Source organism: Vibrio sp. V31_P5A7T61, from assembly GCF_009904895.1.
In the GTDB taxonomy this organism is placed as follows: Bacteria; Pseudomonadota; Gammaproteobacteria; order Enterobacterales; family Vibrionaceae; genus Vibrio; species Vibrio metschnikovii.
The window spans coordinates 1-57,671 of the sequence record NZ_WXWI01000059.1 but is presented as its reverse complement, the minus strand read 5'-3'; the positions used below and the strand labels follow the sequence as shown (position 1 = coordinate 57,671).

The 57,671-nt window shown below is 44.9% G+C and carries 54 protein-coding genes and 1 riboswitch (1 of these 55 running past the window's edge); of the genes, 33 read left to right on the top strand and 21 right to left on the bottom strand.

Annotated features, from left to right (window positions below; genetic code table 11):
• The 6 genes from CAG58_RS13500 to gap form a co-directional block, all read right to left on the bottom strand.
• A protein-coding gene (locus CAG58_RS13500) for a DUF2058 domain-containing protein (RefSeq protein WP_158138733.1) crosses the window boundary here: on the bottom strand, window positions 1-477 show its 5' portion. The gene continues 45 nt to the left of window position 1, outside the view; the window shows 477 of its 522 coding nt (coding positions 1-477); the start codon lies at window positions 475-477; the stop codon falls past the left edge of the window.
• 201 nt (window positions 478-678) lie between these two features.
• Window positions 679-1,041 (bottom strand): hypothetical protein, encoded by a 363-nt coding sequence (locus tag CAG58_RS13495; RefSeq protein ID WP_154170550.1) that lies wholly within the window; start codon window positions 1,039-1,041, stop codon window positions 679-681.
• A gap of 263 nt (window positions 1,042-1,304) precedes the next feature.
• A complete protein-coding gene (locus CAG58_RS13490; RefSeq protein ID WP_161426088.1) occupies window positions 1,305-2,228 on the bottom strand; it encodes a ChaN family lipoprotein in 924 nt (307 codons plus the stop codon).
• A gap of 73 nt (window positions 2,229-2,301) precedes the next feature.
• The gene (gene rlmA / locus CAG58_RS13485) at window positions 2,302-3,120 is read right to left on the bottom strand and encodes a 23S rRNA (guanine(745)-N(1))-methyltransferase (protein WP_161426087.1); all 819 of its coding nucleotides are present in this window, start codon (window positions 3,118-3,120) and stop codon (window positions 2,302-2,304) included.
• Between the two features lie 85 nt (window positions 3,121-3,205).
• Window positions 3,206-4,087: a D-hexose-6-phosphate mutarotase gene (locus CAG58_RS13480; RefSeq protein WP_161426085.1), complete on the bottom strand. Its 882-nt coding sequence runs from the start codon at window positions 4,085-4,087 to the stop codon at window positions 3,206-3,208.
• A gap of 161 nt (window positions 4,088-4,248) precedes the next feature.
• The gene (gene gap / locus CAG58_RS13475; RefSeq protein WP_161426091.1) at window positions 4,249-5,244 is read right to left on the bottom strand and encodes a type I glyceraldehyde-3-phosphate dehydrogenase; all 996 of its coding nucleotides are present in this window, start codon (window positions 5,242-5,244) and stop codon (window positions 4,249-4,251) included.
• Window positions 5,245-5,577: 333 nt separating this feature from the next.
• On the opposite strand from gap, the gene msrB reads away from it, so the two are divergent.
• On the top strand, window positions 5,578-5,994 hold the full coding sequence (gene msrB, locus CAG58_RS13470; protein ID WP_154170560.1) for a peptide-methionine (R)-S-oxide reductase MsrB: 417 nt from the start codon (window positions 5,578-5,580) through the stop codon (window positions 5,992-5,994).
• A 40-nt stretch (window positions 5,995-6,034) separates the two neighbouring features.
• Here the strand turns inward: msrB and CAG58_RS13465 are convergent, their stop codons facing one another.
• Window positions 6,035-6,859 (bottom strand): DUF2989 domain-containing protein, encoded by an 825-nt coding sequence (locus CAG58_RS13465; RefSeq protein WP_161425270.1) that lies wholly within the window; start codon window positions 6,857-6,859, stop codon window positions 6,035-6,037.
• Between the two features lie 117 nt (window positions 6,860-6,976).
• Between CAG58_RS13465 and CAG58_RS13460 the strand changes: the two genes are divergently transcribed.
• Entirely contained in the window at window positions 6,977-7,261 is a 285-nt protein-coding gene (locus CAG58_RS13460; RefSeq protein ID WP_161425271.1) for a YeaC family protein, read from the top strand.
• 101 nt (window positions 7,262-7,362) lie between these two features.
• Here the strand turns inward: CAG58_RS13460 and ansA are convergent, their stop codons facing one another.
• Together ansA and sppA are read right to left on the bottom strand one after the other, a co-directional pair.
• On the bottom strand, window positions 7,363-8,376 hold the full coding sequence (ansA, locus tag CAG58_RS13455; protein WP_154170562.1) for an asparaginase: 1,014 nt from the start codon (window positions 8,374-8,376) through the stop codon (window positions 7,363-7,365).
• A 162-nt stretch (window positions 8,377-8,538) separates the two neighbouring features.
• Complete coding sequence (gene sppA, locus CAG58_RS13450; RefSeq protein ID WP_161425272.1) at window positions 8,539-10,389, bottom strand: signal peptide peptidase SppA; 1,851 nt, start codon at window positions 10,387-10,389, stop codon at window positions 8,539-8,541.
• Window positions 10,390-10,571: 182 nt separating this feature from the next.
• On the opposite strand from sppA, the gene CAG58_RS13445 reads away from it, so the two are divergent.
• Window positions 10,572-12,575, top strand: coding sequence for an NADPH-dependent 2,4-dienoyl-CoA reductase (locus tag CAG58_RS13445; RefSeq protein ID WP_161425273.1), 2,004 nt, complete (start codon window positions 10,572-10,574; stop codon window positions 12,573-12,575).
• Between the two features lie 94 nt (window positions 12,576-12,669).
• On the opposite strand, the gene purU is transcribed toward CAG58_RS13445, so the two are convergent.
• The gene (gene purU / locus CAG58_RS13440; RefSeq protein ID WP_161429739.1) at window positions 12,670-13,503 is read right to left on the bottom strand and encodes a formyltetrahydrofolate deformylase; all 834 of its coding nucleotides are present in this window, start codon (window positions 13,501-13,503) and stop codon (window positions 12,670-12,672) included.
• Window positions 13,504-13,688: 185 nt separating this feature from the next.
• Here purU and CAG58_RS13435 point away from each other — a divergent pair, with 185 nt between their 5' ends.
• From CAG58_RS13435 to rnd, 8 genes are all read left to right on the top strand, one after another.
• On the top strand, window positions 13,689-13,892 hold the full coding sequence (locus CAG58_RS13435) for a hypothetical protein (RefSeq protein WP_154170568.1): 204 nt from the start codon (window positions 13,689-13,691) through the stop codon (window positions 13,890-13,892).
• Window positions 13,893-13,995: 103 nt separating this feature from the next.
• Complete coding sequence (locus CAG58_RS13430; protein ID WP_154170570.1) at window positions 13,996-15,924, top strand: ATP-dependent DNA helicase; 1,929 nt, start codon at window positions 13,996-13,998, stop codon at window positions 15,922-15,924.
• 8 nt (window positions 15,925-15,932) lie between these two features.
• Complete coding sequence (tsaB, locus tag CAG58_RS13425; protein WP_161425043.1) at window positions 15,933-16,643, top strand: tRNA (adenosine(37)-N6)-threonylcarbamoyltransferase complex dimerization subunit type 1 TsaB; 711 nt, start codon at window positions 15,933-15,935, stop codon at window positions 16,641-16,643.
• A gap of 90 nt (window positions 16,644-16,733) precedes the next feature.
• Window positions 16,734-17,042: a chromosome partitioning protein ParA gene (locus CAG58_RS13420; RefSeq protein ID WP_154170574.1), complete on the top strand. Its 309-nt coding sequence runs from the start codon at window positions 16,734-16,736 to the stop codon at window positions 17,040-17,042.
• Between the two features lie 14 nt (window positions 17,043-17,056).
• Complete coding sequence (locus CAG58_RS13415; protein ID WP_161425042.1) at window positions 17,057-17,614, top strand: Slp family lipoprotein; 558 nt, start codon at window positions 17,057-17,059, stop codon at window positions 17,612-17,614.
• Window positions 17,614-18,471, top strand: a complete 858-nt coding sequence (locus CAG58_RS13410) for an alpha/beta hydrolase (protein ID WP_161425041.1) — start codon at window positions 17,614-17,616, stop codon at window positions 18,469-18,471. The genes CAG58_RS13415 and CAG58_RS13410 overlap by 1 nt, the downstream gene beginning before the upstream one ends.
• A gap of 110 nt (window positions 18,472-18,581) precedes the next feature.
• Window positions 18,582-20,279, top strand: a complete 1,698-nt coding sequence (fadD, locus tag CAG58_RS13405; protein WP_161425040.1) for a long-chain-fatty-acid--CoA ligase FadD — start codon at window positions 18,582-18,584, stop codon at window positions 20,277-20,279.
• A gap of 97 nt (window positions 20,280-20,376) precedes the next feature.
• Window positions 20,377-21,495, top strand: a complete 1,119-nt coding sequence (rnd, locus tag CAG58_RS13400; protein ID WP_154170580.1) for a ribonuclease D — start codon at window positions 20,377-20,379, stop codon at window positions 21,493-21,495.
• Between the two features lie 100 nt (window positions 21,496-21,595).
• Here the strand turns inward: rnd and minE are convergent, their stop codons facing one another.
• From minE to minC, 3 genes are read right to left on the bottom strand one after another with little or no spacing between them, the layout of a single operon-like run.
• Window positions 21,596-21,859 (bottom strand): cell division topological specificity factor MinE, encoded by a 264-nt coding sequence (minE, locus tag CAG58_RS13395; protein WP_004394871.1) that lies wholly within the window; start codon window positions 21,857-21,859, stop codon window positions 21,596-21,598.
• Between the two features lie 6 nt (window positions 21,860-21,865).
• The gene (gene minD, locus CAG58_RS13390; protein ID WP_004394872.1) at window positions 21,866-22,678 is read right to left on the bottom strand and encodes a septum site-determining protein MinD; all 813 of its coding nucleotides are present in this window, start codon (window positions 22,676-22,678) and stop codon (window positions 21,866-21,868) included.
• A 21-nt stretch (window positions 22,679-22,699) separates the two neighbouring features.
• Window positions 22,700-23,362 (bottom strand): septum site-determining protein MinC, encoded by a 663-nt coding sequence (gene minC, locus CAG58_RS13385; protein ID WP_161429738.1) that lies wholly within the window; start codon window positions 23,360-23,362, stop codon window positions 22,700-22,702.
• Between the two features lie 299 nt (window positions 23,363-23,661).
• Here minC and CAG58_RS13380 point away from each other — a divergent pair, with 299 nt between their 5' ends.
• Window positions 23,662-23,952, top strand: coding sequence for a YcgL domain-containing protein (locus tag CAG58_RS13380; protein WP_040904181.1), 291 nt, complete (start codon window positions 23,662-23,664; stop codon window positions 23,950-23,952).
• Between the two features lie 20 nt (window positions 23,953-23,972).
• On the top strand, window positions 23,973-24,944 hold the full coding sequence (locus CAG58_RS13375) for a lytic murein transglycosylase (protein ID WP_040904182.1): 972 nt from the start codon (window positions 23,973-23,975) through the stop codon (window positions 24,942-24,944).
• Between the two features lie 112 nt (window positions 24,945-25,056).
• Here the strand turns inward: CAG58_RS13375 and CAG58_RS13370 are convergent, their stop codons facing one another.
• Window positions 25,057-25,947 (bottom strand): YvcK family protein, encoded by an 891-nt coding sequence (locus CAG58_RS13370; protein ID WP_161425038.1) that lies wholly within the window; start codon window positions 25,945-25,947, stop codon window positions 25,057-25,059.
• 180 nt (window positions 25,948-26,127) lie between these two features.
• A riboswitch (molybdenum cofactor riboswitch) is annotated at window positions 26,128-26,281 on the top strand.
• On the opposite strand from CAG58_RS13370, the gene moaA reads away from it, so the two are divergent.
• The 8 genes from moaA (at window position 26,270) to udp (ending at window position 33,274) form a co-directional block, all read left to right on the top strand.
• Window positions 26,270-27,259: a GTP 3',8-cyclase MoaA gene (gene moaA / locus CAG58_RS13365; protein ID WP_161425037.1), complete on the top strand. Its 990-nt coding sequence runs from the start codon at window positions 26,270-26,272 to the stop codon at window positions 27,257-27,259. Its footprint overlaps the riboswitch before it by 12 nt.
• 39 nt (window positions 27,260-27,298) lie before the next feature.
• Window positions 27,299-27,811, top strand: coding sequence for a molybdenum cofactor biosynthesis protein B (gene moaB / locus CAG58_RS13360; protein ID WP_154170588.1), 513 nt, complete (start codon window positions 27,299-27,301; stop codon window positions 27,809-27,811).
• 9 nt (window positions 27,812-27,820) lie between these two features.
• Window positions 27,821-28,300: a cyclic pyranopterin monophosphate synthase MoaC gene (gene moaC, locus CAG58_RS13355; RefSeq protein WP_072669801.1), complete on the top strand. Its 480-nt coding sequence runs from the start codon at window positions 27,821-27,823 to the stop codon at window positions 28,298-28,300.
• A complete protein-coding gene (moaD, locus tag CAG58_RS13350) occupies window positions 28,297-28,542 on the top strand; it encodes a molybdopterin synthase sulfur carrier subunit (protein WP_154170590.1) in 246 nt (81 codons plus the stop codon). Before moaC ends, moaD begins: the two co-directional genes overlap by 4 nt.
• Window positions 28,543-28,547: 5 nt before the next feature.
• Window positions 28,548-28,997 (top strand): molybdopterin synthase catalytic subunit MoaE, encoded by a 450-nt coding sequence (gene moaE, locus CAG58_RS13345; RefSeq protein WP_154170592.1) that lies wholly within the window; start codon window positions 28,548-28,550, stop codon window positions 28,995-28,997.
• 280 nt (window positions 28,998-29,277) lie between these two features.
• Window positions 29,278-29,694, top strand: a complete 417-nt coding sequence (locus CAG58_RS13340) for a CBS domain-containing protein (RefSeq protein ID WP_154170594.1) — start codon at window positions 29,278-29,280, stop codon at window positions 29,692-29,694.
• Window positions 29,695-30,000: 306 nt separating this feature from the next.
• On the top strand, window positions 30,001-32,292 hold the full coding sequence (locus CAG58_RS13335) for a zinc/cadmium/mercury/lead-transporting ATPase (protein WP_161425036.1): 2,292 nt from the start codon (window positions 30,001-30,003) through the stop codon (window positions 32,290-32,292).
• A gap of 220 nt (window positions 32,293-32,512) precedes the next feature.
• On the top strand, window positions 32,513-33,274 hold the full coding sequence (udp, locus tag CAG58_RS13330) for a uridine phosphorylase (RefSeq protein ID WP_154170596.1): 762 nt from the start codon (window positions 32,513-32,515) through the stop codon (window positions 33,272-33,274).
• An 84-nt stretch (window positions 33,275-33,358) separates the two neighbouring features.
• On the opposite strand, the gene CAG58_RS13325 is transcribed toward udp, so the two are convergent.
• Both CAG58_RS13325 and metG read right to left on the bottom strand, forming a co-directional pair.
• Entirely contained in the window at window positions 33,359-34,165 is an 807-nt protein-coding gene (locus CAG58_RS13325; RefSeq protein WP_161425035.1) for a hypothetical protein, read from the bottom strand.
• 317 nt (window positions 34,166-34,482) lie between these two features.
• Window positions 34,483-36,549, bottom strand: coding sequence for a methionine--tRNA ligase (gene metG / locus CAG58_RS13320; protein WP_161425034.1), 2,067 nt, complete (start codon window positions 36,547-36,549; stop codon window positions 34,483-34,485).
• Between the two features lie 158 nt (window positions 36,550-36,707).
• Here metG and apbC point away from each other — a divergent pair, with 158 nt between their 5' ends.
• From apbC to CAG58_RS13305, 3 genes are all read left to right on the top strand, one after another.
• A complete protein-coding gene (apbC, locus tag CAG58_RS13315) occupies window positions 36,708-37,787 on the top strand; it encodes an iron-sulfur cluster carrier protein ApbC (protein ID WP_158144853.1) in 1,080 nt (359 codons plus the stop codon).
• Window positions 37,788-38,042: 255 nt separating this feature from the next.
• The gene (gene udk, locus CAG58_RS13310; RefSeq protein WP_072669795.1) at window positions 38,043-38,684 is read left to right on the top strand and encodes a uridine kinase; all 642 of its coding nucleotides are present in this window, start codon (window positions 38,043-38,045) and stop codon (window positions 38,682-38,684) included.
• 88 nt (window positions 38,685-38,772) lie between these two features.
• Window positions 38,773-40,869 carry an AsmA family protein gene (locus CAG58_RS13305; protein ID WP_161425033.1) on the top strand — a complete coding sequence of 699 codons (2,097 nt, stop codon included), beginning with the start codon at window positions 38,773-38,775 and terminating at the stop codon, window positions 40,867-40,869.
• A gap of 80 nt (window positions 40,870-40,949) precedes the next feature.
• On the opposite strand, the gene cobO is transcribed toward CAG58_RS13305, so the two are convergent.
• The 3 genes from cobO to CAG58_RS13290 form a co-directional block, all read right to left on the bottom strand.
• A complete protein-coding gene (cobO, locus tag CAG58_RS13300; protein ID WP_158138717.1) occupies window positions 40,950-41,555 on the bottom strand; it encodes a cob(I)yrinic acid a,c-diamide adenosyltransferase in 606 nt (201 codons plus the stop codon).
• A gap of 369 nt (window positions 41,556-41,924) precedes the next feature.
• On the bottom strand, window positions 41,925-43,199 hold the full coding sequence (locus tag CAG58_RS13295) for an outer membrane protein transport protein (RefSeq protein WP_161429737.1): 1,275 nt from the start codon (window positions 43,197-43,199) through the stop codon (window positions 41,925-41,927).
• Between the two features lie 299 nt (window positions 43,200-43,498).
• The gene (locus tag CAG58_RS13290; protein ID WP_161426564.1) at window positions 43,499-44,731 is read right to left on the bottom strand and encodes an outer membrane protein transport protein; all 1,233 of its coding nucleotides are present in this window, start codon (window positions 44,729-44,731) and stop codon (window positions 43,499-43,501) included.
• A 622-nt stretch (window positions 44,732-45,353) separates the two neighbouring features.
• Here CAG58_RS13290 and fadI point away from each other — a divergent pair.
• Complete coding sequence (gene fadI, locus CAG58_RS13285; RefSeq protein ID WP_161426565.1) at window positions 45,354-46,661, top strand: acetyl-CoA C-acyltransferase FadI; 1,308 nt, start codon at window positions 45,354-45,356, stop codon at window positions 46,659-46,661.
• Window positions 46,661-48,787 carry a fatty acid oxidation complex subunit alpha FadJ gene (gene fadJ / locus CAG58_RS13280; protein ID WP_161426566.1) on the top strand — a complete coding sequence of 709 codons (2,127 nt, stop codon included), beginning with the start codon at window positions 46,661-46,663 and terminating at the stop codon, window positions 48,785-48,787. Before fadI ends, fadJ begins: the two co-directional genes overlap by 1 nt.
• 74 nt (window positions 48,788-48,861) lie before the next feature.
• Here fadJ and CAG58_RS13275 read toward each other — a convergent pair whose 3' ends face one another.
• The gene (locus CAG58_RS13275; protein ID WP_004394894.1) at window positions 48,862-49,737 is read right to left on the bottom strand and encodes a LysR family transcriptional regulator; all 876 of its coding nucleotides are present in this window, start codon (window positions 49,735-49,737) and stop codon (window positions 48,862-48,864) included.
• Between the two features lie 463 nt (window positions 49,738-50,200).
• Between CAG58_RS13275 and CAG58_RS13270 the strand changes: the two genes are divergently transcribed.
• The 6 genes from CAG58_RS13270 to recR all read left to right on the top strand — a co-directional run bounded on the left by CAG58_RS13270 (window position 50,201) and on the right by recR (window position 55,501).
• Window positions 50,201-51,304 carry a response regulator gene (locus CAG58_RS13270; protein WP_161426567.1) on the top strand — a complete coding sequence of 368 codons (1,104 nt, stop codon included), beginning with the start codon at window positions 50,201-50,203 and terminating at the stop codon, window positions 51,302-51,304.
• Window positions 51,305-51,339: 35 nt separating this feature from the next.
• Complete coding sequence (locus CAG58_RS13265; RefSeq protein ID WP_161426568.1) at window positions 51,340-51,744, top strand: DUF454 family protein; 405 nt, start codon at window positions 51,340-51,342, stop codon at window positions 51,742-51,744.
• Window positions 51,745-51,881: 137 nt separating this feature from the next.
• Window positions 51,882-52,427: an adenine phosphoribosyltransferase gene (apt, locus tag CAG58_RS13260; protein WP_004394897.1), complete on the top strand. Its 546-nt coding sequence runs from the start codon at window positions 51,882-51,884 to the stop codon at window positions 52,425-52,427.
• A gap of 21 nt (window positions 52,428-52,448) precedes the next feature.
• Window positions 52,449-54,467 carry a DNA polymerase III subunit gamma/tau gene (dnaX, locus tag CAG58_RS13255; RefSeq protein WP_161426569.1) on the top strand — a complete coding sequence of 673 codons (2,019 nt, stop codon included), beginning with the start codon at window positions 52,449-52,451 and terminating at the stop codon, window positions 54,465-54,467.
• 74 nt (window positions 54,468-54,541) lie between these two features.
• Window positions 54,542-54,871 (top strand): YbaB/EbfC family nucleoid-associated protein, encoded by a 330-nt coding sequence (locus CAG58_RS13250; protein WP_004394899.1) that lies wholly within the window; start codon window positions 54,542-54,544, stop codon window positions 54,869-54,871.
• A gap of 18 nt (window positions 54,872-54,889) precedes the next feature.
• A complete protein-coding gene (gene recR / locus CAG58_RS13245; RefSeq protein ID WP_004394900.1) occupies window positions 54,890-55,501 on the top strand; it encodes a recombination mediator RecR in 612 nt (203 codons plus the stop codon).
• Window positions 55,502-55,590: 89 nt separating this feature from the next.
• Here the strand turns inward: recR and CAG58_RS13240 are convergent, their stop codons facing one another.
• Entirely contained in the window at window positions 55,591-55,806 is a 216-nt protein-coding gene (locus CAG58_RS13240) for a YkgJ family cysteine cluster protein (RefSeq protein ID WP_161426570.1), read from the bottom strand.
• Between the two features lie 210 nt (window positions 55,807-56,016).
• Here CAG58_RS13240 and CAG58_RS13235 point away from each other — a divergent pair, with 210 nt between their 5' ends.
• Window positions 56,017-56,634: a hypothetical protein gene (locus tag CAG58_RS13235; protein ID WP_202598299.1), complete on the top strand. Its 618-nt coding sequence runs from the start codon at window positions 56,017-56,019 to the stop codon at window positions 56,632-56,634.
• The last annotated feature ends 1,037 nt before the right edge of the window (window positions 56,635-57,671 follow it).

Here is a 57,671-nt window from a genome sequence, read left to right as displayed (position 1 = left end):
TTCTTCATCATGGGCTTGTTTATCTTCTTCTGGTAGAGGAATAATACTGTTCTCATCACGTTGCCAAATTTTCTCAGCGACGATATTAGGAATGATGGCGTAGCTCTCTTCATAACGAGCAATCGCGAGATGACCTTTACTGAGTTGATCGCGAGTCTGGTTATCAACGTAGAGTTTTTTGACTAAGGTTCCATCGGTAAAGTGATATTGAATATCGCCGTTATTGTGCGGCAATTTATTCATTTCAATTAACTGTTTCACTTGAGCGCGAATTTCCTTGGTCAGCAATTGTTCTTTTTGCTGTTTATTTAACGCCTTATCACGTTCTATTTGCTCTTGTTTATTTGCCTCAACGGCGGCTTTTACTTCTCGCGCTTGTACGCGTGATTTCTTCGAACTTTTTTGGGCTTTTTTAAGTTTTTTTTCATTCACAAGGCCCGCTTTGAGCATTTGCTCTTGTAGAGATAGTCGTGTCATGGTTAGTCCAATACAATCAGGTAGTGTTTCGATACGAATTGAAGGCGGCAGTTCAGTACTACATTATGCACTTTAAGCCGATGAGGCTTTTCTTAACGAGCGCTGGTTATTTGCGATAGCTGAGGCGTTCAATTCGTTACTATTAATCAATAACGGCTAAGTGTACCGACTCGTGTTGAGCAAATAAAGCCACAAATCTATTCAAGCGAGTAGAAGTACAAGGCCACCAATTTTTGCTGCTGCAGAAAGGTATTTTCCCGCTGTATAGGCTTTATTCGTTGGTTCTGTGGTTTGATCAGGATGTCCCATTCCTAGCGCACCATAAGTAAAGGCTTTTGCTGTACCCGATTTGGGTTGTGTCTCAGGTTGTTGCTCTTGATGCTCCGAGTCATTGAACTGTTGCAAAGCCGCAAGCAGCGCTTTGCCTTCTTCGGATAGGGTGACTTTATTCGGTTCTGCTTTGGCTGGAAGATCATGAGCATTATCGGTAGTGATTGGCATGACAGAGGAAGCCGTCCCGTTGGCGGAATAGGTCTGTGGAGCACCAGAGGTAACAGGATTCATTCTATTCTCCTTAATCAACAGCAACGCAGTTTGTCGATCTCCGATTTTATATCGGTTAACTTGTGTCCTTACGACGTTAACCTTTAGTTTATGGTACATAAGCAAGTGCTACTTATGTACCATGGCACGCTGTCGATAGCGTGAAATCGTGTCGATAATATCCATATCGGCCAAGCGCAAAAAAACTTGTGCGTTTTTTGCACATTTGGCGAATGTTGATTAATAAGCAAACAGTATGCCTGTTAAATTAATTGGTCGATATTTTAATCACAACTGAGATCTGTGTTGCGATTTTTGAGTCTTTCAATCGCTTGCCATTGGTGAGCCGGTTGTAGATAACGAATCGGCATGGGTAGGACGAGTAACTGAAAATCGCTTGATTGTTCAGTAAGTTGACTGGTTGGGGTGATGATCGCGATGCTTAAATTAGGGTTACGTTGATGAATCGCCGCCGCAGTACCTAATCCTTGCTGAATATGGAAAGCGCCGGCAATGTGTAGCACTTGTTGTTGTGGGTGAGCGGCAAGATAATCGACAATACTTTCCGCCATGGTCTCATCCCAAGTCATTTGGGCGGCAAATTGTTGTTCATGTTGGGTCGGTTTACCATGATGCATTGAGGCCATAAAATGAGCTTTGTAAGGGGAGTCACGGAGGTTAATCTCTTTTGCGACCCAATGACGTTGTTCTTTAGGTAGCTTATCTAAATATTCAATGCCTTGTTGACCAATACAACGAACCATATTTTTTGGCGCATTGGCGGCAATAATGGGTCTTTGATGATGTTTCGCTAATTCAACAAGTGGACGATAATCACTGGCATAGTTTGGCCAAGCGTTACTTTGCTCGATAAGGTATTGTTCACCAATCTCGCCTTGTAAATATTGATCCAGATAAGGTTGGCTATCTCGAGAAAATTGCTCCATAGAAAGGACGATGGGGTGGTGGTGCTCAATCAAAGTCCGTAGTAAATCGGCTTGAAACTTATGGATAGCACTGTGGGTATGCCATTCTCCGACTAAGATCACGTCTGCTTGTTTCACCGCATCGGGAAGATTGGACAATGCTAGCCACTCCCCTTGAGGCGAAGCCAGTTGATAGTCGTAAAAGTCACTGATTTGACGAGAGTTCGAAGCGCTACAGCCGATGAGCCATATCGATAGTGCAAGGGTGATAAAAATACGCATAAAGCCTCCAATAATGAGTCAGCAGTCTACTGGAGGCTAAGTTAATTATCAATGTAGTGATAATTATTATCAATTAAACCTTTTGATAAACTCGAATCATAAAATCAGCCTCACATTCAAACTGGGGCGTTAATGGCAGATCGTGGCGTAGTTGGTCACTCGCACGCCAAGCAAAAGGCGTCATTTGTAGCAGATCAAACGCCTCTGGCCCAGAAAGGGGCATAGTATAGTGCAATTGCTGTTGATGTTTTAACTCAAAACCATCGATGATTTCTGCTGTTTCATCATGCAGTTGCACTTGCGGATAGATCAACGCTTTGAGCTGATAAAGGTGGCGAGCAGCAGGGGTGACGGTTATGACTACGCCATTATCGTCAAGAACGCGCTGCAGCTCTTGTGTTTTACAAGGCGCGTAGATACGCACGATAGCATTTAAGGATTGATCGGCAAACGGTAAGCGATGGCTGGAGGCGACAACAAAGTCCACTTGTGGATAACGTTTAGCAGCAAAACGAATCGCTGTTTTTGAGATATCTAGGCCATAGGTATTGGCTTGTGGATGTTGTTCAAGTAACGCACTAGCAATATATTGGGTGTAATAACCTTCACCGCAGCCAATATCGAGTAATTGGTGGTTGGTATTGACTAAGTAACGAGTGCACAGAGTGCTCACTGCGCTGCGCATTGGGTGATAATGCGCTCCATCGAGAAAGCGTCGTCTTGCCTGCATCATTGCTTTGTTGTCACCAGGATCTTTGGAGCGTTTATGCTGCACTGGCATCAAATTGACATAGCCTTCTTTAGCTTGATCAAACTGATGATGATTCGCACAGTGATAGCTGCGTTGATGAAGAGTTAGCGAGTGGTGGCACAAGGGGCATTGATAAGTCATAACGCTCTCGAAGAGAAAATCAAGTCGGCAAGTTTAGCGATATTTATTCGAAATAAAAAGGGCGTTACTATCGCCCTAATCAAGATTAAGCGGTAATCCGTGTACTTAGACAGTGAGTTTCACCCGGTTGTAAGACCTTACCTGCAGTAAGACTCGGTGCATGCCAAGTTGATTCGATACAAAGCATGGTCAGATAACCATCGTCTTGCATATCTCCCATCGATTGAGCACCTTGTGCCCACGGATTCCAAAGCACAGCAGAGTTATGCCCTTGATTGTCTACCACTAGAGTACGCTGACGTTGATGATCCTGCACTTGAATGTGAGATTGTGGCTTCGTATAAACCCGGTCAATGCTATCGCGCAGGGTTAGCGTTTCCTCTCCTTGGCACCACTGATCGTTTTGCAGACTATCAATATAATCACTGCCCATTCCGGTAATGGTTGTCTCCCGTACATCAGCCACATTTAAGTAACTGTGCAGAGCCCCTGAAAAGGCCCATGCCTTTTGGTCGGTATTCGTAATGGTTAAACGCACGGTTAAGCTATCAGAGATTTCGATAGACAGACGAAGTTGGAATTCATGCGGCCATACTGAGCGAGTTTGCTGGTTACTGTCGAGACCAAGGACGACGATCACCCCTTGCTCGTTTTCCCGATGTTCGATGAGTTGCCATTGACTTGAGCGAGCAAAACCATGAGCTGGAGTCGCTAAGCGGCCAAACCACGGCCAGCAAATGGGTATTCCGCCACGTAGTGCCGTTTTGCTATCAAAAATTGCTGTTTTGCTCATCCAGAGTAGGTCATCTTGACCGGTAGGTCGAAAAGACACGACATGACCACCGTGCAGCGCAATACCGGCTACCGCTTTATCATGAATAACGCGGACGATTTTTACATTATCCTGTTCAACAATCGTGACGCAGTCAGAAAGTACCGTTAGGCTAGGAAGTCGTAGTAAATCCATAAAGATAAGCTCCTGATGTTTGGATATTAAGACATTCAGCACTTAATATCGATGGTAAAGGGCGAACAAGATCTCGTGAATAGAAAAGACGAAAAAGGCGACACTGTGGCCGCCTTTTAGCTAATTTTGTTGCTCAACGAATGACTTCGCTAATCACGACATTACTTAGAAATGTGAGCGATTAGGTCTAGAACTTTGTTTGAGTAACCGATTTCGTTGTCGTACCAAGATACAACTTTAACGAAGTTATCAGTAAGAGCGATACCAGCTTTAGCATCGAATACAGACGTTTGTACTTCACCGATGAAGTCTTGAGATACAACAGCATCTTCAGTGTAGCCTAGTACGCCTTTTAGTTCGCCTTCAGAAGCTTCTTTCATTGCTGAACAGATTTCAGCGTAAGAAGCGCCTTTCTCTAGGTTAACGGTTAGGTCAACAACAGAAACGTTAGCGGTTGGTACGCGGAAAGCCATACCAGTTAGTTTGCCGTTTAGTTCTGGAAGAACAACGCCTACTGCTTTAGCGGCACCAGTTGAAGATGGGATGATGTTTTGAGAAGCACCACGGCCACCGCGCCAGTCTTTTGCAGAAGGACCATCAACGGTTTTTTGAGTCGCTGTAGTCGCGTGAACAGTTGTCATTAGACCAGACACGATACCAAACTTGTCGTTCAGTACTTTAGCGATAGGCGCTAGACAGTTAGTCGTACAAGAAGCGTTAGAAACGATCTCTTGACCAGCGTAGCTGCTATGGTTAACGCCCATTACAAACATTGGGGTTTTGTCTTTTGAAGGACCAGTTAGAACTACTTTCTTCGCACCAGCAGTGATGTGCTTACGTGCAGTCGCGTCGTCTAGGAATAGACCTGTTGCTTCTGCAACAACGTCAACACCGATTGCGTCCCATTTTAGATCTTCTGGGTTGCGTTCAGCAGTAACGCGAACGGTTTTACCGTTAACGATTAGGTTGCCATCTTTTACTTCAACTGTACCGTTGAAACGGCCATGAGTTGAGTCATATTTCAACATGTAAGCCATGTATTCAACGTCGATAAGATCGTTGATACCTACAACTTCGATGTCGTTGCGTTCTTGTGCTGCACGGAATACAAAACGGCCGATACGGCCAAAACCGTTAATACCTACTTTGATAGTCATTATAGTTGCTCCACAACTTAATTTCTGATTAAAGATAACTGGTAGTAAAATTACAGAATCCAGTAAATGTCTGCAACAGATAATCGGACTTAACTTGTTTAAAGTCAAAAAAAAGCATCGTTTTTTTTAACAATCAGTTGCAAGTGGTTAATATTTAGACTTGATGCTGCTTTTTATCCCTACCAATTGACGTAGAATAGTCAGTCTAGCTTCGGGTGTTATAGGTGAAATACCACTCGAATTTCGGAAAGAAAGTATGTGCTACAAAGCGTAAAATAGGCAAGTTTTTCAGATAAAAAAGCACAGCGTTGAGTGAAACCAAGAGGAATAAGAATGGCGATCAATGATTCCAGCAAAAAAAACATCAAGCCTGATGATTACTGGCGTGAAACCCTAAGTGAAGAGGCCTATTATGTCTGTCGTCAGCAGGGAACCGAGGCGCCTTTCAGTGGTCAGTTACTGCATAACAAACAAACGGGAATTTATCACTGTACGTGCTGTGAAGCAGCACTATTTAGTTCTCAGAATAAGTATGATTCAGGTTGCGGCTGGCCTAGCTTTGATGCGCCTTTAACCACAGAATCAATTCGCTATTTAGAGGATCGCAGTCACGGAATGACGCGTACTGAAATTCGTTGTGCGCAATGTGATAGTCATTTAGGGCATGTTTTCCCCGATGGTCCACCGACGACGGGGGAGCGCTTCTGCGTTAATTCTGTGTCGTTAAATTTCACCAAAAAGCCGCAATAATGGGTGAAAATTCGTCATTGATGGTTGAAATATTACAATGCTAGCGTTCATTAAAAACCGGGACGTTATGACGAGAGAACTCACCCCGGCGAATCGTCCGTGCCAACTGATTGGCTTGATTATCTAATTGTCGAAATTGTTCTGCATTAAAAGGATAAAGCAGCGCCATTTCGGCAGGAGAGGCGACGGGGACAGCAAATTGCTTACCTACCATTGCCCATAAGTAGGCCAGTTCTTGATGGCCAAGCGCCTGATGAGTACTAGCCAGTGACTGAAAAATCTCAGTGTTGATCGCTCTTGGTGAACTGAGCTCTAAAGCTCGAGTCAGCAGTTGAATGGTTTTTTCTCGATCGCGCGAAATATAGAAGGTTGCAAGCGCGTATTGCATCTCGGCCGTGTCTAATTCTGGTGAGCCTTCCATACGAAGAAATTCTCTGCGAGCAATATTATCACCCGTTTGACTCCATAAAAAATACAATGCATGGGGAGTGCGCATCTGTCGAAGATCTTTGGTTAATCTATCGAGTTCTTCCCCTGAATGTACCAAAGCATTGAAGCGATTTTGTGTCAGTAGTGGGTCATTAAGGACTTGAATTTGTGAGGCGAGTTCTAAACATTGGCGATAGAGCCGAACGAGTCGATACTCTTCTAACTTATTATCGACGGTCGGGTTCTTGAGTACCTCAAAACGGTGCCAGATTAAATCAGTCCGCGGTAAGCGACATTGACCATCGTTTAAATTGAGTTTTTCACACTGTAGGCCTGGGTTATCGTTACACAGTTTATCGGTATTATTGCGATTCTCTAGGCAACCGCTCAATAACACGGTCATCAAAAGCAGTATGCTAATTTTTATCCCATTCATTATCATCACTTGTGATCCAATACGCTTATTTATTTGGCTGGTGTTGACTCGCTACGCTAGGTCGCTATTGTTGTGGTGCTAGTTATGCTCAGTCATTTCGTCATCAAGGATAAAATAATGGATACCCATCAGTTAGTTGATGCTATCACCCCGGAAGCCTACCAGCGTCTGCTGTTTGCCGTTGAAACCGGTAAGTGGCCAGAAGGTACACCACTTTCTCAATCGCAGCGAGATTCTTGTATGCAAGCTGTGATGTTGTATCAATCTCGGCATAATGTAGAAGCTGACCATATGAGTATAGGCGTTGGTGGTGAAATGGTCTTAAAATCGAAACGAGAATTGAAAAAATGTTTCCAAGATGGGCAAGAAGATATTGTTCGCGTCAATCCGAACCAAGAATAAAAACGGTCTTTATTGTTTGTTCCCTTGCTCGTTGCGGACATAGCATTGACCTCCTGTTCGGAGGCCAATGCCTGCTCATAATGATGGAGTATAAAATCAGTTTATAAACTCATCTCTCCACGGAGCACCTGTTGCATTTTGTGCTTAATTTCTTGATAAGATAAATTTTGACTGAGTAGATAATGCAGTTTGGCTAGAGCGGCCTCTGGGGTCATATCATAACCGCTGATCACTCCTGCCTCGGCGAGCGCACAGCCTGTCGCATATCCTCCCATGTTCACCTTTCCGGCCAAACACTGGGTTAAGTTGACAACAATCACGCCGCGTTCAGAGGCCTCTTTTAAGTGCGCCAACAACTGTGGATTCTGTGGTGCATTACCGACGCCAAAGGTCAAAAGAATCATTGCATTGACAGGTTGCAGTAACGTATTACGGATCACTTCGTGTGAAATGCCCGGATACATAGTGATCACACCGATTGGTTGCGGTGTAATGTTATGTACACGAAATGCGCCTTCCGGTTTTGCCCCCACCGTCACTTCTTTACTAATTTGAATATTGATTCCAGCTTCCAGTAGGGGAGGTAAATTGGGGGACGTAAAGGCGCTAAAACCATCGGCATGCGATTTGGTACTTCGGTTGCCCCGCATCAACTGATTGTTGAAAAATAGGGTTACTTCATTAATCGGATAATTCGCCGCAAGATGCAGCGAATTGAGTAAGTTGGCTTGCCCATCAGAGCGCAGTTCGGCAAGAGGGATTTGTGAACCAGTAACGATCACTGGTTTGCCTAAGTTCTCTAACATAAATGACAGTGCTGATGCGGTATAAGCCATGGTATCCGTACCATGCAAAATCACAAAGCCATCATAGTTGTCATAATTATCACGAATATCATCGGCAATAAATTGCCAATCTTCAGGGGTCATATCGGAAGAATCAATCAGAGGGTCATATTCATGAATGGTGAACTTTGGCATCTCATCACGATGGAACTCTGGCATGGCAGCCAGCTGTTTTTCCATAAATCCAGCCACGGGAACATAGCCGTGATCCGACTTTTTCATACCAATGGTACCGCCTGTGTAGGCAATATAAATATGCTTTCTAGTCATAGAGGCAACGCTTATTGTAGGGAACAGAGCCAAAATTATAGCGAAAACCACTACAATAAAAAGGGGCGCTTGTTGCAAAGCGCCCCTTATTTTATGGTTTGATGTTTTTGCGCAAGAAAGAGGCGGTTAACTCCTGTTCTCTTTCGCGTTTACAGGTACTAGTTATTCTATTTGGCAAGGCAAACAAAATGCATAATATCCTTTAGGATCATTAAATTGATTTAATAAATTAGCATCTTGCAATAGTTGCTGAGTGGTTGGTTGTAACGCATTTGGAATGAGACCAGAAAGATTAACCCCTAGCTGAGCATGCGCTTCGCTAAACAGACCTTTGATAAAACGTTGTGCTGGTGTGAGTGGCTCTTGTATCCAATATAAGTTGTAGTGTTCTAATTGGGCGAGATTCGCCGCAATTTGCACCGCATCATCAAAGTCACCCAAGGTATCGACTAAACCTGCTTGTTGAGCGTCTTTTGCCGTCCAGACGTGGCCTTGAGCTATCTTATCGACCTCTTCTAGTGATAAGCCACGTTGTTCACTGACTAAGGAGATAAACCGTTGATAGCCGTTTTCGATGCCCATTTGAATAGCGTCTTTGACTTTTTCATTCAATCCAGTCGTTACCCCTACACCAGAGAATGGTGATGTACCAACACCATCAGTATAAATACCAAGATGGTTAAGCCCTTTTTCAAAGGTGGTAATGACACTAAAAATGCCGATTGAGCCGGTTAAGGTGGTTGGCTGAGCAACAATATGGTCAGCGCTCATCGAAATCCAATAACCACCAGAAGCCGCCAGACTGGACATTGATGCCACGACGGGTTTACCTGCGGCTTTAAGCGCTTCAATTTCGTTACGGATTACTTCTGAGGCAAACGCGCTGCCTCCAGGGCTATCAACACGTAATATCACCGCTTTGACTTGATCATTATTGCGCGCTTGGCGCAGTAAGCTGGCCACGGTATCCCCACCAACATTACCGCGTGATTGTTTACCATCCATGATCGCGCCACTGGCGACGACAACGGCGATCTCTTTTGCTTGAGGTCGAGTCCGTGGTTTCACTGTTGGACGATATTGATCGTAACTGATCGCGTTATAGCTGTCTTCGCCATGACGACCAAAGACTTCGGCCAATTGCGCGCGAACTTGTTGACGGGTTGCTAATTCATCCACTAAACCAATATTGAGCGATAGTTCGGCAAGATTTCCTGACGCCTGTTTCATGAGCACTAAAAACTCGTCCATCGTCGGATTTAGGGTTTGAGCGTCAATATGGCGATTGGTCGCAACATCATCGATATAAGCGCCCCACAATTGACTCAACCATTGAGAGGCAGATTCACGAGCTTGTTCTGACATATCATCACGAATGAAAGGCTCAACGGCCGATTTGTAAGTACCGACTCGAAATACGTGCGTATTAACATTTAATTTGTCTAACAAACTTTTGTAGTAGAGGTTATAGCTACTGTAACCGCGAAGCAGCACAGCGCCATCGGGAGCAAGATAAATTTTGTCGGCGTAGCTGGCTAAATAGTATTGGCTTTGATTATAAAAATCACCTACGGCATAAACCGGTTTACCAGAAGCTTTAAATTCATTAATGGCTTTCGCAATATAACGCAGCTTAGTGAGATTGGTCTCTGGCATGTCACGTAACGCTAAGACTAAGCCGGTGATGTTGTCGTCGTTTTTAGCATGACGCAGTGTTTCAACAATCTCAAATAGGACATTTTCTCGAGGTATTTCTCGTCCCAAAAGCGAGTCTGTTAAAGAGTCCATTGGATTCAGGGAGGTACTTTGCTCGACAATCGGGCCTGAAAAATTGACGACTAAGGCAGACGGTTTTTTGACTACTGGAGCGGATGAATCAGCACTTAGATAGAGAAAATAGATAACGGCAATACTGAGTAGAAAGAAAAGGTTGGTTATGGCGAGACGAATAAACGTAATAACTTTCCAAATCCCTTTAAAAATCAGCCCAATAAATCGAAATAGTGGTTTCATTGTATCTCCGATGCAATGCAGGACGGCGTGTCGATAATTATTCCTATCATCCTACGTGATCTCAGAAAGGCAAACAACTGCAAGATTGATCGGTGTTACAAACTTGTAAACACTTGTTTGATTTTTATTATTGGCAGGATTATTCTGGTCGGACCATAAAGATAACAAAAAGTGATGTCACCATGTACCCACACCTATTACAGCCTTTAGATTTAGGATTTACTCAACTGCGTAATCGCGTATTAATGGGATCAATGCATACTGGACTTGAAGAACATAAAGAAGGGCTAAGTAAGTTGGCTGCTTTTTATGAAGAGCGAGCGAAAGGTGGCGTTGGCTTAATCGTCACCGGCGGTTTTTCGCCAAACTTACGTGGTCGACTGCATCCATTTAGTGCTGAGTTTAGCAAGACTAAGCATGCCAAAGCGCACCAAGTGGTGACTGAAGCGGTGCATCGCCATGGTGGCAAGATTGCGCTGCAGCTACTGCATGCTGGACGCTATGCGATGCATCCGTTCGCACAGAGTGCCTCGGCGATTAAAGCGCCGATTGCTAAATTCACCCCAAGTGAAATGAGTGTTCGACAGATACGTAATACTATTCAAGCCTTTGCTCATAGCGCTGAGTTAGCTCAGTTAGCGGGTTACGATGGGGTTGAAATCATGGGATCTGAAGGCTACCTCATTAACCAGTTTATTTGTAAACGAACGAACGTTCGTTACGATGATTGGGGCGGTAGCTATGAAAATCGCATGCGTTTTCCTCTTGAAGTCGTACGTGCGATACGCGAAGCGGTCGGTAAAGAATTCATCATTATTTTCCGTCTATCGATGCTCGATTTGGTTGAAGAAGGCAGTACCTTTGAAGAGGTCTTACAGCTCGCTAAGGGATTAGAAAAAGCGGGAGTGACCATCATTAATACCGGAATTGGTTGGCATGAAGCGCGGATCCCGACTATTGCTACGCAAGTACCCCGTGCGGCGTTCAGTTGGGTGACGGAAAAAATCAAATCGCATCTTACGGTGCCTGTGGTGACATGTAACCGGATCAATACGCCCGAACAAGCCGAAAAAATTCTGGCTAGTGGCCAAGCCGATATGGTGTCAATGGCGCGTCCTTTCTTGGCTGACCCTGATTTTGTGCGTAAAGCTGAGCAAAATAAAGCGGCACTGATCAATACCTGTATTGGTTGTAACCAAGCCTGTTTAGATAATATTTTTCAGGCCAAGCGAGCCACTTGTATGGTAAACCCTCGCGCTTGTTATGAAACCGAAATTCGTATCCAACCGGCAACTCATAAGAAAAAAGTCGCAGTAGTTGGTGCAGGCCCCGCGGGCCTTGCTTGTGCAACGACATTGGCCGAGCGGGGACATGAGGTCGATCTCTTTGAGCGTAACGATAGGATTGGTGGGCAATTTAGGCTCGCGATGCAAATTCCAGGCAAAGAGGAGTTTCGCGAGACGATTCGTTATTTTGCCAATCGCATTGATGAAACTGGGGTGAAATTGCATTTAGATCGCAATGTAACCTTTGATATGCTCGCTGATTACGATGATATCGTGATGGCTTCGGGCGTTGAGCCTAGAAGCATTCAATTAGAGGGCATTGATCATCCTGAAAAAGTTATTGATTACCAAACTTTGATTCGCGAAAAGACCCCAGTCGGAGAAAAAGTGGCGATTATTGGTGCTGGTGGTATTGGTATTGATGTAGCGACAATGATAACCGAGCCTACGGATCACGATTTAGATGACTGGTTACATGAGTGGGGAATTGATAAAGAGATTGCCCACCCAGGCGGGTTATACCCATACCCAGATGCGGTTAGTGATAAGCAAGTTTGGCTGTTGCAGCGCCGTAAAGGACGAGTGGGTAAAGGCCCTGGTAAAACAACAGGTTGGATTCACAAACGTACGCTAGAGAAACGTGGTGTCAATATGTTAGGTGGTATTGGCTACGAGAAAATAGACGCACAGGGGCTACATATCACGCTGGATGGGCAACAAAAACTGTTAGACGCGGACACCGTTATTGTGTGCGCTGGGCAAGAGTCGGTTCGGCCTTTTGCCGAACAGTGGGCAAGCTTGGGTGAGAAACTGCATGTGATTGGCGGAGCCGATGTCGCTGGAGAGCTTGACGCGGTACGTGCGATTCGTCAAGGCGTTGAATTGGCAGTGAAATTGTAAGCGAACTGTCAATAACTTAAATATGAAAACATAAGGGGCTGATAAGGCCCCTTACTGTATCGATTGAAATCCAGCAGTGACTTAGGCTGGTGGATTATAAAATGACGGTTTTATTGCCATAAACAAACACGTGATCATTAATCACTTTGTTGATGGCTTTGCTGAGCACATTTTTCTCCACATCACGTCCCGCTTGGGCCATGTCTTGCGCACTGAAGGTATGATCAACCGGAATCACATCTTGTTTAATGATGGGTCCTTCATCAAGATCGTTGGTGACAAAGTGCGCGGTTGCACCAATGATTTTAACCCCACGCTCGTAAGCTTGTTGATAAGGTTTTGCGCCGATGAAAGCCGGTAAAAAACTATGGTGGATATTGATGATTTTATGATGAAATTTTTCGACAAAACCGGGCGTGAGTACCCGCATATATTTAGCTAACACAACAAAATCGACGTGATAAGGTTCAATCACTTCGAGAATTTTCTGTTCATGCTCTTGACGATTAAGTCCTTCATGAGAGACATAATGATAAGGAATATCAAATTTTTCAGTTAGGCCTTGTAGAGTATCGTAATTGCCGACCACGGCAGCGATGTCTACTTCTAAGCTACCATCGTAAGTCTTCATTAAAATATCGCCAAGACAATGTGCCTCTTTGGTCACCATAATAATGATTCGTTTACGAGCAGAATCCATCAGTTTGCGTTTGGTACCAGACGGTAGAGCTTGATCAAGATCAGCGAGAAATGTGGTGTCATTAAAATACCCTTCTAACTCGGTACGCATAAAAAAATGACCGCTGGTATTATCGACAAATTCATTGTTATGAATGATGTTAAGTTGATGTTTATAACAAATATTAGTGATTTTTGAGATCAATCCTGGGGCATCACTGCAATGCGTCAGGAGGGTTTTTTTTTCCATTGATAACTTCCGTGAGTATTTTTCTCGGTCTGTAAAATAAATCAAGGCTGCAAGAACGGTGATGCAGACCACACTGTAGCGACTATAATTAATCTATTATCAATAAGGATTCAACAACTATCACGGCTAGACACTAACGGCTTCCTCTTTCAGTCTTTTGCTGAGTACCATTTAAGGTGGTGTGTATGGACAAAGAACTACTTGCACGTAAATTATACGTAGAGCGTGTGCATGCTCTGATGGGAGACAATCCAGTTGATGAAGCGTTATTGGACGCGATGTGGGAAAGTAAAGCTTCCCCTGTGGATGCCGCAAAAGCCATGATGCCGACAGCCAGTAATGGTTACGACGCACCCCCTTGGTTAGCCCGTTATCTCAATCGCAAATAAAACGTTTTTCTAGTGACACGATCAGCGCGAAGCGGATTTCGATTCGCGCTGTCGCAACAAACCTGCCATAATCGCTGCATTCCTCATCGTCATTATTGCTGTCATGATCGCTAAAACCTTTTCTCAACATGGGGCTTTGGGCAAAGCCATTCCTGGTTTTCAAGGGCGTCAAGCTCAAGTTGATATGGCGTTAGCTGTTGCTAAAGCGATCGAGAATCAATCACAATTAGTAGTTGAAGCGGGCACGGGAACCGGTAAAACCTTTGCGTATTTAGTTCCTGCGTTATTGAGTGGCAAAAAGGTCATCATCAGTACGGGCTCGAAAAACTTACAAGAGCAACTATTTCATCGAGATTTACCTTTAATGGTCGAGGCTTTGGGCTTTTTTGGCCAAGTGGCGCTTCTGAAAGGGCGCGCTAACTACCTTTGCTTGGATAGGTTGAGCCGACAAATGGTTGAAAGCCATCACGCGCAAAGCGATCCAACGTTATTAACCCAATTAGTTAAAGTACGCAGTTGGTCATCATCGACCAAAAGCGGCGATCTCGGTGAATGTGATGAGTTGGCGGAAGATAGCATGATCATCCCGACCATTACTTCGACCAACGATAACTGTTTAGGCAAAGAGTGCTTAAGTTATCAAGATTGCTTTGTCTCAAAAGCGCGACGTAAGGCTATGGAAGCGGATATCGTGGTCGTTAACCATCATCTTTTCCTAGCGGATCTTGCCATCAAAGAGACCGGATTTGGTGAGCTTATCCCTGACGCCGAGGTGTTTATTTTTGACGAGGCACACCAGTTACCTGATATTGCAAGCCAATATTTTGGTCAATCGGTTTCAAGCCGACAGATTCAAGATTTAGCCAAAGATATTGAAATTGGTTATCGCACCGAAGCGAAGGATATGCGCCAATTGCAAAAAGTTGGCGATAAACTCCAGCAAACGGCGATGGATTTGCGCGTATTATTAGGGGACTCTGGTTTTCGTGGCAACTGGCGAGAGGCGCTGTCGGTGGCTAGCATTGCTCAGCAAGTGGAGCGATTGCAAGAGAGTTTAACTTTTGCTATCGACGTGTTAAAGCTTGCCCTTGGTCGAAGTCAGTTGCTTGATACCGCTTTTGAGCGCGCGAATACCTTAAAAGCACGTATTGTTCGGGTCTGTGATGTTTCTATTACTGGATACTCCTATTGGTTTGATACCACGCCGCGGCATTTTAGTTTACACATTACGCCATTATCGATCGCTGATAAGTTTCAAGAGCAAATTAATCTTAAATCCGGTGCGTGGATTTTTACTTCGGCAACGTTAGCCGTAAATGAAGATTTTGCACACTTCACCCATCGTTTAGGGCTAAAACCCAGTGAGCAATTTTCTTTACCCAGTCCTTTTGATTATCAGCAGCAAGCGAAACTGTGCGTCCCCCGTTACTTGCCAGAACCCAATAGCGCAGGGTTAGCGGATAAGTTGGTTGAAATGCTTGCCCCGGTGATTGAACAAAACCAAGGACGCTGCTTTTTTTTGTGTACCTCTCATACTATGATGCGCGAGTTGGGTGAGCGATTTCGTGAGCATTTGAGCCTTCCGGTACTGTTACAAGGGGAAACCAGTAAACAGAAAACCCTCGCACAATTTATGGAGCTTGGTAATGCGCTTTTAGTTGCCACAGGAGCTTTTTGGGAGGGGATTGATGTTAGAGGCGATACCCTAAGCTGTGTTATTATTGATAAACTACCGTTTACTTCCCCGGATGACCCGCTGTTAAAAGCGCGTATCGAGGATTGTCGTTTGCGCGGTGGCGATCCTTTTGCTCAGGTCCAATTACCTGATGCTGTCATTACTCTTAAACAGGGAGTAGGACGACTCATTCGAGATCAGAAAGACAAAGGCGTATTGATTATCTGTGATAATCGTTTAGTTACCCGTGATTATGGCGGCGTATTTTTAGCCAGTTTGCCTCCGATACCACGAACACGTGATTTGGCGGTGGTAAAAGACTTTCTGCTATCTCTTTCTGTAACAGACACTAATTAGAGACATTCATGAGTGCAACCATTCTTGCTTTAGATACCGCAACCGAGGCGTGCTCGGTTGCTTTGATGGTCGGAGGTAAACTTTACTCACGCAGTGAAGTGGCACCTCGAGATCACACAAAAAAAATTCTGCCGATGGTCGATGAAGTACTTAAAGAAGCGGGCATCACATTGCACGAGTTAGATGCACTGGCGTTTGGTCGTGGCCCAGGGAGTTTCACCGGAGTACGGATTGGCATCGGAATTGCACAAGGCTTAGCTTTTGGTGCTGATTTGCCGATGATTGGTATTTCGACCTTAGCTGCGATGGCTCAGGCTGCGTATCGAGAGCAGGGAGCCACTCACGTTGCTTGTGCGATTGATGCGCGAATGAGTGAAGTCTATTGGGGGCGTTTTGTCCGCCAAGCTGACGGCAGTTGGTCTGAGCTTGACGCTGAGTGTGTCATTGCTCCGTCCCTATTATTAGAACACATGGCTGCTCGATCTGAGGATGAACATTGCTGGACGATGGCAGGAACCGGTTGGCAAGCCTATACAGAGACACTCACTGCTTTGCCGCTGCGTACGGAACAAAGTGCGGTGTTGTATCCTCAAGCGCAAGATATGGTGGTGTTGGCACAGCAGGCATGGAAAAAAGGTCAGCATGTGCCTGTAGAGCAAGCCACACCGTGTTATTTAAGGGATACGGTGGCATGGAAAAAGCTACCAGGAAGAGAATAATCACTATTCTTTATTAGAATAACGTCAATTCGATGACTCAAGGAGAAGACGCGTTGCTTCTCCTGCCCGTGAAGGTAGATAAGGAGCATTATGGTCGCAATTAATGGTTCACTCAATGGTTTGCCGCCAGGACGCATTACCAATACTCAACGGGCGTCAAAAGCGAAGAAAAATCAAGTCTCTCAGTCTTCATCTTCGGCAGCTTCAACCAGCAAAGTCGCCGAGGCGGTTGCTCATTCAATACGCCAAATGGATTCGGCAGATATTCACCGCGCGCAACTGCACTATGATTTACCCGAAGGACGAGCGCGTAAGGCAATGGAAGAATATTTAGATATTATGAATCATGCTAAGAAAGAGGAACTTACACAAATGCTCGGTGTCGATCTGTATATCTAATTAAGGGGCTTTCTATGTTATCCAACCGTTGGTTATTCTTACCTGCTTGTACTTTACTTAGCTTATTGACGGCGTGTTCGTCACTCCCCCCTACGCTAGTGACTGATAACGGTGCGCTGATCACCGATTATCATCAGTGGCTGGCTCAACCCAGCGATACCGTTAATGAAGTACGTTTAGGCGGTGTTATCGCTCAGGTAACAAATTTGGTCGATAGCACTCGTATTGAAGTGGTCAATTTACCGATAGATAAGGCCGGTAAGCCGCTATTAACGGATGAGCCTCAAGGTCGTTTTATTGGCTATATTGATGGTTTTGTCGACCCGATTGCTTATGGTCAAGGTCGACTAGTGACTTTTATTGGCACCACAGCTCAACCAGAAACGGGCACCGTAGGTGAGTTTGAGTATACGTTTCCAGTGATGAAGGTACGAGGCTCTCATTTATGGCGAGTGGAAGAGCGCGTCGTTATTGATGACATTACGCCTTATGTCTTCCCATGTCGGAGTTTCTATTGCCGTCACGTTGAGGACTTTCCACGTAGTGGCCGAGTGATCCAAGAAGTGAAGTGATGCTCCGCAGCGAAACTTTTACTATTGCTCATGGTGAAATTGCTGGGTTAACGGTAGGTGACGTACGGCAATCTGACTACAGTGTACTTTTTTTACATGGCTGGTTAGACAATGCCGCCAGCTTTATTCGTGTTATTTCATTTCTCCAGCAGCTTGCCCCTGAAGGGCATTTTTTTGCCATTGATTTGCCTGGGCATGGTTTATCAAGCCATAAACCTGCGGCGAATTATTACTCCTTTCATGATTATATCGATGATGTTTATCAAGTGTTGCACAATCTTTCGCCAAACAGACTGGTGCTAGTAGGGCATTCGCTTGGTGCTTTAATCGCAAGTTGCTATAGTGCCGCTTTTCCTGAACAAGTCGCAGGATTAGTGCAAATTGAAGGTTTTTTACCCTTAGCGGAAGATCCGGTGGATAGTGTCCAACGATTACGTCAAGGGGTGTTGAGTCGGCAACGAGTGAGGCGCAAGCCCACCCGCTATTACTATAGCGTCGAGGAAGCGATTGAGCATCGTGCTCGGGTGAATCAACTGCCTGCTGAATTGATTGAACCAGTGGTGAGACGAGGTCTTCATCACGTGGGCACTCAGTGGCAGTGGCGTCATGATAATAAGTTATTGTGCGATTCATTGTATCGGCAAACTCCGCAACACGCTCAAGCGGTGATGAACAATATTATCTGTCCACATCATGTTATTTTAGGAGATCAAGGGTTTGCTTCATTGCAAACGGATCTGACTGATTATATAGGACAGCCTAGTCAATCATCGATCGTCGCCGGTGGGCATCATTGCCATCTTCAACAACCTTTATTGGTCGCGGAACTAATTCTTGGCTTAGTTAACAAAATTTAAACAAGTGTTTGGGTCTTTCGTGCTCAAGCGCTCCGGCTGTGCTGTAATAGTGATCATTTTTATAACAAAGATAATCTTGATTATGCCAGCCAATTACGAGGAGTATTACTGTGGATAAACCTTGGCTCTCACGTTATCCCACTGACGTACCAGAAACGATTAATCCCGATCAATATTTATCATTGGTCGAAATGTTCGAACAATCTGTCAATAAATACGCTGACCAACCCGCATTCATGAATATGGGGTCGGTAATGACTTTTCGTAAGTTGGAAGAGCGCAGTCGAGCATTTGCCGCTTATTTACAAAATGAGCTAAAGCTTAAAAAGGGCGATAGAGTAGCGCTGATGATGCCAAATCTATTGCAATATCCCGTGGCTTTATTTGGGGTATTACGAGCGGGGATGATCGCGGTTAATGTCAACCCGTTATATACCCCGCGTGAATTAGAGCATCAATTAAATGATGCCGATGCTCGTGCGATCGTTATTGTCTCCAATTTTGCGAATACGCTAGAGCAAATAGTCGCGAACACTCAAGTTAAGCATGTCATCTTGACCAGTCTTGGGCAAATGTTACCTCGCGCCAAAGGGACCTTGGTTGATTTTGTGGTCAAGTATGTCAAAGGTATGGTTCCTAAATATGATTTACCGGGAGCCATATCAATGCGTAAAGCACTGCATAAGGGCCGTCGTTTACAATACGTTAAGCCTTTTATGTCCGGTGAAGACATTGCGTTTCTACAGTATACCGGTGGGACAACGGGGGTAGCGAAAGGCGCGATTTTGACTCATCGCAACATGGTCGCTAACGTATTGCAAGCCAAGGGCGCATATGGTCCGGTTTTACGTGAAGGACGTGAGTTAGTGGTAACGGCATTGCCGCTTTATCACGTGTTTGCACTCACGGTAAACTGTCTACTGTTTATCGAAATGGGAGGGCGTAATCTACTGATCACCAACCCACGTGATATCCCCGGCTTTATTAAAGAGCTACAAAAATACCCATTCACGGCGATCACTGGTGTCAACACGCTGTTTAATGCGTTGGTCAATAATGAAGATTTTCATGAACTGGACTTTAGTCATCTCCAATTGTCGGTTGGCGGTGGTATGGCCGTACAACGCGCAGTGGCTGAAAAATGGAAAAAGATCACCGGTATCCATTTACTCGAAGGTTATGGTTTAACGGAATGTTCACCTTTGGTCACTGGTAACCCTTATGACTTGTCTGATTACTCTGGCGCGATTGGTTTACCCGTGCCCTCGACTGAAGTTCGTATGGTTGATGATGAAGGGAACGTCGTTGCCAATGATCAAACCGGCGAACTTCAAGTGCGTGGCCCACAGGTGATGCATGGCTATTGGCAGCGACCTGAAGCCACCAAAGAAGTGATTAATGAAGATGGCTGGTTGTCGACAGGGGATATTGTGCGCTTTGATGAAGAGGGTATGATCTACATCGTTGACCGTAAAAAAGACATGATTCTTGTGTCTGGATTTAACGTCTACCCGAATGAAATAGAAGATGTTGTTGCACTGCATGGTAAAGTGCTAGAGGTGGCGGCGATTGGTCAAGCGCATGAAGTCTCTGGTGAAGTCGTTAAAATTTATGTGGTTAAACGCGACCCAAGTTTAACGAAAGAAGAAATTATTACTCACTGTCGTAAGCATTTGACGGGTTATAAAATTCCTAAACTGATTGAGTTCAGAGAAGAGCTGCCTAAGACTAACGTCGGTAAGATTTTACGTCGCGTACTACGCGAAGAAAACGATGCGCAATTGGCAGAAAAGTCGAAATGTGCTTAAGTGCGCAATAGCGTTTTAATGTTACAATGCCGACCATTCTCGTCGGCATTTTTTTATCTTAGCGCCCCCAAATCAACACAGGCAGAGTGAGCCATTTGTGAATTATACAATCATTAATCAACAGCATGAATTACAGCGAGTGTGCGCACTTGCCCGTCAAGCAGACGTTGTCATGCTCGACACTGAATTCGTTCGTACTCGGACTTTCTTTCCGCAATTAGGCTTGATCCAATTATTTGATGGGGAGACGCTGTCGCTGATCGACCCGTTGGCAATGGAGGATATGACGCCATTTATTGAGCTGCTGCAAGATGTTTCCGTTTTAAAAGTCTTGCATGCCTGCGGAGAAGATCTGGAAGTGTTCCACAACAGCTTGGGTTGTGTACCATTTCCGATGGTGGATACTCAATTGATGGCGGCCTTTATTGGTTATGGCTTATCAACTGGCTTTGCTGCTTTGGCGAATGATTTACTCAATGTTGAGCTAGATAAAAGCGAGTCTCGTACCGATTGGCTTGCGCGGCCTTTGTCTGAGAAACAACTAGAGTATGCCGCCGCGGATGTTTTTTATTTACTGCCGATGTATGAACAGCTACTCGATAAAGTCACGCAAGCTGGCTGGTGGGATGCCGTTTTACAAGAGTCACAACTGCAAGTTGAAAAACGGACTCGAGTGTTTGATGCACAATTCGCTTACCTTGAGATCAAAGGTGCTTGGCAATTAAAGCCTAAAGAGTTAGCCATTTTAAAACCGCTTGCCACTTGGCGTTATCAACAGGCGGTTAAACGTGATTTAGCTTTGAACTTTGTGATCCGTGAACATGATTTACTGACTATTGCCCGTTTAGCGCTGAGTTCGCCAAAGCGAATGGAAGAAGAGGGGATTGACCCGCATGTGATTCGTCGTCACAGTGATGCGATAGCAACGATCGTTAAACAAGCGAAACAGACGCCTGTAGAGAATTACCCTGCGGCGATCGTGCCGTTAATGGATTACCCTGGCTATAAGCAGCTATTCAAAAAACTCAAAGATGAAGTCAAAGTGGTATCGCAAACTTCGGGTTTAGCCAGTGAATTTTTGGCATCAAAAAAGCAGTTAAATCAGTTAGTGAGCTGGGTTTGGAACCAGCAGCGTGAACCGGATCATCTGCCAGACTTAATGCAAAATTGGCGTTTACCTTTACTCGGTGAGCGACTCAATAAGTTGATCGGATAACGTTTATCAGCCACTAAGTGGTAGTCGACAGTAGTCATCCCAACCTTTGCTCTGTTGGGATGGCCTATCTATAAAGCGGTGTCAGTATTGATGCGCTGGCTTACTTTTCTTCATCAGGGAGTTTTACGTTTAACTCCAAGACAGAAATGTCGTCATCTTTATGTTCAAAAGAAAGCTCAACCATCGATGGATCAATCGCAACGTATTTAGCAATCACTTTCAGAATGTCTTCTTTCAATTGTGGTAAATAGGTTGGCGCAGGATCGCTTTGGCTACGGCGCTCGGCAACAATAATTTGTAAGCGCTCTTTAGCCAAACTGGCCGAGTTTTTTTTCTGTGGGCGGAAAAACTCAAGTAAAGACATACTAATTTAGCCTCCAAAAAGTCGTTTAAAGATGCCTTTTTTCGGCTCAGTAAGAAAACGAAACTCTACTTGCTGGCCAAGCAGTCTTTCGACGGTATCATCGTAGGCTTGGCCGGCATCTGATTGTTCATCAAAAATCACTGGGACGCCTTTGTTTGAGGCGTTCAATACGGCTTGGCTCTCAGGGATAACCCCCAGCAGTGGAATATGCAAAATTTCTTCAACGTCTTCAACACTGAGCATCTCGCCTTGGTTAACCCGTGTTGGATTATAACGAGTTAACAGTAAATGCTGTTTAACTGGCGGAAGGCCTTGTTCGGCGCGCAGTGATTTTGAATCTAAAATACCGAGGATACGGTCTGAGTCACGCACAGAAGAGACTTCAGGGTTGGTGGTGACAATCGCTTCATCCGCATAATAGAGCGCCATTAGTGCCCCTTGCTCAATGCCTGCTGGAGAGTCACAAATAATAAATTCAAACTCCATCTCATTCAGTTCATTGAGAATACGCTGCACCCCTTCTTTGGTCAGGGCATCTTTATCTCGCGTTTGTGAAGCCGGTAAAATAAATAAGTTTTCATTACGTTTATCTTTGATTAGCGCTTGATTCAGTGTCGCTTCCCCATTGAGGACGTTGACAAAGTCATACACTACCCGTCGTTCACAACCCATAATTAAGTCGAGATTACGTAACCCGATGTCAAAATCAATCACCGCGGTTTTTTTACCTTTCAACGCCAGCCCTGAGGCAATGGCTGCGCTGGAGGTGGTTTTACCCACTCCGCCTTTTCCTGACGTTACAACAATAATGCGTGCCATTTAATTAATTTCCTTTCGAATCTAAATTGTCAATTTTTCAAAATGCAGTGATTCATCGTTTAAGCTTAGCATCACTTTATTTTGCCAAAACTGACTGTCAATTTGATCGCTTAGCCAGTAATTTCCTGCAATCGACACCAGCTCAGCTTGTAAATCATTACAAATTATTTTTGCTTCTCTTTGGCCACTGGCCCCAGCAATGGCTCGCCCACGTAATGTACCATGAATATGGATTGAACCATCGGCGATGACTTCTGCGCCTGGGCTTACATGACTAAGAATCACTAAGTCGCCATCTTTGGCATAAACTTGCTGGCCAGAGCGGACTGGCGTATGAATCACTTTTGTCGGGGCCATCGCTGCCGGAGCGTTCGCCGGCGTATTGCTGGCTGTCATGACGGCAAAGCCAGCTTCGAATGCTTGACGTTGACAACGTTTATCTTTACAGCCAGTAATGCCAACCGGGACAAAACCCGCTTCACGAATGCCCTGTTTCAGAGCATGAAAATCCAGTTCACCGCCGACTTTATTAATATTAAGTACAATTGGTGCATTAGCAAAAAAAGCGGGGGCTTGATCGGTTTTTTGTTTGAGAAAATCGATCGCATTGGCAACATGATGATCTGCAAGGTGCAATACAGACAAAGTGAAGCTGCTGCCTTTTAGGTCAGGTGTATGGGACATGATAACGTTGACCTCAATAAACGTTGGTAACGCTGGTTATATACCCAAATCAGCTCACAACACTCGAAAAAGAGCAGCATACTTATTTTGAGGTTACTTGGGTATAGAATAATTAGCGTTGTCGAAGACGATGGCTGTCATGTTATATTCAGCGCTCAGTGACAGCAAGTTATCTTGCGGTCAAATGCGTGATTTACTCGCAATTTTCACTGTGGTTATTCAAAATATATCCAAGTCATTTGGGTGTATACTCTCTCTGGCTGCACATAACGCAGATAACACAATACAAAAGGGTTGGCATGCTTTGTTCTATTTATAAAAGTTCGAAAAAAGAAGGAACTTATCTGTATCTTCCGAAAAGAGATGACTTTTCACAAGTTCCTGACACTTTGCTCGAGACCTTTGGTAAACCTATCTTTGTCATGTTAGTCAACTTGACCAATCGTCAACTAGCTCGCGTGGATGTAGATAAGGTAAAAACAGCGTTGCAAGTAACGGGATTCTTTTTACAGCTTCCCCCGCCAACAGAAAATTTATTGGATATACATAAACAGCAGAAAGCACAAAGTAGACAAGCCACTGCTGATTAGGATCGCTTGAGGAGGGCATCTTGAGAAAATTACTGTCAGTTATTTTAGGGTTAACGCTATCGGCTCCTTTGCTGGCCAATACGGTGAGTTTTGAGCAATATCTTGAAGGGTTAAAGCAACAGGCGCGTCAAGAAGGCATTTCTGAGCAAATATTGGCAGAAGCGTTTGCTAATGTGGAGTATCGTCCTCGAGCGGTCACCGCAGATCGTAATCAACCGGAAAGACGCTTAACTTTAGATGAATACATCCCTCGTGCGGTACCGGACTGGAAAGTCAAACAAGCTCAAGCATTGTATGAAAAACACTATGATGAGTTACAGCGTATTGGTAAGCAGTATGGTGTTCAGCCGCGTTTTATCGTTGCGCTTTGGGGTGTCGAAAGTAACTTCGGTAGCTTTACTGGCAATTTCCCAGTTATCGATGCTTTATCAACGATGGCTTATGATGGTCGACGCGAAGAGTTTTTCCGTAAGGAAACCATGGCTGCCTTACAAATTTTGCAACAGGGGCATATTACGGTTGATGAAATGAAAGGCTCATGGGCTGGGGCGATGGGACAATGTCAGTTTATGCCGAGCTCCTTTTTAGCGTTTGCCGCAGACGGTGATGGTGACGGTAAAAAAGATATTTGGGGCACCAAGGCGGATGTTTTCGCGTCAACGGCTAATTATCTAAGTAAATCCGGTTGGGATGATCGTTATACTTGGGGGCGTCAGGTAAAAATTCCGGCTAATTTTGATAAAGCTTTGGAAGGCCGTCAGGCTGAAAAAGGCAAGTTACTGCGCGAGTGGAGTGAGCTTGGTATCACTCGTTATGATGGTCAACCATTGCCACAGTTGAAAGAAGACATCAAAGCTTGGCTTATTATGCCAGATGATGAAAGTGGGCGGATTTACTTGGTTTATAACAATTATAATGTGCTGATGAAATGGAACCGCTCGCACTACTTTGCGGTTGCGGTCAGCCATTTAGCCGATAGGATCAAATTTTAACCATGAGTGACCAAAGTGGTTAGTTTCTTCGATAAGGGCTGTTTTGTGACAGCCCTTTTTTATTCTCGTACCTTGGTGATTGATGAAATTGATAAAAAGTGGATTGTCGCTTTTAGCCGATCAATTGTTCTTCAATTGCGTTGCGTAACTTGACGCGATCATGCCGCCAATCACGATTGGGAGAAGCGAGATCGCGTGTGACACAATTCCATTGATGATTGAGCTCTGGATGCTCAGTGGCACCAATCACTACATCAATATGGCGAGCGGCACAGGCGCGCTCACACCATTCTAATTTCTGCTGCAAACTCATTCGCCCTGCTGGGCCATATTCTGGGGAAAGGTTCTCAACAAAAATCAATTTGGCGCGGGTATTCTCTGCGATCGCTTGGCCGATTTCAGGTAATAATAGCGGTGGCATAATACTGGTGAGAAAACTGCCCGGACCGAGAATGATCGCATCCGCTTGAGAGATAGCCTGGACGCCTTCCTTAGTAGCGGGGACTTCTGGATCAAGATCCAGCCTCAGTAGATCTTGGGCCATTTCATCAACACTGGTTTCCCCTGTGACCCATTTCCCCTCTACCGATAGGGCGGTTAAGTCAGCGGGATGTTCTGACATTGGCACAATATTGACGTCGACTTTGAGCATGTTGCGGATCAAGTTAATCGCTTCTAGCGGGCGTACCGATAGATGGTCTAACGCGGTTAACATTAAATTGCCAAGATTATGTCCGTTCAGTTCACCAGCGCCTTTGAAACGGTACTCAAACATCATCGAGCTTATCGAAGGTTCTGTGATTAATTGATTAATGCAGTTGCGCGTATCTCCCCAAGCGATACCTCCTTGGCAGTGACGAATACGTCCGGTCGATCCGCCGTTATCTGTAGTGGTGACAATACCTGTTGCATTGGAACCAAAGACTTTTAATGCAGCCAGTATTCTGCCTAATCCGTGGCCGCCGCCAATCGCAACCACTTTTTTATCATCATAGAGGGACATGTTATCATTCGAGTTGTTCTTTGATGGCCTACAATTTAGAGCAATGCTCAAGCGGATGGTACTCATTTTGTGGTAATTTATGCATCAAAACCGTTTTTTTTCAGTAGAAGCTGGAAACACACACAATATTTAAGTATTTTATCCGTTCGCTGCAACCGATAAGCGTCGAGCGTACGCTTATTGTTGCCATAACTCCGAGCTTATCTGTACTAAGTTTTCTTAAGCGCAACGTTTTTGAAGATAAGTCATTTAAGCCAGTGGTATTGAACCACAAGGGCAAAGTGGGAAACTTTTTTGCCTCCCGTATTTGGAAAGGTGTTCCGTGGCGCAACCATTCGAAGATAAATTCCAGCGTAAATTTTACTATTTACGTCTGTCTGTAACTGATGTCTGCAATTTTAAGTGTACCTACTGCTTACCCGATGGTTATCGACCCTCGGGAACCAAAAACTCCGCCTTTTTAACTTTGCCGGAGATTCAGCGCGTAGTGAAGGCGTTTGCTTATTGTGGTACCTCTAAAGTGAGGATTACCGGAGGCGAGCCGAGTTTACGTAAAGATTTCACCGAGATTATTCAGACGGTCGCTGGTCAGCATGGGGTAGAGAAAGTTGCCACCACCACCAATGGTTACCGGATGGCTAATCAAGTCATGGCTTGGAAGCAGGCAGGACTGACCGATATCAATGTGAGTGTCGATAGTTTAGACCCGAGAATGTTTCAGCAGATCACCGGGGAAAACCGTTTTTATCAAGTTATGCAGGGAATCGAACGGGCTTTTGAGGTTGGCTTTACGCAAGTCAAAGTCAATGTGGTGCTGATGAAAGATCTTAATGCGCACACCATGCCTCAATTTCTGGCGTGGATTCAGCATCGGCCGATCCAACTGCGTTTTATTGAACTGATGCAGACAGGGGAGATGGATGATTTATTTGCTCGTCATCATCTTTCTGGCGTCACCCTGCGTAATCAACTGATTGCCGATGGTTGGTTACTGAAAGCGCGAGCGCATCATGATGGGCCTGCTCAGGTTTATTGGCATCCTGATTATCAAGGTGAAGTAGGGTTGATCATGCCTTACGAGAAAGACTTTTGTCAGAGTTGTAATCGACTACGCATCTCTGCGTTAGGTAAGCTACATCTTTGTTTGTTTGGTGAGCAAGGTCTTTCATTGCGTGATCTATTACAAGAAGATAGTCAGCAATCAGCGTTAATTGAACGTATTCAAACCCAGTTACAACATAAGTCTGTTAGTCATTTTTTACATGATGGTAATACAGGTATAACTCCCCATTTGGCATCCATTGGTGGCTAGACTTTTGGGGACAGATAATGAAAAAGATAAGGTGATGACATGGGCCATGCAGAAAGTAAATTTCAACCCGCTACAATCGCGGTATTAACTGTATCTGATACGCGCACGCAAGAGAACGACACCTCTGGTGGTTATTTAGCTGAGCAATTGCAAGCCGCGGGGCATCTATTGGCGGATAAGCAAATTGTGATTGATGATAAATATAAAATTCGTGCCATCGTGTCACAATGGATTGCTGACGAGGCGATTCAAGCCATCTTGATTACTGGTGGTACTGGCTTTACCGCTCGTGATAGTACTCCTGAAGCGCTGAAGCCGCTTTTTGATAAAGAGGTCGAGGGCTTTGGTGAGCTGTTTAGAATGGTGTCGTATGAAGAGATTGGTACTTCAACGATTCAGTCACGAGCCTTAGCGGGATTTGCCAATCACACGGTGATATTTGCTATGCCGGGCTCGACGGGGGCTTGCCGTACTGGATGGACGAAAATCATCCAGCAGCAATTAGATGCGAGTCATCGTCCATGTAACTTTATGCCTCATCTCGCTGGGTAACAGAAAAACATGACTGAATTTAGCCATATTAATGCCAACGGTGAAGCGAATATGGTCGATGTATCGGCCAAACTCGATAGCGTGCGTGAAGCGCGTGCAGAAGCTTATATTCGTATGGCACCAGAAACTCTTCAATTAATTATTTCTGGGCAGCACCACAAAGGTGATGTGTTTGCTACCGCACGGATTGCTGGAATTCAAGCCGCTAAAAAAACGTGGGATTTAATTCCTCTTTGCCACCCTTTGCTGCTTTCTAAAGTTGAAGTTCATTTACAAGCTATCGAAGCAGAAAGCTGTGTACGGATTGAATCTGTGTGTAAGCTAGCAGGGAAAACCGGTGTTGAGATGGAAGCGTTAACCGCAGCCTCTGTCGCCGCTTTGACTATTTATGATATGTGTAAAGCGGTACAAAAAGACATGGTCATTGAACAGGTTCGTTTATTAGAAAAAACCGGAGGTAAGTCCGGTCATTTTAAGGCTACGCGATGATTAACGTTGTTTTTTTTGCACAGACTCGTGAGTTGGTGGGCTGTGATCGGATTGAGATGCCAGCCAATTTTGCAACCGTTGAAGCTCTTAGACAGCATCTTGTGCTGCAAGGCGATAAGTGGTCACTAGCGTTAGATGCGGATAAGTTACTGGTTGCTGTTAATCACACCATTGTGGCAATGACTCATCCTTTGCAGTCGGGCGATGAAGTGGCCTTTTTTCCACCAGTCACTGGCGGGTGAAACAGATGGATAGCAGAGTCTCTGTACAAACGGCTGATTTTTCATTGGCCGATGAGTATGCGGCGTTAGCGCAAGACCGTAGTGCAGGAGCGGTTGTCACATTTGTCGGTAAAGTTCGTGATCTCAACCTTGGTGATGACGTGATCGGTTTACATCTTGAACATTACCCAGGAATGACTGAAAAAGCGCTCAGCCATCTGTGTGATCAAGCCCAACAACGCTGGCCCTTACAACACGTTCGTATCATTCATCGTGTTGGTGATTTGGATGTTGGTGCGCAAATTGTGTTTGTCGGCGTCGCGAGTGCTCACCGAGGCGCGAGTTTTGCTGCTTGTGAATTCATTATGGATAGCTTAAAAACTCAAGCCCCGTTTTGGAAAAAAGAACGCACCACAGGCGCTGAACGATGGATAGAATCGCGCGAATCCGATCACCAGGCGGCTAAACGTTGGTAAAGTAAGAACCTCAAGTTAGCCGTGCTTAGCTGACTTGGGGGCATCCTATCCCGATTGACGATTTGTGGCTTAGAATTTTAGCGGCATAATCCACTTTGTTACAAAAAAATCGCTTTCCTATCTAGTAAAATCAAGAAATTAGTCAACACTTACCTTAGACACCCTAATTGACTCGGATTGTCATTAGGCACTTGTACATTCAATGATTGTGGGATGACCATTACTAAGCGCAGAGAAGTATTGATGACATGGTATGGTCAATGATGCCAAGGAGATAGCAATGGATTCACTGAAAGTAAGAGATTACATGACCGTCAAAGCGGTGACCTTTAGCCCTGAAATGTCACTCAGTGCGGCTTTAGAACGCGTAAGTGGTTCTGAACATCTTGGTGGACCAGTGATTGATGATCAAAAGAGAGTGATTGGTTTTCTTTCTGAACAAGATTTGCTCGATAAATTAGTCAAAGCCAGTTATTTCTGTCATGACTCTCATACCGTCAGTGACTGCATGCATCAAGAAGTGCTGTCAGTTTCGCCTGAGACGTCAATCATTGAACTGGCTGATATGATGAAAGTTGGTAAGCCGAAAGTCTATCCGGTGATAGAGCAAGGAAAGTTAGTGGGCATCATTACCCGCCGCAATGTGCTGTTAGCGATTGGTAAAAACCTAGCGAATAGTTTTAAACATCCGGTTTGATCAGCGTGAGTGATACTTTTCAGTCTCACGATAGAATGCTAGTGCGGATATGGATATATCCCCATTCTACTTGAAGCTAGCAGTGGTGTTGGCGGTGTTCGTTCACCCCAATCACACCGTTTGTCTATGCTCACGGAGATCTACTCACTTGCCGCCTACCGGCAACTCCAAGTCGTTTCGGTATAGGATAAACATTCAGGCACTTCGTCGTGCAATGTATGTTTATGAATGAGTAACAAACCGCTTGACCTTGGAGTTAGCTCCAAGGTGTAAGCTTAACACATCATCAAATTAGGAGATGGATTGATGTCTGTTAAGCATTCAGGGTGCGATGTCACTCACGGTTCTCACGCTACTCATAATCAGGCGTCTTGTTGTTCAGCGGCGTCAACACCCCATCAAGTGCAACCCGAGGTGGCTTGCTGTTCTCAACCGGCTAAAGACATGGGTACTTTAGCTGACAGTGCTTGTGACTCGCTCGCTCAGTACCAACGTAGTTGGCAAGTCGTGGGGATGGATTGCCCATCGTGTGCGCGGAAAATAGAAACGGCGTTACAGAAAATTCCAGATATTGTCACCGCCAAGGTGCTGTTTGCGACAGAAAAATTGGTGGTACAGTTTAATCAGCCAGCAACGGTTGCGGCGGTTGAACAAGCCGTCAGTCGTGCTGGTTTTCAGATTCAGCACTCGACCTCTAAAGTTGCATCTTCTCACTCATCCCCCCGAACATGGTTAACACAAGCGGACAATCGACGCCTGGTTTTGATCAGTTCAGCGATGCTAGTGGCAGCCCTGATGACTCAATGGTCGAGCGAGTTAGCGCAGTGGATGTTTACACTAACCTGTTTGTTAGGCTTGGTTCCGATTGCGCGTAAAGCTTGGCAATTGGCAAAGTCAGGTACGCCGTTTGCGATTGAAACCTTAATGACTGTTGCGGCGTTAGGCGCTTTATATCTTGGTGAAACGGCTGAAGCAGCGATGGTGTTATTGCTGTTTTTGGTTGGCGAGCGTTTAGAAGGCATTGCTGCTGCACGGGCGCGTTCTGGCGTTCAAGCGCTGATGGCGCTGGTGCCCGATCAAGCGACGAAAATAGAACACGGCCAGCGAGTGTTAGTTGATGTGCAAGATCTGCAACCCGGTGATCACGTTGAGGTTGCTCCTGGCGGACGTTTACCTGCTGATGGACAGCTGTTAGACCCTGTGGCAAGTATTGATGAAAGTGCATTAACCGGAGAACCGATTCCGGTTGAAAAGCAAATCGGAGATACGCTCGCGGCGGGCTCTGTAGTGGTTGACCGTTTGATCCAAGTGCAGATCACTTCATTACCGGGACAAAATGCCATTGACCGTATTTTACATCTGATTGAGCAAGCTGAATCTCGTAAAGCGCCTTTGGAGCGGTTCTTGGACCGATTTAGCCGTTGGTATACCCCGCTGATGATGCTGATTGCTTTATTGGTTGTGATCATCCCGCCATTGGTGTTTGCTCAGCCATGGGAAACGTGGACCTATCGTGGACTGGCGTTATTATTAATTGCTTGTCCTTGCGCGTTAGTGATTTCAACCCCAGCGGCGATTACCTCTGGTTTAGCCGCGGCAGCAAGACGCGGTGCTTTAATCAAAGGGGGAGCGGCACTTGAGCAGCTTGGCCGAGTGACTATGATGGCGTTTGATAAAACCGGAACGCTAACGCAAGGAAAGCCACAGGTCACGGACATGATAAGCTTAACGGATCTGCCGTCATCTCAATGGTTAGCTGCAGTGGCTGCTATTGAGCAAGGGTCTAGTCATCCTTTAGCCACTTCGTTAGTGGATAACGTGCAAGCTCAAGGTTATGCTATTCCCCAAGCCTCTGAGCAACAAGCATTACCTGGGCGCGGTATTACAGGCTTAGTTGCTGGTCAACGCTATTCACTGTTATCGCCAACTCAGCTCGATGTCAGGGTTAATGCCTCCATTACTGAGTCCATTGAGCAACTCGAAGCTCAAGGGAAAACGGTCGCCGTTGCTTTGCAAAATAAGCAACCGATAGGCATTATCGCTTGGCAAGATACATTACGTGATGAAGCGCAAGCCGCGATTGCACAACTGAAAAAAATCGGCATTAACAGCATCATGTTGACCGGGGATAACCCACGCAGTGCTGCAGCCATCGCCGATAAGCTCGGTATGGATTTTCAAGCCAGTTTATTGCCTGAGGATAAAGTGCAAGCAGTCGAACAATTATCGCAAATTCAACCGGTTGCAATGGTAGGTGATGGCATTAATGATGCCCCTGCGATGAAGCTGGCCAGTATCGGTATTGCGATGGGCAGCGGTACCGATGTCGCGTTAGAGACGGCGGACGCAGCATTAACCCATAATCGACTCATTGAATTGGCAGGAATGATCGAATTATCTCGCGCTACGCTGAATAATATTCGACAAAATGTGACATTAGCTTTGGGCTTAAAGGCCATTTTGTTGGTGACCAGTTTACTCGGTATCACAGGCTTATGGATGGCAGTATTAGCTGATAGTGGTGCGACGGCGTTGGTCACTCTAAATGCTTTGCGCTTACTGCGTTTTAAGCCATCAGCCGCGGATTCACGTTGTTAGTAGCAATGGAAGTCATTTGAGTTTAATCACGAGCGAATAGTGTTGAGTTGCATTTGGATTGCTCGTTTTTGTGATGCAAACCGTTTTTCTTTGAAATGCTGTATTTTATTGCTGACGTAGTTGTGACGCTTGTCACTAAATGTTGTTGGGGACTGGGATAGAGTCACTAGGTACCCGAAATTAATGATGAGCTGAACAAGCCGCAATCAAGGAGTAACTTATGTCTCAAGCCGTCTTTCACCTAGGAGTGACCCAAGCCGATTTAAATGGTGCCACCTTGGCGATTATCCCAGGTGATCCTGCCCGTGTGCAAAAAATCGCTGAATTAATGGAAAACCCGGTTTTTCTAGCTAGTCACCGTGAGTACACGCTTTATCGCGCTGAGTTAGATGGTCAATCTGTTGTGGTTTGTTCAACGGGTATTGGTGGTCCATCAACGTCGATTGCGGTAGAAGAGTTAGCTCAATTAGGTGTGCGCTCCTTCTTACGTGTGGGTACCACTGGTGCGATCCAGCCCCACGTCAACGTCGGCGATATGATTGTTACCACTGGCTCAGTACGTCTTGATGGCGCTAGCTTACACTTTGCACCGATGGAATTCCCAGCGGTACCAGATTTTGCAGTAGCAACCGCGATGAAAGCAGCCGCAGAAGAGAGCGGTGCTACCGTTCACATGGGGGTAACGGCATCAAGCGATACGTTCTACCCAGGCCAAGAGCGTTATGACACATTCACAGGTCGTGTTGTTAGCCGTTTCCAAGGTTCAATGAAAGAGTGGCAAGAGATGGGCGTGCTGAACTTTGAGATGGAATCCGCGACGCTATTAACCATGTGTGCTAGCTCTGGTTTAAAAGCAGGCTGTGTAGCGGGTGTGATTATTAACCGTACTCAAAAAGAGATCCCAGATCACGCCACCTTAAAAGAGACCGAAGCTCGTTCAATTAAAGTGGTGGTTGAAGCAGCGCGTAAGATGCTTAAATAATCGTTATCATTGATTGAGTTAGCATTAAAAAGCGCCACAATCGTGGCGCTTTTGCTATGTGAATTTTAGGACTCGGGCAGTGATTTAAGCCAGTGCGAGTTGAGGTAACGGTAAGTATAGGCTTTCAGTCACTTCTGAGAGCATTTGGTCATACACTTGAGCGATCGTCAGCGATAATTCAGAAGTCAGTTGATAAAACTGCTTCGCATCGAGCTCTAAATGCGGATTGTCATGGAGCTCACTGAGTTGGTGCATGGCTGCGGAGCAAGTCGGTGAGGCAATTGATAAAGGGCTTATTAGTGCCAGCTGACTCAGTTTTCGTCGCATGAGCTCACTGTAATGACTGAGACGAAGCCGCCCCTCTTGACTACCCATCTCTTCAATACATAAACGTAACTGGGTCAGTGAATCCATACTATCGATGACTTGTTGCCAATTCATATGATATTCATCACTCAGGTCGTCTCGATGTGATTCAGCTAACCAAGCGAGAACAATTTCGTCAATTAAAAATAGACAATGACGAATCGCTTTACCGTGAGCGACTTGGTTCCTTGCTACGCTATAATCCGGCCATTCATGGCGAATTGCGGTTAACTTAGCTTGGAAAATACGATACAGCGGTTTGTTATCAAAGTGAGCATGGGCAATCAAATGAGATAAAGTCTGATCGATAGCCGATTGAAGATGATTAATTTCTTGCTGACGATCCTGGCCAAACATCAACTCGTGATGGGTTGCTTGACGATGTTGACGACAAAGATAAAGTAACTCGCGTAAATCCACTAAGAGTTGATATTTACGTTGTAGGTTGGATTCTTTCTGTTTAGCAAAGAAAAATAATCCGCCAAGAATCGTGATAGAGATAAGCATGGAAATAAAGACAAACATAATCCACTCCTTGTGTATGTGGTTTGCTCAGAACAGAGATTCCTTTCTCAATGTAGGTTGCTGTACGCGTTAACCGAATGGCCATCACTATTGATGAGCAGATATCACGACGTCACCTAGGTTGAGTATTCCCCTAAGTTGGATATTGCATGCTTAATGCCAAGTTTTTATTCTTTATAAATCATGGGTTTAATTTTTTTTGGTGTGGTTTATGCACTAAAAAGGTGCAGTTTGCGCTAAAAGTGTGAACGAAAGCAAAAAAAAAGCCCTCTCATCGGAGAGGGCTAATCATTGGTGACTTGATTCAAGCCGATAGGTTACATGACGCGCATGCCAGCTTGTGCACCTTCATGAGGCTCAAGAATCCACAACTGGTCACCGCCAGGGCCTGCAGCGAGGATCATGCCTTCTGACATACCAAATTTCATCTTGCGTGGTTTAAGGTTAGCTACCATCACGGTGTATTTACCGACCAGCTCTTCAGGCGAGTAAGCGGCTTTTATTCCAGAGAAGACTTGGCGTGTCTCTCCACCAATATCCAACTGGAATTTTAGTAACTTATCGGCCTTTGGCACCGCTTCACAAGAGAGGATTTTGGCAATCCGTAAATCAACTTTAGCAAAATCGTCAAATTCGATTTCTGCGGCGATGGGATCTTTGCTTAACTCAGTTTCTTGATGAATAGGCTGAGCATTTTCTATCGCGGCTTTTTCCAGTGCTGCTTCTTGTTTTGAGGTTTCAATCATCGCTTCAACATGCTGAGGGTCAATACGATTAAACAGCGCTTTAAATGGGGTCAACTCATGACGAGTCAGTGGTGTTTGAATACCATCCCAAGTCAGTTCTTGATTAAGGAAAGCTTCCGTCCGCTTAGCTAACGCTGGCATTACAGGCTTGAGGTAAGTCATCAATACGCGGAATAGGTTAATGCCCACGGTACAAATATCTTGCAGCGCTTGCTCTTGGCCTTCTTGCTTGGCGACAACCCAAGGCGCTTTTTCATCCACATATTGGTTGGCTTTATCTGCTAATGCGGTGATTTCACGAATCGCACGACCAAATTCACGAGTTTCATAAAGTTCAGCAATACGTTCAGCCGCCGCGGCAAACTCAGCGTACAGTTCAGGCTCGGCAAAAGTGGCCGATAACTGATTATCAAACCGTTTACTGATAAAGCCAGCATTGCGTGAAGCGAGGTTAACAATCTTGTTGACCACGTCAGCATTAACGCGCTGGGTGAAGTCTTCAAGGTTTAGATCGAGATCATCAATACGGTTGTTCAGTTTTGCCGCGTAGTAGTAACGTAAGCACTCAGGATCTAAATGTTTTAAGTAAGTACTCGCTTTGACAAACGTCCCTTTTGATTTCGACATTTTCGCGCCATTAACCGTAACATAACCATGCACAAAAACATTGGTTGGTTTACGAAAACCACTGCCTTCAAGCATCGCTGGCCAAAATAGGCTGTGGAAGTAAACAATGTCTTTGCCGATAAAGTGATAAAGCTCGGTTTGACTGTCTTTGCGCCAGTATTCGTCAAAGTCTAAATCATTGCGCTTGCTGCAAAGATTTTTGAATGACCCCATGTAACCAATGGGTGCATCGAGCCACACATAAAAGAATTTGTTGGTTTCACCGGGGATTTCAAAACCAAAATAAGGGGCATCACGGGAAATATCCCATTGCTGCAAGCCACCTTCAAACCACTCTTGCATTTTATTGGCGGTTTCGGTTTGCAGCGAGCCAGAACGAGTCCATTCTTTAAGCATGCTTTCAAACTGTGGCAAGTCAAAAAAGAAGTGCTCAGAATCTTTCATCACAGGGGTTGCACCTGAGACCGCCGATTTAGGATTGATCAGTTCCGTCGGGCTGTAAGTTTCGCCGCAAGCATCGCAGTTGTCGCCGTATTGATCTTCTGACTTACATTTTGGGCAGGTGCCTTTGACGAAGCGATCCGGTAAGAACATCTGTTTTTCAGGATCGAATAACTGAGAAATGGTCCGACTAGAAATAAAGCCATTTTTTTTCAGCTCAAGATAAATATGTGAAGCTAACTCGCGGTTTTCTTCGCTGTGGGTGCTGTGATAGTTATCAAAACTAATATCAAACCCAGCGAAATCTTGCTGATGCTCTTCACTAACCGCGGCAATCATTTCTTCAGGCGTAATACCCATCTGCTGCGCTTTAAGCATGATAGGTGTGCCATGAGCGTCGTCAGCACAGATGAAATTTACAATATTGCCGCGTAGGCGTTGGTAGCGCACCCAAATATCCGCTTGGATATGCTCAAGCATATGACCTAAGTGGATGGAACCGTTAGCGTACGGAAGGGCACAAGTTACCAGCAGTTTCCTTGGAGAAACGTTTCTTGGTTCAGTTGCCATACTTAATTATTCGCTATGTTTGATAGGTATTGAAAATAGCCTTCAATACTACCTGATGAAGCTACTCACGCCAAGGCGTCAGTCGTGATAAGGCCTTAACTTTTTTGGGGTTCAGTGTGGGCAGATTGAGTGGTAGCATGAACAAAAAAGGAGGGCTTATGCTCACATTTACGTCCAAACACGATTTTTGTTCTTGGCTTAATCAGTTTTCTCACCCCAATTTAATTAGTGATTGGGCGCATTCTCCGGGTATGGTTCAAGTAACGGCATCTGGGCAATTTGCAATTCATATCCCATTTGCTGCTCACGCTCTGCGCCAAGAGTTGCAAACTTGGATAACTAATCAGCAGCAAACGAAAGCCGTCGCCGCTTTTGATTATTCAGTCAGTGTTACACCTAAGGCCTTGATCACCAAAGTTCCGCATGGTGTTAAAGGCGTGAAAAATATTATTGCCGTCACGTCGGCGAAAGGCGGGGTGGGTAAATCAACCACAGCCGCTAACTTGGCGCTCGCGATAGCGGGCAGTGGTGCCAAAGTTGGTTTATTGGATGCGGACATTTATGGTCCCTCGGTGCCGATGATGTTTGGCACTCAAGATGCCAAGCCAAGTGTGCGTGATAATAAATGGATGCAGCCAGTGAAAGCGCACGGTATTTATACCCATTCGATAGGTTATTTAGTCGATAAAGCGGATGCAGCGATCTGGCGTGGTCCGATGGCATCAAAAGCATTAGCCCAACTTGTTAATGAAACTGAATGGCCTGAGTTAGACTATTTAGTGGTGGATATGCCTCCGGGTACCGGCGATATTCAATTAACGTTATCTCAGCAAATTCCAGTGACAGGCGCAGTCATTGTCACCACACCACAAGATCTCGCCTTGGCTGATGCACGAAAAGGGGCGGCAATGTTTGCTAAAGTTGACGTGCCAGTGGTGGGATTAATTGAGAATATGAGTTATCACATTTGTCGTCATTGCGGTGAAAAAGAAGCGATTTTTGGTGTTGGTGGTGCGCAAACGTTAGCCACTGAATATGGTTTATCATTGCTGGCGCAAATTCCGTTGCATGTCACACTCAGGGAAGATATTGATGCTGGCAAACCGACAGTGATTGCTCGTCCTGACAGTGAACATAGCCAACAATATTATGCGCTCGCCGAGCGGATTTGTGCCAGCTTGTATTGGCAAGGCAAAGCGAAGCCGCAGACCATCGATCTGACGTTCGTGAGTGAATAGCAAAATGGAGTTTAGCGACTGACCGCGTTGAGTTTATTCGGCGTTCAGTCGCCAGTTCGGCCAACACGTTAAGCAACCAATGTCACTGCCTTTATTTTTGCTCAGAGAAGTAATCGTTTGCTTTGGGTTAATTTTATTCACTGTCAGAAAATACGGATATTTACCGTTGAGTGAACTGGTATCTAACCGACGAACTCCCTATAATCAGGCGGTTTATCTTATCTCCTCACATACACGTATCGGGTACACTGAACCATGTCTGATAATAATCAATGCGTCATCGTCGGTATTGCTGGCGCTTCTGCTTCTGGGAAAAGCCTTATTGCCAGTACCATTTATAATGAACTGCGCGCGAAAGTAGGCGACCATCAAATCGGTGTGATCACGGAAGATTGCTATTACAAAGACCAAAGCCATCTGAGCATGGACGAACGTGTCAAAACCAATTATGACCATCCTAATGCCCTAGATCACGATCTACTCTGCGATCATCTGCAAGCTTTAGTTCGCGGCGAAGCGGTTGAAGTTCCTGAATACAGTTACAGTGAGCATACGCGCACCGCTAATACCAGTACCATGACACCGAAAAAGGTGATCATTTTGGAGGGGATTTTACTTCTGACCGATCCTCGTCTGCGTGATTTAATGCATGCGACCATTTTTATGGACACACCGCTCGATATCTGTTTGTTACGTCGAGTCAAGCGTGATGTCGAAGAGCGTGGACGTACTATGGAATCGGTATTAAAACAGTACCAAAAAACCGTTCGCCCGATGTTTATGCAGTTTATCGAACCCTCTAAACAGTACGCCGATATTATTGTTCCACGTGGTGGTAAAAACCGCATTGCGATTGATGTCTTGAAAGCTCATATCGCAAAATTGCTCAAATCATAAAATTTACCGATCGTTGACTTTATCTTTTCCGATTAAAGTGGCACCTTAGAGGCCACTTTTTTATTTTCGTCAAGCAAGGAAAAAGCAGATGAAAAAACTGTCCCTATTCATTGCGGCGTTGCTGGTGATGGTTATCGCGGCAGTGGTCGCGTTAGTGGTTTTCGTCAATCCGAATCAATTTAAACCTTTGATCATTGAGCAAACCAAACAACAAACGGGCCTTGAGCTAGTCATTGAAGGCGATATCAGTTGGCAGTTCTTTCCGGCGATTGGTTTCGAACTTGGTAAAACCGAGTTAAGAAATCCTGACGGATTTACTCAAAATAACCTATTTAAAGTCGATCGTGTTGGGATTGATATCGCGGTCATGCCACTTTTTCGTCATCAACTGCATATTGGTAATGTTCGCCTTGACGGAGCCGAATTTTATCTAGAAACGTTGTCGGATGGCCGTTCTAACTTAGAGAGCTTGACTCAAGCACAAAACCAAAAATCATCCGCACAGGTGGAGGAGGCGTTGACCGTGTCTCCATCTAGCCAGCCAGAAACAACCGCCGATCAACCTTGGACTCTGAGCCTCGCTGGCGTGACTGTTAGTCAGGCACGATTAGAGATACTTGATCAGCAAACGGGCACACACAGTACCTTATATGACGTTGATCTTACGGTGTCAGAATTTGCTGCCGATCGTTGGACCAGCGTGGATTTTTCGGCCAAAGGAAGTGCGAACCAACAACAGTTTAGTGTAGACGGGAAGGCGGAGATAAAACTGTCTACAGACTTTAAACAGTATGCTCTACGCAATATTACGCTTAATAGTACGCTTGAAGATCCATCGGTACAGATAGACGCTTTACAACTTAAGCTCGCGACCTTTGAATTTGATCAAGACAATGCGCTGACTTTTGCTGTGAAAGGTAACGCAGCCGACATGGCATTTGACGTTAGCGGCCAAGCACAGTTGCAGGTTGATGCGGCGATCAGTACTGTTTCGTTGGATAAGTTACTTCTGAATTCGACATTACAAGGTGTCGCTTTACCACAATCACCGATGCAGGTAGAAATGGCGTCTAGCATCGTGTTTGATGTGACCAACAGTACGCTGGATGTAGTGTTAGATAGGTTAATGGCCAACGCAATAGCGTTATCTGGAAAAGCGAACATTCATTTGGCAGATATACCTAAAATCCGTTTTCAATTGCATAGCCCTGCGATTGATCTCGATGAATTTTTAGGGCTCGATCAAGCGACGCCAGACTCTGCCGCCCAGCCTGCGGTGAATGCACCCACTTCGCCACCAGTAGAGGTTGAACCAGATTTATCGGCTTTACAAAACTTAGATGTGGCCGGAGAGATAGCCATTGATCGGTTTAAAGCGGGCAATGCCAAGCTTGAGCGTGTACATACTCGTTTTGCTGTTAACCGAGGTGTGATCGATCTTAATACGCTAACGGCAGAGCTTTATCAGGGTAAGATCCAAGCGAGCGCCAAGGTTGATGCACGAAAAACACCCGCAACCTATCAGGTTAAAAAAACCATCACTGGTGTGCAAGTTCAGCCATTATTGATTGATGTGGCGGACAATGACTTACTGCAGGGAACGGGTAACATTACGGTAGATGTGCAAGGTCGTAGCTTAACCCCAAGCGGTATTCAGAAAAACTTGCTGGGAACGGTCACGATTAACTTCGCTGATGGTGCTGTCAATGGCATTAACGTTGCTCAATTAATTCGCACCAATCATGCTCGCTTGAGAGGGCAAACGTTAGACGAATCTGAGGCAGTGAAGCAAACTGACTTTAGTGCGCTGACGGCAACGCTGCAACTGAATAAGGGTGAAGTGTCGACCAATAATTTAGCGATGCAATCGCCGTTATTACGAATTCGTGGTGAAGGTAAAGCCAATTACTTAAACGAAACGGTTGATTTTGTGGTTCGCACATCGATTGTTGGAACGCTGAAAGGGCAAGGCGGTAAAGATATCGACGAGTTGCGAGACGTGACTATCCCGATTCATATTTCTGGCCAATGGACTGAACCAAGATACCGATTGGTGTTTGATGATCTGCTGAAGCAAAGAGCGCAAAAGGAGATTGACCGCGGTATTGAGAAGCTCGGTGATAAAGTGAAAGGTGAAGAAGCGAAACAAGCGGTGGATGCCTTGAGAGGGTTATTGCGACGCTAAGCGTGATAACCTTGAGTTAAAGGCTCATTGATCTCTAAAAAAGCTGGATAACTCCAGCTTTTTTATTGGGTGATCCACGACTACCAATCGACGCCTTTTAGGGCTTTGACGCCGGAATCAAAAGCATGTTTGATGTTTTTGACTTCAGAGACGGTATCTGCGAGTTCGATAAGTGTTCGATGAGCGCCACGTCCCGTGATGATCACGGATTGCATCGGGGGACGTTGTTGTAATGCTTCAACCACTTCATCAAGATCAAGATAGCCATAGCTCACCATATAAGTCAGTTCGTCAAACAGTAAGACATCTAAGGAGTCATCGTTGAGCATGCGTCGACACTCTTGCCATACTTGTTGAGCGGCTTCGGTATCGGTTTGTTTATTTTGCGTATCCCATGTAAAGCCTGTCGCCATGACTTGGAACTCGACACCGAGTTTTTCAAGTAAATTACGTTCCCCGTTTTCCCACGTGCCTTTGATAAATTGTGCAACAGCACACTGTTTACCGTGGCCGACGGCGCGTGCAATGGTGCCAAAGCCTGATGTACTTTTGCCTTTACCATTGCCAGTGATCACCAGCAATAGGCCTTTTTCTTGCTGAGCATTAGCAATCCGTGCATCAACCTGTTCTTTTACTTTTTGTTGGCGTTGTTGATGACGCTGTTGCTTGATGTTTTCACTAGACATTATGTTGAGCTCTTTTTTAGAAAAATAATGAACCACATCATAGCGTAAGTCTTTCATCGCTTTCTACCGAAAGCACTCATCCTGTTCGTTACCGTGATAGTGGTTAATACAAAGAATTTTGAAATCGCTGGATGTTTTTGTAATTAACAAATTCATCGTTTTCATAAATAGTTGAGGGATTATAGAGTTTAAAAAGATTTTTTAAAATCAGTGGCAGAACGGGCTGAGGAGCACTATGGTAAAAAAGTAACAACAATAACGATTCAATGAACTCCTTTGCTTGCCAATCAAAGACTGAGGCTTTTGCCTCAGTCTTTCTCTTTGTGCTTAAACAGCATCGCTATACTAACGGTTTAATATTACTTAAGTTTAGAAAGCATAGCTGGCTTGTACACCGACTAACCATACGTGTCCGGTCACTTCTCCAGCAAACACGCCGCCAATCGCTGCGGCTGGGTCGTCGGATCCATCGCGAGGCTCATACAGCGAAGCTTTTTTAGCAAAAATATAAGTAAAGCCAGCATCAAGGGTCAGTTGTTTCGTGGCTCGATAGCCCGCACCAATACTTAACCAAGTACGATCGGTTTCTGGAATGGTCGCTGTGCGATATTTTGTACTTACTGCGGATAAGTCATAGGCAATGCCTGCACGTAGGGTCAAATCTTGATCCCAAGCGTAGCTAGTCCCTAACGCAAAACGGTAGTTATCTTTCCAGTTTTCTAATTTAATCAAGTCATTAGGAGTGCCATCATGAAAGTTAGCCACCAATTGATCAAAGCTACTCCAATCCGTCCAATTAATACTACTGTGCAATGCCCATTGTTCGGTTAATTGGTGAAAGCTAGCTAGCTCTGCCGTCGCTGGTAAAGTCACAGCGAGTTGCCCCGGTTTGTGTTTTCCGTATGGGATCCCTTCAGCATGGCCATCAAAGTCCATCACGACTTGTGATTTATAGGTAAAAGCCACTCGATGATTTGGGTTGATTTGCCAAGCGGTACCAGCCTGCCAGCCCCAACTGGTATCGTCCCCTTCCATATACTTTAAAATAGTTCCTTGAGGTTGGAACAAGCCATTGCTCTTTGGCAGACTGGCCCCAAAGTGACCTTCACCGATCACATAGCGTACACCAGCCCCGACACTGACTGCGTCGGTCAGTTGATAGCCGAGGTTAACGTTCGCTTCGGCGGTGATGATTTTCGCCTGATCGCCAAAATGGCTAGCAGCAAAGTTAGGTAGCTCGGTTTCCATGCCATAATTGGTGCCGATAGCTAAACCTAAAAAGGTCCGGTCATTCAATTGATGAGAGAAATAAGCATTTGGGACGATAGCGTCATGGGCGAAATCTTTTGCCGTCGCGCTAGTTTGCCCAAGATTCGGGTGGGTTACTGTGCCGTTGACATCAATGTTGGGATTGACGTAAATCGCACCAGCAGAAAATTGCGTGCCAGGCAGGTAGGTTAGCATCGCAGGGTTACGCCATTGTGAACCAGCATTGTCAGCCATGGCTGCTTCACCCGCGTACGCTCGACCAAGGCCCGTCGCTGAGTATTCTGCTAGTTGAAATCCCGCTGCTTGAGCGTAGGTTGGTAGTCCCATTAAGCCGAACGCAACGGCTATCGATAACGTTTTTTGATTATTGTTCATGGTTATGTTCGCTGAAATGGTTAATCAATAGTGGCGAAAAGTGTAAAGATAGCGAGTCGCCTTAACAAATAAAAACAATAAATTATCAATATTTAGAGTTTTATATCGACTTTCTATTATTAACTTACCTATTAATCTGGTTAGTGTTCTGGTGGGGTGAAAGTTCAGCGAACAGATGTAGGATGTAACTGCCCTTTTTAAGCACAGCTGTAAGCTTAAAAGAGCGCCTGTGAGGTGAATAAATAAAAAAAGGGCTGATGATTCAGCCCATTAAGATACGTGTTTAAATTAAACCAAACTTAGAAGCTACGGCTATATTGTAAGCCGACTAAGATTGCATCCGCTTTGGTCGTTGCAGAAATAGAAGACACATCTATAGGTGAGCCTTTGGGACGTGTTGATTCGTTAACCTGAACGTCTTTACCCATTAGGTAAGTAAAACCAAAGTCGAAATTAGATTTGTCATCAATCTGGTAAGTAAAGCCCGCGGATAACCATTGACGATCAGAGTCGGGTACTGACACGGAAGTGATCTTATCTTGCGCACTGGTGTCATACATATAGCCGGCACGCAGTGTCCAGTCGCGGTTTAAGAAGTAAGTACCGCCAATAGAGTAGTGCCAACCATCTTTCCACTCATAAGGTTTAACATCAATACTTTGATTTTTAAATTCCAGTTTATCAAAAGCGCTCCAACCAATGTATTGCACACTATAGTGGACAGCAAAGGCGGTATTATCTATGCGATGGTAACCGGAAAACTCGGCCATATCTGGTAACGGTAATTTGACTTCTTTATCGCCATCTTTAGCGGTAATGGTTGGGCTATAACGATAAGAAAGGCCAAAGCGGTTATTCTCATCCAATTCGTAAACGGTACCGACATTAAAGCCAACCCCAAAACCGTCTGCTTTGTCGATATCAATTACGTTAGTGCCACCTAGCCCAGAACTCAGTGAGCGTTGCAAAGTACCTTGGCCATAAATAAGATCAAGTCCAGCACCAATACTCCATTGTGAGTCAATGCGATAGGAGCCAGAAATACCAAAGTTTGCACTGAGAATTTCTGTTTCACCGCCATATTCACCACCGGCGTAGTTAGAGCCAAAATCGGTACGAGTACCAAAGTTAGAATAGGCGTTTACCCCCCAAGCGAACTGCTCGTTAACCGGAACCACTAAATGGATATTAGGGGCAATCGAGGTACCGCCCGCATCATTGTAGTCTGCGTTCTGCTCTAATCCTGCTGCTGGGCCTACATGAGTCTTATACGTAGCATTTTTAACTTTAATGTCAGTCATGATGGCTTCAAAACCGAGTGAGAGCTCCATTTTGTCAAAGAGGGCCATCGCGGCAGGGTTACGTGACATGACGGCGGCGTTATCGGCAATCACGGCATCACCAGCAAACGCACGGCCAAGGCCCGTTGCTGATTGAGCGTTAAGCTGAAAGCCGGCGGCCATAGCTTGTTGAGTAGCGAGAGAGATGGTCACAGCAAGCAGTGACTTTTTAAACAGACGCGTCTTGTTCATGGTGCTTTTTCCTTGTTATATCGCCTCTAATGGGCGTTGTGTTGAGCAAAAGCTCAGTGGCTGGCTGATACTAGTCGCAAGTATAGGAGATAGAAATCCGACCATTGTCTAAGACGCGATTAAATCTTTAAAATTGCTAGCAATTTGGCATTAAATTGTAAATAAAAAGTTAAAAGTAGAGTCTTGGCTCTATTAAAAGGGTGCTTATTTGGCTGTTGCTGCCTTGTGTTGCACAAGGTGATAACTCGAAAAAACTGATCTAGAACAATTTTTAGCCGGTATTGGTGGGCTAAACCGGCATAAACTTGATCTAATGCAAACTATGCTTTGTTTAAGTCGCTATATTACCTCTTGTCATCTCGTTAGTTCTAGTAGTTAACATGTTGAGCAAGATGACACTTCCTTTTGAAGGCTGACTTTACTTTCTCCTAATCAGGAAACTGATTATTTCAATTGGCTTAGGTTAATTGCTTTGTATAACATTCCAACCACACAGCTTTGTGTGGTTTTTTTTTGCTTGCTTTCGCTGCCGCAATCACGTTTATTTAAACAGTTGTTTGATTGATGTAACAATTTGATTACAATGCTTCTCAGGTCAGACCTCTTATTCTAAGGAGAAATAATGGGCAAGCAGGAAGTCAGAACACGCTCAGGAGAGCGTGTTGCTATTGTTGCAGGTATTCGTACCCCTTTTGCACGTCAAAGTACGGAGTTTGCGCAAGTACCCGCGATAGATTTAGGCAAGATGGTGGTTAATGAACTGCTCACTCGAACCGACATTGATCCACAACTCATCGAACAGTTGGTTTTTGGCCAAGTGGTTCAGATGCCAGAAGCCCCCAATATTGCTCGGGAAATTGTGCTAGGCACGGGGATGAATATTCATACGGACGCTTACAGTGTGACGCGTGCCTGCGCAACCAGTTTTCAATCTGCGGTTAACGTCGCTGAAAGCATTATGGCTGGTACTATCGATATTGGCATCGCTGGTGGCGCGGATTCCTCTTCCGTTTTACCGATTGGCGTTTCTAAAAAACTGGCAGCGAGCTTATTAGCGCTCAGTAAAACGAAAACACTCAGCCAAAAGTTCAATGTTTTAAAATCATTATCGGTTAAAGATTTAATGCCAGTTCCGCCTGCCGTTGCCGAATATTCGACAGGGTTATCGATGGGACAGACCGCCGAGCAAATGGCGAAGTCGCATGGTATCTCACGCGCGGATCAAGATGCTTTAGCGCATCGTTCACACACCTTGGCTGCCCAAGCATGGAATGAAGGCAAGATAGCCGGTGAGGTGATGACCGCTTTCCCTGAGCCTTATAAAAAGTGGCTCGATAAAGACAATAATGTGCGTTTTGATTCTACTTTAGAGGGTTACGCTAAGCTTCGCCCCGCTTTTGATCGCCAATATGGCAGTGTGACCGCGGCTAACAGTACGCCGCTCACTGATGGTGCGGCGGCCATTCTATTAATGCGTGAAGGGCGAGCCAAAGAGCTGGGCTTGGATATTCTTGGCTACATTCGTTCTTATGCATTTTCTGCGATTGGCGTTGAAAAAGATATGTTGATGGGGCCTTCCTTCGCCACGCCATTAGCGCTAGAGCGAGCCGGGATCGAACTGAAAGATTTAACATTAATCGATATGCACGAAGCGTTTGCGGCGCAGACCTTAGCCAATGTGAAAATGTTCGCTAGCGATAGCTTTGCTCAGCAATACTTGGGCCGCAGTAAAGCGATTGGTGAAATTGATATGGATAAATTCAATGTGCTTGGTGGTTCGATTGCTTATGGTCACCCTTTTGCTGCGACGGGAGCGCGAATGATCACGCAAACCTTGCGTGAATTACAACGTCGTGGTGGTGGGCTAGCATTGAATACTGCTTGTGCCGCTGGTGGCTTAGGTGCGGCAATGATTTTGGAGGTTGAATAATGAGCGAGGCAAAAGCATTTCACTTAACGATTGATGAGCAGCAGATTGCTTGGCTCGCGATTGATGTTCCCGGTGAAAAAATGAACACTCTTCAGGCCGCATTTGCCGATGAGATGTTGGCGGTATTTAAGCAGCTTAATGAACAGAAAAAACAGCTTAAAGGCTTAGTCATCCATTCGTTAAAGCCAGATAACTTTATTGCCGGTGCGGATGTTCGAATGCTGGATGCCTGCACTTCTGCTCAAGAAGCACAGGCCTTAGCCACGCGCGGACAGCAGATGTTCCAACAGCTAGAAGACTTACCATTCCCTGTTGTGGCTGCGATTCATGGCCCTTGCTTAGGCGGAGGATTAGAGCTGGCACTGGCGTGTGATTATCGTGTGTGTACGGATGATGATAAAACACGTTTAGGTTTACCTGAGGTGATGTTGGGTTTACTGCCCGGATCGGGGGGAACGCAGCGTTTACCTCGTTTGATAGGTCTACTTCCTTCGTTAGATTTAATTTTGACCGGTAAACAACTGCGCGCTAAAAAGGCTTATAAACTAGGCGTCGTTGATGCTTGCGTGCCTCAGAGTGTCTTATTAGAAGTGGCGTTACGTTTTGTCGGTGACAATAGTAAGAAACGTCGCCAAGCTAAACCATCTTTAAAAGAAAAACTGCTTGCTAATACGGGCCTTGGCCGCAAAATTATTTTTGATCAAGCGAGCAAAAAAACCGAACAGAAAACGCGCGGCAATTATCCAGCGGCTAAAGCCATTTTAGAAGTCATTGAGCATGGACTGAATAAAGGGTTGAAAGCAGGTTTGGAGCAAGAAGCGAAACGCTTTGGTGAGTTGGTGATGACCAATGAATCTAAAGCATTACGTTCGATATTTTTTGCTACCACGGAAATGAAAAAAGAGCACGGTAGTGATGCTGAGCCTAAGTCAGTCAAACACGTTAGCGTGTTAGGTGGCGGCTTAATGGGGGCGGGGATCAGCCATGTTAGCGTGGCTAAAGCAAAACTGCCGGTCAGAATTAAAGATGTTTCTAACGACGGCATTCTTAATGCTTTGAGCTATAACTACGGTCTATTTGAGAAGCAGCGTAAACGCAAAATCATCAGTAAAGCGCAACTGCAAAATAGCATGATGCAATTGGCTGGTGGTACGGATTTTAGAGGTTTTCAGCAAACGGACGTGGTGATCGAAGCGGTCTTTGAAGATTTGGCGCTTAAACAGCAGATGGTGGCCGATGTCGAGCAACACGCTCAGCCTAGTACTATTTTTGCAACCAATACTTCTTCTTTACCGATTGGACAGATTGCCGAAAAAGCCACTCGGCCAGAAAATATCGTCGGCCTACATTATTTTAGTCCGGTTGAAAAGATGCCATTAGTCGAAGTGATCCCACATAGCACGACGTCACCTGAAACGATAGCGACCGTGGTGGCGTTAGCGAAAAAACAGGGCAAAACCCCGATCGTAGTCAAAGATCGCGCTGGTTTTTATGTTAACCGTATTCTAGCTCCTTATATGAATGAAGCGGCTAATGTACTGATGGCTGGCGAAACGATAGAAAAAATCGATAAAGCGTTACTGAACTTTGGTTTCCCCGTTGGGCCAATTACGTTATTGGATGAAGTAGGGATCGATGTTGGCTCAAAAATTATGCCTATTTTGGTTAATGAGCTTGGGCCGCGTTTTAAGGGACCGGACGTATTTGAGGTTTTATTAAACGATAATCGTAAAGGACGAAAAACAGGCAAAGGCTTCTACAGTTACAAAAAAGGCAGCAAGAAAAAAGAGGTCGATAAGTCAGTTTACAAATTGTTGAATCTAACTCCAGAATCAAAGTGGGATGAGCAAGAGATTGCCATGCGTTGTGTGTTACCGATGCTCAATGAAGCGGTTCGTTGTTTGGATGAGGGGATTATCCACTCGCCACGTGACGGCGATATCGGGGCGATTTTTGGGATTGGTTTCCCTCCTTTCCTTGGTGGCCCTTTCCGCTATATGGATCAAATTGGTTTGGATAAACTGATTGAGCAAATGAAGCAACACGCTCAAAAATACGGTGACCATTTCGCACCGTGCGATGCGTTAATTACTCGAGCGAGTGTAGGTAAGCGTTTCTACTCATAAGCGATGCTCGATTAACAACTGAAAAAAGAGGAGAGTGGTCAATCGCCACTCTCCTCTTTATTTCTAACCATCGATCAGTGGATGTGATAAGCAATAACAAAATCAATAAATAGACGGACTTTTTCTGGTAAATGATCTTTATGATTGTACAGCATATAAATGTCTCGCGGGTTAGCACTCCAGTCGGGTAAGACGCGCACCAAACTACCATCTGCAAGAAATTCTTTTAACATCACATCAGGCATTAAAGTAATACCTAATCCATCCGAACAAGCGCTGCGCACCACGTTGAGGGTACTGGCTTGAAACCTTCCCACATCGTTATTGATGCACGTTTCCCCTTTATCATTACACAGTTGCCATTTGAGTAATGGATCGCCTTTCAATAGGGAATATTGGCTGAGTTGTTCAGCGTGAGTGGGTGTGGGATGTTTGGCTAGATAGAGAGGGCTGGCGACTAAAATGTCTTTAACTTCACTGATCTTTCTGGCGATCAAACTGGAATCACGTTGTGGCCCGACTCGGAAAATAACGTCCCATTCGGTAGGATCGAGTTGAACGGCATGATTACTGGTCGTTAATTCAAGATTAATATCCGGATACTGATGCATAAAGGCGTTAAACATCGGCATCATCATCCGCTTGGTTAAATTTTCTGGTGCGGAAAGTCGAATTGTGCCTGATGCTCCACGACATTCATCAGTGATCGCTTCCGCCATGCTGGCTAAACGTTGTAGTAACGGTGAACAATCTCTGAAAAAACGTTCCCCAGCTTCAGTTAAAGTCAGCTTTCGAGCGTGCCGATTGAGCAATCTCAAATTTAAGGAATCCTCCAAAGCTTGAATGCGTCGGGTAATTGTCGCAACCGGGATCATGGTTTTACGCGAGGTCGCGGTATAGCTGCCGTGTTCAACAACCAGTCGAAAAAGGTTTAAGTCATCTAATTTCATTGTTCCTGACACATTATTTTACCGTTTTAGTTAATTTATACGGATATCAGCAAGTAAGGCTTGAGTCATATCAACTTGTAGAACGATTTGTCGACTCGCTCTATTTTTTTGTTCATCTAATGATAGATTGATTAGCGTTATGATATCGAGTTTTGTACATTATCGTGTTTATTGTTGAAGTGTAGTCGGCTGGTTATCTTGGCCAGTAAACTCACGTTAATCATACATATAGTATGTGATGCAGATAAAAAGTGGAATATTTGTATAAATGTCGTTTCAAGACTATTTTTAATGAGCAAGTACACGATGTTATTCGTAGGGTTTGGTAGAAGATGAATCAGGTAACGTCGGTGAGTCATGGCTAATCAATCAGGTAGCTTAAATGGGTGCTAGGTAGCCTGAGCATTGATGGAGATTGATGAGCTAATCATACGAATCGTGAGCACATAGTGGAGTAGGTGCTATGTATAAAGATTACATTAAAGCTAGGAATCTATCGGACGGTAATGCTGGCCAAGAGAAACTGATCATGCTGGTTGATGATGACCCTATTTTCAGGCGAGTGACCAGTGGTTATCTGGCCGCGAAAGGGTATAAAGTCGTTGAAGCTAAAGATGGTTTAGATGGATTGAAAAAGCTACGTTCAAACGAGCCAGATTTATTACTGTGCGACCTTTCTATGCCTGTATTAAACGGTATTGAGTTTGTTGAAGAGGTAAGTTTGGAGTATCCATCGTTGCCAATGATTGTCGTGTCAGCCACGGGAGAAATGTCGGATGTGGCCAAAGTGCTTCGCTATGGCATCAAAGATTTTTTACCCAAACCGATTGGTAATCATGAAAATCTCAGTTGCGCGATTGAAAATACATTAGAAGATGCGATGCATCATCTTAATGATCAACGTGACTTTTCGAGCCAGTGGTTTCGAGTCGACGGTGGCGGCGAGCTTCCTGAAGAGCAAGAGTTGCATTGGCATCTTGAGCATTTACGAGAAAACCCCAATACGGCCAGAGAGTTACTACAAGCACTGTTGCCTGATAATGACACTTCACAAGGTGCTTGGAAGTGCAGCTACCGACTGTTACAGTCGACAGAAGCCATGCCATTAGTGTTTGATTATGCTTGGTTAATCAATGGGCAGTTTGCTTTTTACATCGTTGATTCGTCGAGTGATCAGCAACTAGGGGTCGCGAGTACATTATTGATCCGCGCTTTATTTAATGACTATTTGCGTAACTTGCGTAGTTTCAGCGCTGATTTAAAAGATCTGGCCGAAATCTTTGAACGGGGTATCGAGTGCTCTGAAGGTGGCGTGCCTGTTTGTGCCTTATTTGGTATTGCTGATTTGACCGATAAGACTTTGTCCATTTTACCTGCGGGATTAGCATGCCATTGGTCTAATGGTTATCTCTCTCAGTCAATTGCTCCCGGTGTGAAATTAGGGGATAATTGCTTAAAGAACTTCATTACCAAAGACTTACCTATCCAAAGTGCTTGTCAAGTATCGATCAGTTGTCTTGGTTCCAGTAGTTTTACATTAGATATTTATCAAGGTAATAAGAGTTAACAGCCTTTACCGATGGTATATTCACTCAATGTTCAGTGAGGCCCATCATCAATATTCGTCATGTTTTACTCAATGTTGTTGGTGGCCTTAGCGTAGCACTTGGCCTTCTGGGTGTGGTGTTACCCCTGTTGCCAACCACGCCATTTTTATTGCTCGCTAGCGCTTGTTTTGTGCGTAGTAGCCCTAGGTTTCACTTATGGTTACATCGGCATGCTACACTAGGGCCAATTTTACTTAATTGGCAACAGAATCGCGCCATCTCGAAACGAGTAAAATGGCGAGGTGCTTTATGCATGATGGCGAGCTTTGCTTTGTCTATTACTATCGTTCCTCTAATGTGGTTAAAAATAATGCTTTTGGGATTATTAATGATACTGCTTAGTTGGTTTCTTCGCTTACCTACGTATGAGTTGGTTGCTAACCAACAAGAAAATCACTAGCATTACTGGGAAGTGTGCCCGCTCTTCGAGTGGGCTTTTGCTTTTTAATCGACGTGCAGTTTGATGTGCACGTATAAATTCTCATTCTAGATCATGGTGATATTTATCATGGTCAATCAATCGAAGTTAATGTAGCTATGACAACCGAAACTCTTACTCTTATCAAATCTAGCATTAAAACCATTGCTGACTATCCAAAGCCAGGGATTCTCTTTCGCGATGTCACCAGTTTGTTGGAAGACGCTGTCGCTTATCAAGCCACCATTCGTTTGTTGGTTGAAAAATATCAAGCCATGGGGTTCAACAAAGTGGTGGGTACGGAAGCGCGTGGATTTTTGTTTGGAGCGCCATTGGCTTTAGAGCTTGGGGTAGGGTTTGTTCCTGTTCGTAAACCTGGAAAGCTGCCGCGTAAAACGCTCGCCCAATCGTACGATTTAGAATATGGCACGGATACGTTAGAAATTCACGTCGATGCCATCAAACCAGGCGATAAAGTGTTAGTTGTCGACGATTTACTGGCTACTGGTGGCACGATTGAGGCGACAACACAGCTTATTCGTCAATTAGGCGGTGTTGTTCAACACGCTGCATTTGTGATTAACCTGCCGGAAATCGGTGGTGATAAACGTCTTGAAGCTTTAGGGTTAGAGGTGTACAGCATTTGTGAGTTTGACGGTCACTAAATATCCATAACGGAAGGTTTCATGAGTTATCTTGCTTTAGCACGAAAATGGCGTCCTAACACATTTAAAGCGGTGGTAGGGCAAGCTCACGTATTAACCGCTTTAGAAAATGCACTAACGCAGAATCGTTTGCATCATGCGTATTTATTTAGTGGTACTCGTGGCGTGGGAAAAACCACGATTGGGCGTTTATTTGCCAAGGGCTTAAACTGTGAAACAGGCATTACCGCTACCCCTTGCGGTCAATGTGCGACCTGCAAAGAGATCGATCAGGGGCGTTTTGTTGATTTATTAGAAATTGACGCCGCATCGCGCACCAAAGTTGAAGATACTCGTGAGCTGCTTGATAACGTCCAATACAAGCCGGCGCGCGGACGCTTTAAAGTCTACTTGATCGATGAAGTTCATATGCTTTCTCGGCATAGCTTTAATGCTTTGCTGAAGACATTAGAAGAGCCACCAGAGTACGTCAAATTTTTGCTGGCGACGACGGATCCACAGAAATTACCGGTTACGATTTTATCACGCTGTCTACAATTTCATCTTAAGCCGATCAGTGTTGAGAATATTCGGCAACAGCTTGAACATGTATTGCAAGCCGAAAATGTAAACAGCGATAGTAAGTCACTCGCCATGATCGCGCATGCCGCGGATGGCAGTATGCGCGATGCGTTAAGTTTAACCGATCAGGCTATTGCGCTCGGTAACGGTGTTATCGAACACAGCGTGGTTTCGCATATGCTCGGTACACTGGATACCGATCAAGCATTGCATTTATTACAAGCGATCAGTAGCCAGCAACCGCAGAGCATGATGGCGTGTATTGAACAATTAGCCAGTAATGGGGTTGAATGGGATGGATTGCTCCAGCAATTAGCAACCCAGTTGCATCGTATTGCTATGTGCCAAGCCTTACCCAGTAGCGTTGATAAAGCTCAGCCTGATGCCGACGCTATTGAACATTTAGCTAAAATACTAGCCCCACAAGACGTACAACTCTATTATCAAATTGTATTAAAAGGGCGGGCGGATCTTCCGTTGGCTCCAACGGCGCGAATTGGTATTGAAATGGTTGCACTACGTATGATGGCGTTTCGACCGACATCGGTTACGGTGAGTCATAGCTTAGCAATGCCAACCGCCGAACCGGTTTCTGATAACACAGCTCAGCGTTCGGTTGCTCAAATGCAGGGTCCAGTGACTGCACCGGCAACATCACCTCAACCTCAGGTAGTGAATGTTCAACCCGCGATGAAAGAGCCAGAGCCGCCAGTTGTTCAGCCAGAGACGCGAGCACAAGAACAAGCGGTTGTTGTTCCACCTGTCGCCGGGTTACGTCATCAGTTGCGCTCTCAGCGGCAAGGGCTGACTCCGAAAAGTACGCCAGTAAAAAAGCCTGATGCGGTATCTGCAAAGCCGACTTCGATTTTAGATCGTGTAGCACAGCGAGCTCAATCGACTTCAACGCCGATACCGCCGAATGAGTCTTTGATATCTCATCAAGAGCCAACCGAGCAAGAGTCCGTTTATCAATGGCGGCCATCAACCAGTACGGTAGAGAGTGCCAGTCAATCCACTCACAATGAATTGACGCCCACACAGATCAAGCGAGCGTTAGAGCACGAAAAAACACCAGAGATGATCGAGAAATTGATCATTGAAGCCGCGGAGCAGGACTCATGGGCCAAGCTGATCTCTCAGTTAGAGACGGCTAAATTAGTGGAACAACTTGCCTTGAATTCAACATTTCATAAGCAGGGAACCCAGATAGAGCTGACGCTTCGTCCTTCTCATGCTCATTTGAATACCGATAAGGCTCAGAGTGAACTTTTACAAGCCCTCAATGACCAATTACAAGAAGAGTGTCATTTAAGTATTCATATTGGTGAATCCGGTGAAACACCGCTTGAGCTGAGAGAACGTCTTTATCAAGCAAAGCTCACTCAGGCGCTAGAAAGTTTGAAACAAGATACCAATGTGCAATTTATTGAGCGACGTTTTCATGCTCAGCTTGATCATGACAGCGTCAGGCCAGTTTAACCAGTGGGGTTGAGATTTTCTATTTTCACCCCCACTTATCGTAGAACAATTGAATAAAACCAGAGAGATAATCTATGTTTGGTAAAGGCGGTATGGGCAACTTAATGAAACAAGCCCAGCAAATGCAAGATCGTATGCAAAAGTTACAAGAAGAAATCGCTAGTATGGAAGTGGTCGGTGAATCTGGCGCTGGATTAGTAAAAGTGACCATCACTGGCAGTCATAGCGTACGTCGCGTTGAGATTGATCAAAGTTTAATGGAAGATGACAAAGAGATGCTGGAAGATTTGATTGCAGCTGCGTTCAATGATGCCGCTCGTCGTGTGGAAGAAACACAAAAAGATAAAATGGCCGCTGTCACTGGGGGTATGCAATTACCACCAGGTATGAAAATGCCATTCTAATCAATAAGTAGGTTAGTAATGCGAACCAGTCATATGCTGGAGCATTTGATGGAGGCCTTACGTTGTTTACCTGGGGTTGGCCCCAAGTCAGCGCAACGTATGGCCTTTCATTTGTTACAGCGAGATAGAAAAGGTGGCTTGCAGTTAGCGGAAGCGCTGAATCAAGCCATGGTCGAAGTGGGACATTGTGCTGAGTGTCGAACGTTCACTGAACAAGAAGTGTGCGATATTTGTCGTAATCCGAAACGACAAGAAAATGGCCAACTTTGCGTCGTTGAAAGTCCTGCGGATATTGCAGCATTAGAAGCCACGGGACAATTCTCAGGGCGTTATTTTGTACTGATGGGACATTTATCGCCGTTAGATGGTATTGGTCCTAGTGATATCGGTCTTGATACGCTGGATTTTCGACTCCAAAAAGGTGGTATTTCTGAAGTCATTCTCGCTACCAACCCTACGGTAGAAGGGGAAGCGACGGCACATTATATTGCAGAGTTATGTCATGAGCATCAGGTCAGTGCTAGTCGCATTGCACACGGTGTTCCTGTTGGTGGAGAATTAGAATTGGTCGATGGAACAACATTATCCCACTCGCTACTGGGAAGACAAAAGTTTAATACGACCTTTTAGTTCCCACTGCCTACCTTTGAGAACCTCGAAACAGACCGATTAGCTTTGTTTTGAGGTTTTTATCTTTTCACTCTTTTCTTTGTTGTTACTCAGGTTAGTTGCTCTAGCTCGATCAGATTTTGTAAAGCTTGTTGATTGCTGTCACCGCAAACGACAGGGCAAGGTTTGAAGTGGTGGCAGACGGTTGGCCTTTCTGGTTTACCAAAGAGTTTGCATAGATTGTCCTCATTAAGCTGAATACAACGCACTCCTGCAGGCTTACCGCTGGGCATACCTGGGATAGCTGAAGAAATACTGGGTGCAATACAACATCATGCGTACCTTTGTTTTTCAATCTAGAAAACCACGTAAGAAATTGTTTTACAAAAAATGTTTTTTCTAAAAACATATGATTATCTAGAGGCTTAATTGATACTCGGAGGCTAGTTTTTCTAAATGATTGGTATGAATCAGAGAAGTTCTTCAAGGGTTCGGTTGAAATCAAGAAAAGCTCAGATGGCAACAAAGTCATAAGCATGAGTGTTAAATTGAATCACTCATCACCTGAAACTAAAGAAATAGCGGATAAAGTCATCTCTATCGTAGAACAGTCCCTTATTGAAGATGGTGTGATTGACGAGCCAAAGCAAGGCGGCCGAGTTCTATTCGATGACTTTACTAACGAGAACAGGATTAATTTCTTGAACTCTCTTGCTTCTCAGCACACTGGCTACGACTTCTACCACACGAAGATTGATGATTTCAGCTTCACCCCAGATAAGGATTTGGACACAAAACATCTCAAGCAGGATACCAACCTTCTTGAGAAGGACATCAACAAACTCCGTGTATCAGGTGATTTAGAAAAGATTATTACGGTGAAGTGGAAGCACATTCACCCTTACATTAAAGCGACTAAGGTAGTCGCTACTTACACTATTGACCATAAATCCTATTCGGGTGAATGCAAGGTCTCTTACGAGTTTAGTGACTACAACAAAAGGAAGTTGGTTAATCCAGAGTTGTGTATCAACTTTGTCAAGCTAAAGCTCAAAGGCGCACCACCATCTGTTATTCATGACGTCCAGTCGATCATCATGAGAGAGATTGAAACCCGTAAGAATGAGTTACTAGCAAAATACAAGAAGCCATAAGCCCAAATATAATAAGGGAGGTAATTAAGCTTCCCTACCTTATTGAACGAAAATTACACAACACGCTGCAATACTGATAGAATGCACAGGCATTTTGCAAAGCACATTAACAACCCAGAGGTGACATTATGGGAAGAAAGCGTGTAACTACTACTCAAGAATCTAATAGCGGAAGAAATACCAAGTTTCGTGACAATTACACTGGCGAAAGCATGACTAGAAGTCAGTTCGTTAAGAAGATTGAGAGTGGCGAATACTCCAAGTACCACGTAAGAGAAATCAACGGTGTTAAAACTCCAGTATCAAACCCAGACCCAAGCAAAGACAATAACTTGGGCTAATAGGAAATGGAGTCCCTAGCTAACATTATCTGTACTAACTAACACCTCACAACTTAGCTTTTCAGCGATCTTGAAACTTTTCTTCTCACCACTCACCTTTAGATAACTTATCGCGATCAGCTTGAACACTAGAAACGCGCGGCTGACGCTCTTTCTCAGCGATGCGAGAAAATAATGTCAACTGTCCATCAACAAGTATGTCCTCAGTTGCTTTACCTGTGTATTTCATTGTCTTCAACACAACCCCACGCTTGCGAAGCTTTTGAGCCTTCTCCCTAGCATCGTGATGGCCATACCACCACACTATTAGCTCATCGCCTCTGCGTAACCCCGTCACATACTGATCACTCAATCAGAGGTTATGTCATTATCAAAAGTACGGAAAAAGGAGAGTCAGCTACTAGTGTGGAGCATCTGCTCTAACGAAGAATGGGGCGTGCGACGTGAAGTCGTATGAAGCGCTGTTCACCGCTAAACGAGTGAACCATCTGTATCACCAGATGAACCTAGGAGCCTGAATAAAGTAGCGGCTCTGACAATGTAACGAAGGTTGGTAGTTGCCGATCGGGATCTAAATCGTGAGAGGACGATCCTCCTGATAACCACAAGTCGGGTGAGTGCTAGGTAGTCAGCATGATGAACACAAGTGAATCCGCGTAAGGTGCGTTATCCTTCGAAACAGCGGAAGTGGTTAAT

Coding starts and splice junctions, on each gene's coding strand:
- CAG58_RS13495 (WP_154170550.1), bottom strand. CDS start 1,041: ATGAATCCTGTTACCTCTGGTGCTCCACAGACCTATTCCGCCAACGGG.
- CAG58_RS13490 (WP_161426088.1), bottom strand. CDS start 2,228: ATGCGTATTTTTATCACCCTTGCACTATCGATATGGCTCATCGGCTGT.
- rlmA (WP_161426087.1), bottom strand. CDS start 3,120: ATGACTTATCAATGCCCCTTGTGCCACCACTCGCTAACTCTTCATCAA.
- CAG58_RS13480 (WP_161426085.1), bottom strand. CDS start 4,087: ATGGATTTACTACGACTTCCTAGCCTAACGGTACTTTCTGACTGCGTC.
- gap (WP_161426091.1), bottom strand. CDS start 5,244: ATGACTATCAAAGTAGGTATTAACGGTTTTGGCCGTATCGGCCGTTTT.
- msrB (WP_154170560.1), top strand. CDS start 5,578: ATGGCGATCAATGATTCCAGCAAAAAAAACATCAAGCCTGATGATTAC.
- CAG58_RS13465 (WP_161425270.1), bottom strand. CDS start 6,859: ATGAATGGGATAAAAATTAGCATACTGCTTTTGATGACCGTGTTATTG.
- CAG58_RS13460 (WP_161425271.1), top strand. CDS start 6,977: ATGGATACCCATCAGTTAGTTGATGCTATCACCCCGGAAGCCTACCAG.
- ansA (WP_154170562.1), bottom strand. CDS start 8,376: ATGACTAGAAAGCATATTTATATTGCCTACACAGGCGGTACCATTGGT.
- sppA (WP_161425272.1), bottom strand. CDS start 10,389: ATGAAACCACTATTTCGATTTATTGGGCTGATTTTTAAAGGGATTTGG.
- CAG58_RS13445 (WP_161425273.1), top strand. CDS start 10,572: ATGTACCCACACCTATTACAGCCTTTAGATTTAGGATTTACTCAACTG.
- purU (WP_161429739.1), bottom strand. CDS start 13,503: ATGGAAAAAAAAACCCTCCTGACGCATTGCAGTGATGCCCCAGGATTG.
- CAG58_RS13435 (WP_154170568.1), top strand. CDS start 13,689: ATGGACAAAGAACTACTTGCACGTAAATTATACGTAGAGCGTGTGCAT.
- CAG58_RS13430 (WP_154170570.1), top strand. CDS start 13,996: ATGATCGCTAAAACCTTTTCTCAACATGGGGCTTTGGGCAAAGCCATT.
- tsaB (WP_161425043.1), top strand. CDS start 15,933: ATGAGTGCAACCATTCTTGCTTTAGATACCGCAACCGAGGCGTGCTCG.
- CAG58_RS13420 (WP_154170574.1), top strand. CDS start 16,734: ATGGTCGCAATTAATGGTTCACTCAATGGTTTGCCGCCAGGACGCATT.
- CAG58_RS13415 (WP_161425042.1), top strand. CDS start 17,057: ATGTTATCCAACCGTTGGTTATTCTTACCTGCTTGTACTTTACTTAGC.
- CAG58_RS13410 (WP_161425041.1), top strand. CDS start 17,614: ATGCTCCGCAGCGAAACTTTTACTATTGCTCATGGTGAAATTGCTGGG.
- minE (WP_004394871.1), bottom strand. CDS start 21,859: ATGTCTTTACTTGAGTTTTTCCGCCCACAGAAAAAAAACTCGGCCAGT.
- minD (WP_004394872.1), bottom strand. CDS start 22,678: ATGGCACGCATTATTGTTGTAACGTCAGGAAAAGGCGGAGTGGGTAAA.
- minC (WP_161429738.1), bottom strand. CDS start 23,362: ATGTCCCATACACCTGACCTAAAAGGCAGCAGCTTCACTTTGTCTGTA.
- CAG58_RS13380 (WP_040904181.1), top strand. CDS start 23,662: ATGCTTTGTTCTATTTATAAAAGTTCGAAAAAAGAAGGAACTTATCTG.
- CAG58_RS13370 (WP_161425038.1), bottom strand. CDS start 25,947: ATGTCCCTCTATGATGATAAAAAAGTGGTTGCGATTGGCGGCGGCCAC.
- moaB (WP_154170588.1), top strand. CDS start 27,299: ATGGGCCATGCAGAAAGTAAATTTCAACCCGCTACAATCGCGGTATTA.
- moaC (WP_072669801.1), top strand. CDS start 27,821: ATGACTGAATTTAGCCATATTAATGCCAACGGTGAAGCGAATATGGTC.
- moaD (WP_154170590.1), top strand. CDS start 28,297: ATGATTAACGTTGTTTTTTTTGCACAGACTCGTGAGTTGGTGGGCTGT.
- moaE (WP_154170592.1), top strand. CDS start 28,548: ATGGATAGCAGAGTCTCTGTACAAACGGCTGATTTTTCATTGGCCGAT.
- CAG58_RS13340 (WP_154170594.1), top strand. CDS start 29,278: ATGGATTCACTGAAAGTAAGAGATTACATGACCGTCAAAGCGGTGACC.
- CAG58_RS13335 (WP_161425036.1), top strand. CDS start 30,001: ATGTCTGTTAAGCATTCAGGGTGCGATGTCACTCACGGTTCTCACGCT.
- udp (WP_154170596.1), top strand. CDS start 32,513: ATGTCTCAAGCCGTCTTTCACCTAGGAGTGACCCAAGCCGATTTAAAT.
- CAG58_RS13325 (WP_161425035.1), bottom strand. CDS start 34,165: ATGTTTGTCTTTATTTCCATGCTTATCTCTATCACGATTCTTGGCGGA.
- metG (WP_161425034.1), bottom strand. CDS start 36,549: ATGGCAACTGAACCAAGAAACGTTTCTCCAAGGAAACTGCTGGTAACT.
- apbC (WP_158144853.1), top strand. CDS start 36,708: ATGCTCACATTTACGTCCAAACACGATTTTTGTTCTTGGCTTAATCAG.
- udk (WP_072669795.1), top strand. CDS start 38,043: ATGTCTGATAATAATCAATGCGTCATCGTCGGTATTGCTGGCGCTTCT.
- CAG58_RS13305 (WP_161425033.1), top strand. CDS start 38,773: ATGAAAAAACTGTCCCTATTCATTGCGGCGTTGCTGGTGATGGTTATC.
- cobO (WP_158138717.1), bottom strand. CDS start 41,555: ATGTCTAGTGAAAACATCAAGCAACAGCGTCATCAACAACGCCAACAA.
- CAG58_RS13295 (WP_161429737.1), bottom strand. CDS start 43,199: ATGAACAATAATCAAAAAACGTTATCGATAGCCGTTGCGTTCGGCTTA.
- CAG58_RS13290 (WP_161426564.1), bottom strand. CDS start 44,731: ATGAACAAGACGCGTCTGTTTAAAAAGTCACTGCTTGCTGTGACCATC.
- fadI (WP_161426565.1), top strand. CDS start 45,354: ATGGGCAAGCAGGAAGTCAGAACACGCTCAGGAGAGCGTGTTGCTATT.
- fadJ (WP_161426566.1), top strand. CDS start 46,661: ATGAGCGAGGCAAAAGCATTTCACTTAACGATTGATGAGCAGCAGATT.
- CAG58_RS13275 (WP_004394894.1), bottom strand. CDS start 49,737: ATGAAATTAGATGACTTAAACCTTTTTCGACTGGTTGTTGAACACGGC.
- CAG58_RS13270 (WP_161426567.1), top strand. CDS start 50,201: ATGTATAAAGATTACATTAAAGCTAGGAATCTATCGGACGGTAATGCT.
- apt (WP_004394897.1), top strand. CDS start 51,882: ATGACAACCGAAACTCTTACTCTTATCAAATCTAGCATTAAAACCATT.
- dnaX (WP_161426569.1), top strand. CDS start 52,449: ATGAGTTATCTTGCTTTAGCACGAAAATGGCGTCCTAACACATTTAAA.
- CAG58_RS13250 (WP_004394899.1), top strand. CDS start 54,542: ATGTTTGGTAAAGGCGGTATGGGCAACTTAATGAAACAAGCCCAGCAA.
- recR (WP_004394900.1), top strand. CDS start 54,890: ATGCGAACCAGTCATATGCTGGAGCATTTGATGGAGGCCTTACGTTGT.
- CAG58_RS13235 (WP_202598299.1), top strand. CDS start 56,017: ATGAGTGTTAAATTGAATCACTCATCACCTGAAACTAAAGAAATAGCG.